Origin of the sequence: Lachnoclostridium sp. MSJ-17, assembly GCF_018918205.1 — a bacterium.
Classification (GTDB): domain Bacteria; phylum Bacillota; class Clostridia; order Oscillospirales; family Acutalibacteraceae; genus Ruminococcoides.
The window spans coordinates 1-44,191 of record NZ_JAHLQB010000057.1 but is presented as its reverse complement, the minus strand read 5'-3'; the positions used below and the strand labels follow the sequence as shown (position 1 = coordinate 44,191).

The following is a 44,191-nucleotide window of genomic DNA, read 5'->3' as shown; positions in this document are numbered from 1 at the left end:
CTTATACCTAACGAACAAATCTATCAATCTTACTGTTAAAGTTCGGATAAGCGTAGAAAAAGACAAATCCGAACCCGTCTCCAACAGGGAGAAGGTTCGGATTATTGTCGCTTGGTGCAGGTAACAGGACTTGAACCTGCATGAAATTGCTTTCACATGGACCTGAACCATGCGCGTCTGCCAATTCCGCCATACCTGCTTATTAACTTTGCGGTTTGCCAACCACAAATATTATTTTATCATAAAAAAACCCGCTTGTCAATGACAAATTCGGGCTTTTTTGAAAAATTCGTTTATTTGTTCAATCCGTCATACTTGCCTATATCGCAGAGCAGGATTTCGTGGCAGCCGAGCCTTGTGCTCAGCGGCGCCAGCTGCATGTAGTCGCCGTACAGGAAGCGCAGATACTCGTCATATTTTTCCGGGAGAGGCAGCGAATATCCCTCAAAATCAACGTAAACAGCCTTGTCGAGCAAGTTTATGGGGAATACGCCGTTATACACATTCCTGCCCATGCCGTCGTAAAGATATTTGGCATTCTTTTTTCTTTTAAAGAATGAAATAGTATGATTCATCAGCCAAAGACTGAACCTGATGGGGAAGAGCTTTACGCAGAGATTCGTTACAGCGGTCTGGATTCTACTGCCGTTTTCAGTTTTGCGGTGATTCCATTTGTTGAAAACGAGCGCGCGGGTGAAGATAGTCATAGCAAGGTGTATCTTCTGACCGAAGCGTGAGTTGGCTGTCTTGTCGTGACAGAAAATATCGAACGCGATGCCGTTGTGCATTGTCTTGTGTTCTTTGGCGAATTCCGTAGCGAAGGCTGTGCCGTTAACGCGCAGCTTGGCAAATTCATAAAAGCAGCTTTTGTCGGTTTTGTTTGACTGAAAGCTCATGTTTGCGGGCAGCTCGTCAGCGGCGATTTTGCAGAACTTGTCGTAGTCTTCGCGCAGCATCATGATGTCGGAGTCATCGTCCCACGGAATAAAGCCCTTGTGCCTGATTGCGCCGAGAAGCGTGCCGCCGCCGAGAAAATACTTGATATTGTGCTTGCGGCAAATCCTGTCAACCTCAAGCAGATAGGCGAGCTGAATCTGCTGAATCGCGTCGAGTCTGCCGTCGTGAGTGTTCGGAAGCTGCATACCCTCGGTGGTTTTCATATAGCTCATAACGCACAGCTCAAGCGCGGTTTCGAGCTTTAACGCGGCTGAACAGCCGTATGTTTCGATTTTACCCGTTGCGATGGGTGAGTGGTTGAGCTCTTCGCCGTCAGTCAGCGCGATTTTGGCCGCATCGCCGTAAACGTCATGGAGAACAGCGGCGATTGTCGCCGTAGAAACGGTTGAGTTTATACCCGCTGTGTTGTAGACTTGATTTCTGTCAAGCACGTTCATGGCGTAAATTATCGAGCGTAGCACATCGGTCAGGTATACAAACGAGTATTTTTGCTTTGAGTTAAACAGCGAGGTTTCTTTGCCTTCAGCTACTGCCTTGAAAATCGGATCGAGGAAGCTTTCGATTCCCGAATGTGCGCCGAGAATAATACCCGTGCGAAGTGTTGTCAGTTCAAAACCGCGCGCTTTTTTCTCGCAGTTAAACATCGCTTCAATTGTCCTGACAAGCTGGTTTTCCACATTTGCCGCGTCTGTGTTGACAAGGTCCGCGTACTCGTTTTCCGCGTAAATCCTATGCGGCTTCGGGTTGCCGTAAACCCTGCTGTCGCTGAGCAGAATCAAAGGAGCGCCTGTTTTCTGAGCAAGGGCGGAAATATCCTGCGCGAGGTTGATTTCCCTCTTGAAATCTTCTGAAAAATCAGAGATCCTCTCATTGCAGAAGCCCGTGTGGACGATGAAATCTGCTTTGTTTATTTCTGAAATAGAATTATAATCGACAAAATCAAAGTCGTCGCGCAGTATCAGCTCCGCGAACATCTCGTCAATCAGGCTCTTGTCGCGAGCCGCCAGAACGATTTTGCAGCCGAGGCTCCGTGTTTCATTCTGATAAATCAGCGCATAGCAAAGACAGCGGGCAAGAGAATGTCCGCTGACTACGATAGTTTTGTTTTTTAATTTTAAGATCTGTTCCTTTTCGACCTGCGGCATTGCCGCCCAGTCTGCCTGGAAATCGGTTAATTTATTTTTCATTATTTTTTCTTATTTTTCTGAGCTGCCTTGTAGTCCTGATAGACCTTGAGGGTTTCGTCTGTATTGCCGTCAAAAATAACGGTGCCTTTTCTCAGGTAAATCGAGCGCGGACAGATCTCGCGGACGGATTCGGCGTTGTGGCTTACGTAGAGAACCGTAGTGCCTGCCGAGATTATCTCCTTGATTTTGTCCTTGCACTTTCTCTTGAAGCTCGCGTCGCCGACGGAGAGAGCCTCGTCGACAACAAGCACGTCAGGCTCGATATTTACGTTGATCGCGAAGCCGAGACGCATTTTCATACCGCTCGAGTACGTTCTGACAGGCTGGTCGATGTAATCGCCGAGCTCGGCGAAATCGATGATTCTCTCCTCGATTTGCTTTATGTACGCGTCCTCAAGACCGAGAATGTAGCCCTTGAGGTAGATGTTCTCTCTGCCTGTCATCTCCATCGAGAAGCCTGCGGTCAGCTCGAGCAGAGCCGCGACCTTGCCGTTAACGATGATCTCGCCCTCGTCGGGGAAGGCAACGCCGGTGATCATCTTGAGCAGAGTGGATTTACCTGCGCCGTTGTCGCCGACGATGCCGACGGACTCACCGCGGTATATTTCGAAGGAAACGTCGTTGAGCGCCTTGTTTGTCTTGGGATTGCGCGGCTTGAAGAACAGAGCCTTGAAGCGCGCCTGGTCGTTTTTGTAGAGAATGTAGGTCTTGCTTACGTTTTTGAAAGTAATAATCGCCTCAGACATTGCTTTCCCTCCGAATCAAAGTACGTCAGGAAGCTTTTTCCTGAGTCGGTTGTAGTTGAAGATGCCGAGCGCGAAAACGAAGATGAATTCCGCGAGGAAAACGGCAAGCTCCGTTTTGTAATAGAAGAAGGGTCTGTGGTAGAGGAAGCAGTTGCGGTATCCGTTCGCGAAGAAGTTGATAGGATTGAGGAGCATAATGAATTTCAGCGGCTCCTGGAAGCTGTAGGAGTCGTACATAATGCCTGACAGCCAGAAGATACCCGACATGATCGAAACGATAAGGCTCTCAAAGTCCTTGCTGAACGCTGACATCGGAGCAGTCGACCACGACAGCGCCAGGAAGAACATGAACATCAGCGGACAATAGAAGAAGAACTGCAGATTGTACCAGCTCGGACCGATAGCGAAGAACACGTAAGCGTACATCAGCACCATCAGCATCAGGTGTACATACAGCCTCGAGATCGATGTGTAGGTGAGAATAGTCGATACAGGGAACTTTACCTTGGTGATAAACTGCCTGTTGGTTCTCAGGGTTTTTGCGCCCTGAATAATGCTGTCCTGAATGAAAAACCACGGAATGATGCCGATGAACATGAAGGTAAAGAAGTCGATCGAAAACGGGTCGTGGCTTCCGAGGTTAACGTGCATGGTTTTCATGGTCTTGATTCCGACGGAGAACGCGAACCAGTATACGAATACCGTGAAGGCGGGTTTAACGACCGCCCAGCCGGGACCGATAACGGCGCCCTTGTATGTTTTAATCAGCTCGTTTTTGGCGAGCAGAAAGATTTGCTTTCCAAATCCCTTGTGTTCCTTGAAAATCGAAGTAATCAAAAAACAACCTCCTTAAACGTATAGAGAAAATATACAAATAACAGTTGGATTTACTCAAAATGACGGCAAAATTACAAGAGCTTTTCACCTCCGTGAGACGCGTGTTTGCACACTTGTCCATACTAATACCATTATAGTACATTTCCCCGATTTGTCAATCATTTCCGCCTTATTTTTCGACGGAAAAGGGCAGTTCCGCAAATTGCTCAAATTAGTGTTGACGTGATAATCACAATGTGATATTATCATGCTAAGATTACTGAAATGACAGAGGAGAAGGAATAGCTCATGAAGCGTTTTTTGGTTGTTGTGGATATGCAGAAGGACTTTGTCGACGGCGCACTCGGAAGCAGCGAGGCTGCAGCGATAGTTGAGAAGGTCGTTGAAAAGATAAAGAGCTTTGACGGAGAAATTTTCGTAACCCTAGATACTCATTATGATAACTATTCCGAAACCGCCGAGGGCAGAAAGCTTCCTGTGCCGCACTGCATAAAGGGTACCGACGGCTGGAAGCTCGACAAAAGCGTCGCGTCAGCGCTAGAAAACAGAGAGTACATGACGGTTGAAAAGCCAACCTTCGGCTCGGTAAAGCTTCCGAAGCTGATTGAAGCCGCCGCAGGTGAAGAGGATTTTTCGATTGAAACTATCGGCTTGTGTACGGACATCTGCGTCGTCAGCAACGCGCTGCTGCTCAAGGCGAATTTTCCGGAGAAGCCCATAGCAGTTGACTCAGCCTGCTGCGCGGGAGTTACCGTTCAGGCTCACAAGGCGGCTCTCGCCACAATGAGAAGCTGCCAGATCGACGTTATCTGAGGGGGTTATTGCATGAATAAGCCGTTTGAGCTGGGTGTGACCGTAGGCCGCTTCCAGACCCTGCACACGGGTCATGTGTACATGATAGAAAAGGCGGCTGCCGTCTGCGAAAAGGTCGGGATCTTCGTAGGTTCGTCGCAGGAGAGTGGAACCGCCAAGAATCCCTATACTTATGAACAGAGAGAGCGTTTTCTCCGCGAGGTGTTCGGCGATACGGTCGAGATCTATCCTCTGCCCGATATCGGCGTCGGCAATACGTCAAAATGGGGCGACTACGTGCTCAAAAACGTCAGGGAACGCTTCGGAAAGGCGCCTGATCTGCTCGTCTCGGGCAAGGAAGAACGCAGAGTCAGCTGGTTTGACAGCGTTGAGGGCGTGTCGGTTGCTGAGCTGTACGTTTCGAAGATCATCGATATGTCCGCCTCGCGCATGCGTGAGTTTTTCATTGAGGACAGGCTTGACGAGTGGAAAAAATACACTCCAAAGCCGCTTTGGGACGACTACGACGAAATGAAAGCCGCCGTGCTCGCAGCAAAGGACAATATGTTTACTGACAGTATTTGATTCAAAGGCTGCGGTAATGGCAAAAGCCCTTGAAAAAACAGTGCGAAAGGCGTATAATAGGTATTAGTTTTTGATTTGGAGGCGCGTATGAAGGTTTTTATTACGATTTTGGTATGTAAGCTCCTGCGTTTTGTCGGAAAGCTCATCGGCAAGGGCAGCAGCTTGCCCGGACAGATCGCGCTCAAGCTCTGTCCCGATATTCTCAGCAGGGTGTCATTGCCCGATTACATCATCGCGGTCACAGGCTCGAACGGCAAGACCTCTACCGTTGAGATGATCGCGCATATTCTCGGCAAGAACGGTAAAAAGGTCGCGTGGAACCGCGAGGGCTCAAATCAGATCGAGGGCGTGACTACTCTTGTTCTCAGCAACGCCACCCTCGGCGGAAAGGTAAAGAGCGATATTCTGTTGATCGAAAGCGACGAACGTTTTGCGCGCTACACCTTCAGGTTCATCAAGCCCACGCACTATGTCATTACAAATCTTTACCGCGACCAGCTGACCCGCAACGGACATCCCGAATGGGTTTTCGACGCGCTCAGCGACAGCATCTGCGACGGCACTCAGCTTATCCTGAACGCCGACGACCCGCTTGTATCGCTCTTCGGCAAGGATAAAAAGGACGTTATCTGGTTCGGAGCGGACAAGCTCTCGTCAGATACCGACACACTTGTCAGTGCCTACAACGACGGAGCTTACTGTCCCGTTTGCCGCAAGCCGATGAATTTTTCCACCTACCACTATAACCATATCGGTCACTACGCCTGCACTTCCTGCGGCTACAAGCGTCACGACACTGATTATACCATCACCTCGGTTGACCTCGACGGCGGCGAGATGGTGATCGACGGCAAGTACCGCATCACCCTCGCGCTTAAATCCCTTTATAATATATACAATATCCTTTCCGCGTACACCGTAGCCCGCATTGCCGGTATCGACGGAGCGGAAATCGCCGCTGATATGAACGACTACGTGCTGAAAAACGGCAGAGTCATCACCTTTGAGCTCGGCAGCCGCCGCGGAACCCTGCTCACCTCAAAGCACGAGAACAGCATTTCCTACGACCAGAGCCTTCGGGTTGCCTCCGCTTACAAGGAGGGCTGCGACGTAATGATAATCGTCGACGCGGTCAGCAGAAAGTATTTTACAAGCGACGTCTCGTGGCTGTGGGATATCGATTTTGATATGCTCAACAGCGATAATGTCGGACAGATCGTCCTTGCGGGCAAGTATGTCAACGACCTCGCGCTCAGGTTCGAGTACACTGATATTCCCGCGGAGAGAATTCACTGCTTTGAGGATATCAACGAGGCTGTCAGCTATCTCGACAGCGACAGGAAGGAGTATATCTACGCGATCACCTGCTTCTCGGATAAGGGCAAGTTCCTCGCGCGGGTAAAGGGTGAATGATATGAAGATTTTACATTTGTACCACGACGTAATGAACCTCTACGGCGAGTACGCCAATGTTCTCGCGATTCGCGATATGATAATAAAAACAGGCGAGTCCTGCGAGGTAATAAAGAAGAGCTACGGCGACGATGTAGATTTTTCCGAGTTCGATTTTGTCTATATCGGTTCCGGCACAGAGCGCGGACAGAAGTCCGTTCTCGCCGATTTCATTCCGAGAAGAGACGCGTTCAAGGCGTACGTCGACAGCGGCAAGGTCGCGCTTCTGACCGGCAACTCCTTTGAAATGCTCGGCAAGACCATTGAGGACTGCGACGGCAGGACTTATGCCGGGCTGAACCTCTTTGATTTTACCGTAACGGAGCAGAACAAGACGCGCAACACTGCCGACGCGGTATTCACGGCGGATTTTCTCAGCCGTCCGCTTGTAGGATTCATCAACAAATGCAGCGAAATCAAGGGAATTGACAAGCCCATGTTCACCGTCAAGCTCGGTCTTTCCAACTGTTCCGACAGTACAGGAGAGGGCGTGCGGCTGAACAATCTTTTCTGCACACACCTAACAGGTCCCGTTTTGATGAAAAACCCCGAATTCCTGACCTATATCAACAAGCTTGTCACCGGCAAAGACGCTGAGCCGAATCCGTTAGCTGTCAAGGGCTACGAGGTGACTGTGCGGGAATTACAGGCGCGAATGGAGCAGTAAGACAGTTTTTTCAATTGAATTATTATGTGAATGTGAAGAAAGGCGTGTACCCGTTGCACGCCTTTTGTTTTTTACGCTCCGAAATGTTACATCGATGTAACTATTCAAAAGCGTATTTATCCAATTATACATAAATCGTTTTGAAATATGTTCTTAAACTACAAAAATCATCAAAAAATTTCTGTGAATTCTCTGTGAAAAAATGACAAATATGGTTGACTTTTGTAATCAAATCGGGTACAATAAAATGGAACTTTCTTTTGGAGAATTTTAATATAGAATTTTGGAGGTGAGCTTTTGAGAGGTTTATTCAAAAAAACCGCGGCTGTCCTGATTTCTCTCGCTGTGGCGACCGCCTTTTGCACAGCCGCGAACGCGCAGACGTCAAGCGCTGATTTGACCGAACAGACCGAGCTGTTTGTCCGTGCCTCGCAGATCAGCGACTACGGCACCTACAGCGCAATACAGTCGGCTCTCGATACCGCGAGATGCGGCGCGAGCGAGAACAATGTCTACCGCGTTACGGTAGAGCCGGGCAGCTACGACCTCACAAGGGCGCTTCATATATACAGCAACACAATTTTATCTCTCGGCGGAGTCACACTCAACCGCGATCCTGAAGCGACCGCGAATATGCTCCGTACCGGCGATTACGACACTGAGGATTCCGGCGCGATCGGCTATGACGCTCACTCGAATATTCTCGTCGAGGGCGGAATTTTCGACGGCGGCGGCACCTCAAACACGATGATCAAGGTCGCTCACGCAAAGAACTTCACAATGAAGGGCGTGACCTTCCAGAACGAGCATAACGGTCATATGATGGAAATCGCGGGAGTCGACGGCTTCAATATCCTCGATTGCTCCTTGCGCGATCAGATCATGGACGAGGACGAGGTAGGCTACGAGGCTATCCAGCTCGATATTCTGAAGAGCGGTCATATCGTTCAGTGCCGTTCCGAAGCGCTGACGATGAAGAATATCCGCATCGAAAACTGCGACTTTGTCAACTGCCCCAGAGGAATAGGCACCCACACCGCGATCCTGAACGCGCCGTTTGACGGAGTCAAGATCCGTAATAATACCTTCACCGATATGACGAGCGCCGCGATTCAGGGCATGAACTGGAAAAATGTTGAGATTTCCGGCAATGTCATTGACGGTACACCCAGAGGAATCGCGATTTACTCAATGTTTGACGGAGGTCAGGGAATGTATCCCGCAAGTGTTCTTGCAAATGAGGGAAATACCTCGACCGACATCTCCGAGGACTATATCCGGCCGACCGACAGCAATATTCTAATATCAGACAACACGATCAAGAACTGCGGCACTGTAAAGGACATCTACGCGCCTTACCAGTACGCGGGTATATCCGTAATCGGCAAGGTAGTTTCCAAGAAGTACTCAGCCTTTGAGGACGGCAGCGGAGCTCTGCCGAAGGGCGATTACTATATCACCGGCATCAGGATATTCGGCAATACCGTTGACTGCAGCGGCTACGGAATACAGCTCAGCGACGCGAGCTGTGTTGATATGGGCAACAACCTTGTCCGCTGTTCCGCGAACTCATTTGACAAGGTAAAGTACCACGGCATCGCGATGACCGACGACAGCGTTGTAAAGACGATCAGCGGCTGCGATATCGAGGGCAGCCTCAACAGCGGCATTTACGCAGACGATTCGTGGATAGGCACAATTTCCGACTGCCGTGTTGCCGATTCGGGAGCGGACGCTATCCAGCTCAACAATTCAAGCTCTGCGCAGGCAGTCAAGAACAACTACATCAGCGGCACAAAGGACTGCGGAGTCGCCGCGATGAGCAAGTCAAAGATTTCAAACGTCAGCGGAAACACTATCCGCGAGTACAAATACAAAGCCGTTTATGAGGCGAAGGACGCCAAGGCGACCTCAGGCAAAAACTACAGCGCCGAGGCTGAGCTTGAGTCGATTTCACTCAACTGGAACAGGATCACAATGGGCATAGGAGAGAGCTACGTTTATTCGATAACATCGTCGCCCGCGGGAGCAAAGACCTGCTACATGTGGACGACAAGCGACCCGAGCGTCGCGAAGGTTGAGTACGACGGCAGGATCCGCGCAGTAGGCAAGGGCTCTTGCGAGGTCACTGTCACCTCGGGCAACGGCGTTTCGGCGTCGAGCTATGTTCAGGTATTCGACGCTCCCGACAGCATTACTCTCAACAAAAACATGCTAACTCTCGGCGAGGGAGAGCAGTTTGATCTGAACAGCACACTTCCCGAGGGCTCTGCGGCTCAGAAGATTTACTACTACTCGAACAACTCCGACAGCGTTGATGTAGAGAAGATCGGCGGACTTGTTACGGCAAAAAAGACAGGCACTGCTACCGTCGTAGCAAAGACCTACAACGAGAAGCCCGCGAGCTGCAATATCATCGTCAAAAAAGCGCCTGGCTCAATCAAGCTTGACAAGACCAAGCTCGATATCGGTTCAGGCGAAAGACTGACTCTCAAGGCGAGCATCAACGAGGGCTCCGCTTCAGCGATAACCTTCTCGTCGAGCGACGAGAGCGTAATCAGGATCGACCAGAAGGGCAATCTGTTTGCCGTTACAATGGGTACGGCGACCGTCACCGCTTCGACCTTCAACGGACTCAAGGCGACATGTGAGATCACAGTCGGTCCGCCGCCGAAGTCTATCTCGCTCAACAAGACGAACGTTTCCCTCAAGACAGGCGAAACCGCGCAGCTTGAGGCGATACTTGAGGGCGGAATGTCGACCGTGACCTACAAGTCCAGCGACCCGGTCGTCTGCAAGGTCAACAGCGAAACAGGCGAGCTGACAGCGAAGTCAACAGGCGGCGCGATAATCACCGCGACGACGCACAACGGCAAGTCTGTAAACTGCGAGGTCAAGGTCATTAACATAAGCTGAATTATTATGAACGGCAGGATTTTTCCCGCCGTTCTTTTTTCGTGTGATAAATAATTTTGAAAATGCTTTGACTTTTACGCTTTTATATGGTAAAATTTTAGAGTATGAAATTATGCGGAATGCTCCAAGGAGGCAACTATGAATTCCAAGCTGAAAAATGACGCGACGGATTTTTTGTTTGACGCGATACTTTCCCTCGAAAGCAAGGAGGACTGCTACCGCTTTTTTGAGGATTTATGCACAAGCGCTGAGCTCAAGGCGATGTCACAGCGTCTTGTCGTCGCAAAGATGCTCACCGAAAAGAAGGTTTACACCGAAATAGTCAAGGAGACAGGCGCTTCCACTGCTACCATCAGCCGCGTAAAACGCTCGCTTTTTGATAACGATACATACGGCTACTCTCTCGTTCTCGACAAGATAAACGGCAAATCATGACGGGAAGCTACAGCGATTTCGCACGGTTCTACGATTCGCTCATGGAGGACGCGCGCTATCCGGAGCGTGCGGAATACCTGCTTGACCTGTGTGCGAAGCTCGATCATGAAACCGGTCTTTGTCTTGACCTCGCCTGCGGCACAGGCTCGCTGACCCGTGAGCTGAAATCGCGCGGAGTAAATGTGTTCGGCGTCGACGGAAGCGAGGATATGCTCTGCGAAGCCATGCGCGGCGACGGTATTCTGTATATCTGTCAGGATATGAGAAGGCTTGAGCTTGCTGAGAATATCGACACCTGCTTCTGCACCCTTGACAGTGTCAACCATCTGACCGAGCTGTCAGACGTTGAGGCTGCTTTTTCCGGCGTCGGAAGGCATATGAACGGCGGAGGGCTTTTTATTTTTGATGTAAACACCCCGTACAAGCACCGCGAGGTACTCGGAAACAACGCTTTTACGATCGAAAACGACACTGTTTTCTGCGCATGGCAGAACGTTACGGAGGACGGAGCTCTGACCGAGATCCTTCTCGATTTCTTCGAGGAACAGGAGGACGGCTCATATCAGCGTTACAGCGAGCAGTTTTTTGAACGGGCATATACGCGTGAGGAGCTGAAAAACGCTCTCGAAAGGGCAGACTTTGAGCTTATTGCCGTTTACGGAGACTTCACGCGCGAGGATCCCGCGGACGACGAACAGCGCGCGGTGTATATCGCGAAAAAGAAAGGATAGAATATGGATAAAATCATACGCTGTATTACAAGCGACGGCGCGATTATGGCTTCGTCTATCGACGCGTCGGATATAGTATTCACCGCCAAAAAGCTGCATAACCTCAGCCGCAGCGCGACGGCGGCGCTGGGCAGACTTCTCTGTGCCACCTCGATGATGGGCAATATGCTCAAGCAGCCCGATGCCTTCATCAATCTCCGCGTGCTCGGCGACGGTGAGATGGGAGCTGTCGTGGCGGTAGGTGACAGCCGCGGAAACGTGCGCGGCTACGTTGAGAATCCAGCCTGTCCGACCGAATACTATAACAGCGGCAAAATCAACGTCGCGAAGGCGGTCGGCAAAAACGGCACTTTAAGCGTTATGCGCGACTACGGCACCGGCGACCCGTACATCGGACAGGTCGAGCTGTGCAGCGGCGAAATCGCCGAGGATATCACGAACTACTTCGCGACCTCTGAGCAGATTCCGACGGTATGTGCTCTAGGCGTTCTTCTCAACAAGGATGACGGCGAGGTTCTTCTCGCGGGCGGCTTGCTTATCCAGCTTTTGCCCGGCGCGTACGACGAGGCTGTTGACAGGCTTGAGGAGAATGTCAAAAACCTCGAGCCGGTTACTACAATGCTTGCGAAGGGCATGAGTATTCTCGACATCTGCAAGGCGGCTCTGCAGGGCTTTGAGGTCGAGGTTCTCGACGAGAATCCCGTGAACTATGTATGCTCCTGCTCGCGCGAAAAGCTCGAGCGTTACTTCATGACCATGAGCGACGAGGATATCAGAACCCTTCCCGACGAGAGCGGAAAAACCGAGGCTGTGTGCCAGTTCTGCAACAAGCGCTACACCTTCACGAGCGACGACCTCGAGCGCCTGATCAAAGAAAAAAACTCATAAAAGATTTTGGGCGACCATCGGTCGCCCTGTGTTTTAACACTCGCTGAAATCGTAATCGGATTTCAGCTGAAAGCTCCTGCAGTTAGTGCAGGGGTATTCGGCGGGACGTGTGTCGTGAATGCCGACGGTGATTTTCTCGAGCGAGCAGTAATCCTTTTTGTCATTGTGATGCTTGCAGCTCGAAACCGTACAGGCGATGCACTGGTTCGCGTACTTGTTGTCCACCATATTCACCTCGATTTATAATGTATTATTAGCGTGCCCCGTGAGGCGGCAAATATTCGCACAAAAATGAAAAAATCCGATAAACTGTAGCGAGGTGATTTTTATGAACGTCGTTTCGGCTGTAATATTGGTGACGCTCGCGGTGATCGGAGCCGCGTCGATCGTCAGGGAGCTGTCGCTTCGGCTTTTTTCGTACAGGGAGGAGCACTCCGTTCTGTTTGTGACCCCCGTAAACGACGGCGACAACGCCGAATTCGTACTGAGGAGCGCTGCCGAAAAGCTCAGATGGGGCAGAGGCAGGCGAAGCTGTGCGGTCTGTCTTGACTGCGACCTCGACGAGCATACCCGAAAAATATGCGAGACCGTGTGCAGGGACTACGGATTTTTGAAGCTGATGACAAAGGAAGAATTGAAGGGCGAGCTTTTTGGATAATTCTATGGAAGAAAAAAATATGCTCCAGATCGTTGGGAGCGTCGAAAGAATTGTATACAGAAACGAGGACAACGGCTATACTGTGCTTGAAATCGAGGTTGACGGCGAGGAAATGACCGCCGTGGGCGTAATGCCGCAGGTAAACGCCGGCGATAAAGCGAGAATGCTCGGCAGCTTTACCGAGCATAAGAGCTACGGCGTGCAGTTCTCCGCTCAGACCTGCGAGATCGAGCGTCCTACGGGAGCCGCGGATATATTGCGCTACCTTGCTTCGGGCGCGGTAAAGGGAATAGGACCGTCCACTGCCAGAAGATTGGTGGACGCTTTCGGCGAAAACACCCTTGAGGTTATGGAAAACGAGCCGGAGCGCGTATCGATGCTGCGCGGAATCAGCGCGGAAAAGGCGGCGGAGTTTTCGGCACAGCTGAAGTCTAACGAGGGCGTCCGCACGCTTATAATATTCCTCGGTGAATTCGGTATCTCAAACGCCGCGGCGATAAGGATTTTCAAGGCGCTCGGTTCTGCGACGGTCAGAATGATAAAGGAAAATCCCTATATCCTGTGCGAGGGTGATTTCGGAGTCAGCTTCGAGAGCGCCGACAGGATCGCGATCCGCGAAAACCTCGGCGGAGATTCATCGATACGCGTCTGCGCGGGTATTCTCTACATTCTGCGCCGTAACGAGGGCAACGGTCACACATGCCTTCCGCGCGACGTTCTCACCGATACCGCGGCAAGGTTCCTCGAGGTTGAGGCTCAGAGCGTCGGTGAAAATATGGAGCAGCTGATTTTTGACCGCTCGCTCGTATCCGAGAGCTTTGACGGCAGGGAATTCATCTTCCGCCAGAGCATGTATATAACCGAGGTCTATATCTCGTCGCGCCTTAAGCTGCTCAAGAGCTTTCCTGCGGAGAGCCTGCGCGGTATTGACAACGCAATCGGGATATGCGAGAAATCGGACGGTATCATCTACGACGGTCTGCAGAAGCAGGCGATTCAGATGGCGCTTTCCGAGGGCTTTCTGATACTTACGGGAGGTCCGGGCACCGGCAAGACGACGACTCTCAACGCAATTATCAAAATATTGCAGCGCTGCGGTCAGCGTGTTTTTCTCGCGGCTCCAACGGGCAGAGCGGCGCAGCGAATGACCGAGCTTACGGGCAACGAGGCTAAGACCCTGCACAGGCTCCTCGAGGTCGCGTGGGACAGAGAGGACAAGCCTGTTTTCGGCAAGAACGAGAAAAATCTGCTCAAATGCGAGGCTTTGATCATCGACGAGATGTCGATGGTGGACGTAAATATTTTCGAGAGCGTGCTCCGCGCTCTGCCTGTGGGCTGCCGTTTGATTCTTGTCGGCGACTCCGACCAGCTTCCGTCGGTCGGCGCGGGAAATGTTCTGGGCGATCTGATCGCGAGCAAGGCGCTTCCTGTCGTCAGCCTGTCAAAAATCTTCCGTCAGGCGCAGCAGAGCCTTATCGTCACGAACGCGCACCGCATTGTCAACGGTCAGATGCCCGTTCTCAGCTCGGCTGACAACGACTTTTTCTTCATGCCGCGCGCAAACAAGGCGGACATCACGAATACAATTCTCGAGCTTTGCACAAGGCGGCTGCCAAAGGCGTACGGCTATTCGCCGATTGAGAGCATACAGGTTCTCTGTCCCTCCAAGAAAGGTGAGCTCGGCACCGGTGAGCTTAACCTGAGATTGCAGGATGCACTCAATCCCAAGGCTGACTGCAAGGAGGAGGCGACGGTCGGCGGAAAGACCTTCCGCGTCGGCGACAAGGTCATGCAGACCAAGAATAACTACGATATCCGCTGGGAGCGTGACGACGGAGAAACAGGCGAGGGAGTGTACAACGGCGACATCGGAGTGATCCTCTCGATTGACCGCAAGAGCAAGCTGTTCAGGATACGCTTTTTCGACAAGATCGCCGCGCTCAGCTACGAAAACGCGTCAGAGCTTGAATTCGCGTACGCTGTCACCGTCCACAAAAGTCAGGGAAACGAGTTTGACTGCGTAATCATTCCCGCTTTCCCGGGACCGAGCAGACTATATTACCGCAATCTTCTCTATACCGCCGTGACACGCGCGAAGGAAAAGCTTATTCTCGTCGGCAATCCCTATACCGTCGAGCTGATGGTAAACAACAACCGCCAGACGAAGCGGTACAGCGGTTTGCGTTATTTTCTCGAAAGGGACGACAGCATTTATTCAAATAAAGAATAATAAATTACGGCTCAGGCGATTTGTCCTGAGCCGTTTGAAGTTTAAAGATTATTACCCAGGGTGATGATTTCCGCCCATTCCACGGGACCTATCGCTCCCGTTTCCTCAATTCCGAGGTACTGCTGAAACGCGATAACGGCGCCCTTTGTGAGCCTGCCGAAGATTCCGTCGACCGCAATCACGGGTATTTCCGGTACGTTTTCTCCGATTTTGTTGAGATATCCCTGGATTATCCTCACGCTTTCTCCTCGGTCACCCTCGGTCAGGAACCGCCCGGGGTACGGTTCGCCTATCGCGCTTTGGTAATTCGCGGGCAGCTCCGAGACAGCGTCGCGGTACACCTGCTCTACCTTTGCGAAAACATTGCCGTCGACCACTCCCGTGACAGGCAGCCCGTAGTAGCTCTGGAACGCGAACACCGCGTCGCGGGTCATTTCGCCGAAATACCCCGTGATCGGAATCGGCGGCAGGTACGGATAGAAGTACCCGATAAACGCGAGGTAGTATTGAAGCGCCTCAACGTCAAGACCCTGACTTCCCGGGCGAAGCTCTCGCGTGTACCGCCGCGATATTTCGGAAATAGTCAGACCTTCGCTCGTGAGGTCGGAAAGCTGCTTGACGCTCGCAAAAATCTGTTTTATTTTGTACCACGTCGCCTTTCCGACGATTCCGTCGGGGTCAAGACTGAAAATCTCCTGGAATTTTTTAACCGCGTTTTCTGTTTCAAGGTCAAATACGCCGTTTGTGAAGCGGATTTTTGGGATAGCGGGATAGTTCTGCGCTATGCGGTTGAGCTCGCGTTTGATAATCACCACATCGTCGCCGAAGCTGCCCCTTCTGAGCGCGACGCCGGGGTAGGACTGCGTGTTGTCGCTTATCGGCGCGTTGAACACTATGCTCACATTGTCGCCAAAGTAGAAACGTAGGATCTCGAGCGGACTCATGCCGTTGTTTGCGAGCGCCACGGTACCCCACTGTGACAGACCGGGGCAGGTCGTGTTGTAGCCGTCGCAGAACTGGGCAAACAGCGGCTCGACGCTTCCGGTGCGGACAAGGTAGTTGTTAAAAATCTCGTCGGTGATACGGCTGATATTTTCATAAACCTCGCCGTCCTTTGTGTACGCCTGATCAAACGCGGTCGTGTTGGTGATATCGAAGTCATACCCGCGGCTGCGGTAAAATTCCGTGTAGACGCGGTTGAGAGCGAACGATATCTGCGCCAGGATATTCGCGCGTATCGCCGCCTCAGGCCAGGTGGGGTAAATCTCGCTCGAGGCGACGTTTTTGATGTAGTCGGTAAACGGAATGGTGATGTTCTCGGCGTTCTGGTTCGGTCTGCCGAGATGCACCGTGATTGTGGTGGGGATAACGGGGGTCGTCGCCATACTCAGCCCTCCGTTTGTCCGTTGCAGGGGTTCAGACTCAGCGGAAGAATCGTTTCGACCCTGTCGTGAATAATGACGGGAGCGTCGATTATTTCCTCAAAACCGGGGTGAAATACCGAAATCAGGTACTCAGGCTCGCCCAACGCGGCTGATTCGGGCGTCTGGGTAGCTTCCGCAAGCCGCGACGGCAGCACTATCTCGTTGACGATGCCCGAATTATCCGTCACGTCGTTGTAAATGGAATAACGCTTGCCGTTGTAGATCAGCGCAACCTCCACAAACGCGTTTTTTATTGGGAACGCCTCTTTAGCCACGCTGGTCTGCACCTTTAGAGACCCTCTGCCGCGGTATTCGTTGATAAATTCGTCGTATTCGGGCTTGAACGGCGTCTCGCCGCTGATTTTCTGATTGTTTACAGGCATAAAAATATCTCCTTTCATCGCTCTATAATATGATGAAAGGAGATTATTGTTTATTTTTTTATTCTGCGGATCCTCGGAATCAACAGCTGTGCGCAAAGTCCCGTAAACAGTCCGGCAAGGCAGCCCGATACGAGCAGAAACGGATAATACGCGACAAGCCCCAATGTCTGTGTGACGAGAACAGCCGCCACCATCTGACCTGTGTTGTGCAGCACCGCCCCGAAAACGCTCGAGAGCCAGATGTGATTTTCATCGATCACTCGTTTTAGCAGCAGCATACCGATAAGGCAGAGAATGCTTCCCGAGGCGCTGTAAATCAATGCCGATATGTTCCCGCTGAAAACCGAGCCGAGTATCAGCCGCACCGCGACGATCATCGCGGTTTCATACGCCTTGTAATGGTACACGGCGTAGACGGTAATTATGTTAGCGAGCCCGAGCTTTATCCCGGGAATAGGGAAGGGGTTAGGTATCCGCAGCTCTATGATGAAGATAATCAGCGAGACTGCCGTCAGCACGGCGAGCTCAGCCAGTCGTTTCGGTTTCATAAATCACTCCGCCAGCGCGTCAATTCCGCCGCTTTCGTCCGCGAATTCGATGATCAGGTGATTGGGCAGGCACACGATAGGCATAGCCGAGGAGCTCAGCCAACCGGTGCGCACACAGGTTTTGTCGGGACATTCCGCCTCAGATACGCGGATCCTGCCGTCCTTTATCTCAACAGTGTTGCTGCTGTCGCCGTACCCGATGACAAAGCTGCGGTTCTCCTCCTTTGACAGGTCGAGAGAATACAGCACCTCGCCGTCGCGAACGATATTGACCCTGCTTTTTGAGGGCGAACAGAGAACAAATACGCTGCCGGCGATCCCTATGACGAAAATCAGCGCAGCTGCCGCAATCATGACCTTGACTTTCATATTTTTTCGAAGCGCTTGATCTGTCTGCCGTTGTCCCAGATGGTCTCAACGAACATGTTGTAAGGCCTTGCCCAGACCTCGCCGTCTGAGAGCGACTTGTAGATTACGAGTCTGTCGCCGGTTTCGCTGTGCTTGGCAAAGCCTGTGACCTCGTACTCATTGCCCTTGAAGTGGCGGTAATGTGCTCCGACAGTTACCTCATCTTCAGCCTTTTTGGGTTCTTCGTTTTTCACGGGAGCGGAAATATTCTCGCTCTCAAGGTCGACCCTGAAGCTGCCGTCGTTTACAACGAGAATTCTTGTTGAGTATGCGGGTACGGGAAGCTCGCACCAGCCGTTGCAGTCGAATACCTGATTGCCGTTGAGCACGTCGGTAAGCTTTGCATTGCAGCGCGAGTCAAAGCCGACTCTTTCTTCGTGGTCGGTGAGGTTAAACATAATGAAAACGGTCTGATTGTCAGTGTAACGCTTGAAAACGAGCTTCTCGTTCATGATGTTCACGTTTTCGAACTTGCCGTACTTGAGAGCCTCTAGCGCAAGCCTTACCTTGCCGAGCTTTACGATGTGATCGCAGAGCTGATAATTTGCGTTGGGAATGTTGTTGAGGTCGAGGCAGGGACGCAGGTCGTAGTCCGAGTCGCGGGTGCGTTTTCCCTCAACGGCGTATTCGCTGCCGTAGTAGATCGACGGCACGCCCGGCATGGTGTAGAGCATGGTGTATACGTTATAGAGGTGGTTCTTGTCGCGCAGAACGCTCGCCACGCGGTTTACGTCGTGGTTGTCAACGAAGTTATAGGTGTAGATATTCTGATAAATGCCGCCGTTTGCGAACTGACGGTTCATGGAGTGCGCGATCTCAAAGTAGTTGTGGTCGTTATGACTGGAGTAAATGCCCTTGTAACACTCGTAGTTTGTAACGGAGTCGAGCATATCCTTGTTTGCGATCCTGTTGTAGTCGCCGTGGGTGATCTCACCGTAGAGCCAGAAATCAGGCTTTTTGGACTTGCAGAGGTTCTTGAGCTTCTTGAAGAACTCCGGGTCGATAACGTCCGCGGCGTCAAGGCGCAGACCGTCGATGCCGAACTCGTTTATCCACATCTCAACGGAGCCGAGAAGGTAGTTGACTACCTCGTCATTGCGCAGGTTGAGCTTAACGAGGTCGTAGTGACCTGCCCAGCCCTCGTACCAGAAGGGATCTCCGTAGCAGCTTCTTCCGTCAAAGTTCAGGTTCTGAAACCATCCGCAGTAGCGCGAATCCCACTTCTTTTCCTGAACGTCCTTGAACGCGAAGAAATCTCTGCCGACGTGGTTGAAAACGCCGTCGAGGATAATTCTGATTCCGTTTTCGTGCAGGGCGCTGCAGATTTTTTTGAAAGACTCATTGTCGCCGAGACGGCAGTCGACCCTGCGGTAATCGATGGTGTCGTAGCCGTGGTGCGAGCTCTCAAACAGAGGGTTGAATACAAGAGCGTTGATACCCAGACGTTTGAAGTGGTCAATACAGTCGAATATTTTATCAAGCCTGTAGTTGAGCTGACCGTCGTTGTCACGGGGAGCTCCGCAAAAACCCAGCGGATAAATATTGTAAATAATGCTTTCATTAATGTAACTCATAGTGGTTCTCCTTTGCAATGCGAAAAATATGGATTATTGAAACACAACCGTTGCGGTCATGGAATAATCGGATTTATATTATATCACAAAATTCCCTATTGTGCAAATCGAAGTTTTATGATACAATATCTTTTGTAAAAATTTGTGTTTTGGAGGACATTATGAATAAAATTCCCGAAAATAAAACCCGCAAACGCCTGAGAACCGCCATGTGGGTGTTTTACCTTCTCGAAATAGTGCTCTGCTCAATGCCTTACTATCAGTACAGCATGAACGGAAAAATCTATTCAAACTCCGTTTTTGATATGCTCAGCGCATTAGGCGCGGGAAATGACATCGGCTTGTCCTCGTCGGAATACTCCGCGATCAACACGATGATCCCGCTGAACTTCATCTTTCTGGTGATTCCGATCGTCGGCTTTTTCTTCTGCGTGCTCGACAGGCAGTCAAACAAGAAAAACGTCGTTTCTATCCTCTGCTGTCTGCTCGGCGTTGTTTCGATTCTGACCATAGTGACGATCAACCTTATCTCGCTCGGCTCAATGCTCGCCCTGCTTCTGTACATACTGATCAGCTTCCTCACCGTTTTCTCGATTTTCGCGCGCTTCTCTGCGCCGTCGGATAAAGAAAAAGCGGAAAATATCGAAAAAAAATAAGCGCATTAAAGCGCTTTGAAAAAACGGCGGTTCGTTGTGAACCGCCGCAGTCATTTTAAAATTCAGAAAAAATCATATGCGCCTGCGCGTTGTCTAGCTCAAGCGGTTTGTCGTAGTCTATGCGGTTGATCGTGCCGTACAGCCTTCCGAAGATGATAGTGGTGCTTCCGAGCTTCGCGGACATCGCCTCGCCCCTCACGGTGAAGGGCTTGAACATGATATCCAGCGCCGACATTCCGCCCTTGTAGTAATACGGTCTGTCAATGCGGTTCGGAGTACCCTTGACAGTGATTTGCGAAAGCTTTTCAAGCTTGCCGTCGTAGAAAAAGCAGTTCTCGTTTCCGTAACGGTTATCTCCGACGCGGCTCGCGAGGTTCAGCGAAAACCGTTTGCCGCCCAGAATACAGTCAGCTGAGAGCCTTTGATAACTGTGCTCGCGCGGCTTGAAATATCTTGTTTTGTCGATGTAGGCTCGGGCGGTATTTTCTAATATAGAATATTCAATGCCGCCGACCTTTATTGCTCCCTGAGCGGTGTAGCACGGCATAAATCTCTTGAAATAGTAGTATTTACGGTTGCGCTCAAACGGCGCAAGAGCGTTCAGATTTTCGATAATATTCCTTTTAAGAAATATATTGCAGTAAAAATCATCGAAACCGCCGAATTCCCTGTAAGCGCACCTGATATATCTGCCGTCGATAGTATTTGTCAGCTTGAGAGTGACTCCCTTGTCCTCGAAGAAAAACTCGCCGCTGTTCTCGTCGCACGGAAGCTCGACCTTTGAAAACCGCAGCTTCTTGTTGATACTATCGCTGATTACTCCGCCGTGCTTCAAATCCGCCACGGCGATTTTTATATTCAGCTCTTTGACGTAATTTTCCACCGCGAGATAGAGCGAAACCTCTCCGTTATTTATAAAGAAGATCTCACGCTCGCAGTGCTTTGCGACGGATTTTCCGTTTTCGTCATTACGGATAAAGACAGGCGTTCTCGACCAGCCTGCCTGCATGACCGCTCCGTTCTCCTCAAAAATATTGCAGGGCTCAAAAATCTCACGCTGCAATCAAATCACTCCAAACCGTTTTTGTCATATAGAATATATCAGACTTTATTTTGCTTTTCAAGAATATTAACAAAACTGTAATAAGAAACCTTCCCAAAGAATAGTTTGTACGGGAAGGTGTGAAATAATTGAGAAAATATTTACTTTTATTTATCCTGTGCGCAATATTTCTCTGCGGCTGCACCCAAAGCGCCTCGGGCAGTATAGACGAGCTGTGCAATTATTCATGGAGCAAAACGCTTGACGGCGGTGCGCAGGTCAGGCTGAGCTTTGACGGCGACAGCGCGGTGTTTACGGTTGACAGCGCCGGCGAGAACATAGAGATTTCAGGCAAATGCGTGATTGACAATAAAAGTATAGTGATTTTTGTTCCATCGCTGTCGCTCAATTACGGCTTTGATTATCAGCCGATGGGTGATGAGCTGAAGCTTACCTACGGTGGAGGTACGATCACGCTTGATAAGGAAAAATGATTATTCTTAACGCCCGTTCGATTCCGTGTCCACAGCTGATGAAGTGCTGCGGGCGAGAGAATGAGCGTTGCTGTCGCATTATGGGTTCAGTGCGATGTGACAGGTATCATCAACTCTCTCCCTAAAAACGTCCCACCGTGACGCTTTTACCTCGCTGCGCTCGGCATGGTCGCCTTCGATTCCCTTCATCTATTCGCTCCACGCAAAAATGGCACCCTTGATGAGTGCCATTTGCGTGGAGCGGATGAAGGGAATCGAACCCTCACGATCAGCTTGGAAGGCTGAAGTTCTACCACTAAACTACATCCGCATATCTGCAACATTGATTATTATAGCATTCTTTGTTTGTGTTGTCAAGTTTTTCGGAGTAAAAAAGATTTTTTTATCTTGTGAATAATCTGTATTTCCATTCAGTATACTAATAGTAAATACTACGAAAACGGAGAGATTCTATGTCAAAGCTGCGAAATTACGCTTCCGCGATTGCGGTGCCGTTGCTCCTCGGTGCGGTGGTCGGATTCCTGACAATGGGTTCCATGGATTACGATAAACTCAATCAGCCGCCGCTGTCGCCGCCGGGTATTTTATTCCCGATAGTCTGGACGATTCTGTATACGCTTATGGGTGTGTCCTACGCGATGATAAGACAGAAGGGAAAACCCGAGTCCTCTGTTTCACTGATTTACTATTTACAGCTCGGCGTAAATCTCCTGTGGCCGATAGCGTTCTTTTTGCTCAAATGGAGACTTTTCGCGTTTTTCTGGATTATCCTTCTCGACGTGCTTGTGGTGACAATGCTTTTCAGATTCTACGCAAAGGACAGAACCGCCGGACTTTTGCAGATACCCTATACTGTTTGGGTGATTTTCGCGACCTACCTCAACCTCGGCGTGTACCTTTTGAACAGATAAAAATCAGGCGGCAGTTTTGTACTGCCGCCGTTTTATCAGCTCAAAAATCCGTTTATGATCTGCTGCTCTGCTTCCGCTTCCGTCAGACCGAGGGTCATCAGCTTGATAAGCTGGTCGCCCGCGATTTTGCCAATAGCAGCCTCGTGAACGAGCATAGCGTCCACATTGTTTGCCTCCAGAGAGGGAATAGCGAGGATTTTGCCGCTGTCCATGATGATAGAGTCGCATTCGGTGTGACCGCTGCACGGAGCGTTGCCCGCGATACAGGCGTTGAAGGTCTGCTCCGAGGTGTCTCTCGCGACAGAACGCGAAACAACATCGGCGGTGGAGCCTTCGCCGTTGAGCGATACCTTGTAGCCGCTGACGGCAGTCTGATTGCCGTGAGTCATAAGACGTTCCTTAATCAGAAGCTTTGCGCCTGCCTTGAGTTCGGCTATGGTCATACGGTCGGTGGAGTCAACGCCCTTTATTTGCTCCATTTCCATCTCCATAACGCCGTTTTCTTCCATGTAAACCTCGGTGACGGGGTTGAGAATGCGCTTGCCATCTCCGTTTCCGGAGCCGTAGTGCTTTTCAACGTACTTTATGCGCGAGTTTTTGCCCACATAGAAACGGTGGATTCCGTCGTGCTGCGAGTCGTGAGCACCGCAGTTGTCGATTCCGCAGCCTGCAACGATAGTAACGTCACAGTCGTCTCCGATGAAAAAGTCATTATAGACCTTTTCCTTGACGCCGCTTTCGCTTATTACGACAGGAATATGCACGTCCTCGCCCTTGGTGCCGGGTTTTATGAAAATATCGATGCCGGAGCCGTTTTCCTTTGAAACTATATTTATGTTTTCAGTTGTGTTTCTGCCCGCAAGACCGCTGTTGACGCGGAAGTTATAGGCTCCCTTCGGTTCGTCGGTGATGTCGGCGACCTCGTTCAGTATCATTTTCGAAATATCGTCCAAGCCTAACATTTCGCGCCTCCTTACTTTAATCTCTCGCAGGCGTCGACCGCCGCCGTTGTGCCGATAAGCTCCGGAAGAACATCGTCAACGCTGCCCTGCTTTTTGATCGTTCCGCCAGAGAGCAGGATAATTTCGTCAGCTATGCGCAGAATTCTTTCCTGATGTGAAATAATGATGATAGAGCTGTCCTTGATTTCCTTCTGCATGTTTTCAAAGATGCGTATAAGATTCTGGAAGCTCCAGAGGTCGATTCCCGCTTCCGGCTCGTCAAATACGCTCAGCTTTGTCTGACGGGCGAGAAGAGTGGCGATCTCAATGCGCTTTAGCTCACCGCCCGAGAGCGAGGAGTTGATTTCACGCTCGATATAATCCCTTGCGCAAAGTCCGACCTCGGAGAGATAGTTGCACGCTTCTGCGATAGAAATGTCCTTGCCCGAGGCGAGTCTGAGCAAGTCGTGAACGCGGATTCCCTTAAAGCGGACAGGCTGCTGAAATGCAAAGCTGATTCCGCGCTTTGCGCGTTCGGTGACGGAAAACTCCGTGATGTCCTCGCCGTCAAAGAAAATCTTGCCCGAGGTAGGCTTTTCGATACCCATAATCAGCTTTGCGAGGGTTGACTTTCCGCTGCCGTTCGGGCCCGTGATAACGACAAAACGGCTGTTGTCGATTTTTAAATTCAAGTTGTGGAGGATTTCCTTCTGACTGCCGTTCTCATCGACGCAAAAGGAGAGGTTTTTCAGTTCCAGCATATAGTAATCTCCCAAATAGTTTTTTCAAATTAATATTATATAACAAATATGGACAAAAAGCAAGTGAAAACGGGCGGTATTGTTGGAATAATAAAATAAATGCCCTGCCCGGCAATATTACCGGACAAGGCGTTTATGTTAAGCTTAGCACAGCTTACTTATTATTTCCCTTTTGTATTGCAAAAATTCGTCTGTAAGATTGAAATCTGATCTTCTCGGCTTAGGCTCTCTTATGACGATCTCGTCGGCGATCGTGCCGGGCTTTCCGCAGAGCAGATAAATCCTGTCCGAAATCAGGATCGCCTCGTCGATATCGTGGGTTATAAACAGGATCGACAGGTCGATTTTTTCCATTACGTTCAAAAACCATCGGTGCATGTCGCTCTTGGTGAGTGTGTCGAGCGCGCTGAACGGCTCGTCGAGCAGGGCGACGCTGTTTGACGCCATATACGTCCTCAGCAGAGCGGCTCTCTGCCGCATACCTCCCGAAAGCTCGGACGGGTATTTTTTTTGAGTGCCCTCAAGACCGAATTCTGCGAAATACGGGTTGACCTTCGGTATGGCTTCCTTCTTTTTTACGCCTCTGATAATCAGTGGCAGCGCGGCGTTTGCCTCGATAGTGCGGTAGGGAAGAAGCAAGTCCTTCTGAAGCATATAGCTTATTCTTCCAGGTATGCCCGTTATGTCTTCGCCATTCAGAAGAATTTCGCCCTGCTGCGGATGCTTCAGACCGGAAATGACGTTGAACAGCGTCGTTTTTCCGCCGCCGCTAACTCCGAGCAGACAGACGATCTCGCCTTCGCCGACGGACAGCTGAATGTTTTCGATCACATTGACCTTATTGTCATATGAAAATGTGATGTTTCTGGCTTCAAGCCTGTTCATTTATTTCTCCAGATATTCGTTTGTAAAGCCCGTGTTCTCGGGGATCTCGACTTCGAGGAGCTTTTTCTCGTTGATCCAGTTGTAGAAAGCGTTCCATCTAGCTGCGTCGATGTAGCCCCACTGTTCGACCTCAGCCTTGTACTGGTCAGCCATGTATTTCTGACTCTCTACAACAAGGTCCTTGTCAAGCTCGGGAGCAGCCTTGAGAAGAATGTCGGAAGCGTCCTCGATGTTTTCGATGCTGTACTCATAGCCCTTTTTCAGCGCTGTGAGGAAAGCCTTTGCCTTGTCGGGATTCGCGTTCATCCAGTCGGTGTTGCCCGCGATAACAGGGGTGTAGTAGTCGAAAACGGGGTTGATGTCCTTGAAGTAGAAGTAGTCGGTGTCGACGTTCTTGAGCTTTGTGGCGATGCCTGCCCAGCCGTAGTAAACCCAGATAGCGTCTACGGACTTGCTCTGCAGAGCGGAAGCCTCGTCGGTAACGGTGCTGGGAATCAGCTCGACCTTGTCAAAGTCGCCGCCGTCGTCCTCAATGACCTGCTTGAGGGTCGCCTTCTCAACGGGCAGATCCCATGTTGCGTACTTTTTGCCTTCCATTCCCTTAGGAGTGTCAATGCCCTCGCCCTTGCGCGAGATAATGCCGGAGGTGTTGTGCTGTAATACTGCCGCGACCGCCGCAATAGGCATTTTTGTGTCGCCGACAACGGTCGGAAGCATGGTATCCTGGAAGGTCATGCAGAACTGAGCCTTGCCTGTGCCGACAAGAGCCTCGGCTCCGTCCTCGGGAGGCTGAACGATCTCAACGTCAAGACCCGCCTCGTCAAAATAACCCTTCTCCTGAGCAACATACAGACCTGTGTGGTTTGTATTCGGCGTCCAGTCGAGAACGAAGGTGATTTTTGTTTTTTCGGCTGAAGCGGCGGTTGTCGCTTCGCTGCTTTTTTCACTGCTGCCTGTGCTGCTGCCGCAGCCCGCCATACCGAGCGTCAGCATTGCTGCCGCCATGACAGCGGCAAGAATTCTTTTTTTCATAATTGAATACTCCTTCTATTTTCCTTTTCTGTTATCCCAAGGCATACATTTTTTCTGCAAAAGCTTTACAAGCCACATCAGAATCAGGCTGAGCGCCGAAATCAGGAAAATGACCGCGAACATTTTGTCAAAGGAATATGCCTTTTTGACCCTTGTCATATAAACTCCCAGTCCGTTGAAGCCGCCGAGCCATTCGGAAATGACAGCGCTGACGACCGCGTATGAAACGGATATTTTCAGACTCGCGAAAAACTCTCCGAGAGCCGCGGGAAATTTTACGTAACGGAATATCTGCCTGTCTCCCGCGCCCATTGAGCGCAGAAGGCTTATCGTGTCCTTGTCCACCGACCGAAAGCCGTCGAGCATATTGACCGCGATGGGGAAGAATACCACCAGCACGATGAGTATAATCTTCGGCAGCATCTCGTAACCGAACCACAGCACCAGAAGCGGCGCTATCGCCACGGTGGGGATCGTCTGCGTAAGCACAACCAGAGGATAGAACGCGTGCCTGAGAATTGAGTACCTGTCCATAAGCACCGCGAGACCGAAGCCCACGACGATGCCGATGATCAATCCGATGAAGGTTTCCAGCAGCGTCACACCCGCGTGACTGAGCAGAAGCGGAAAGTCCGAAATCAATGCCTGCACTACCTGTACGGGCGAGGGCAGCATGAACGAAGGCACAAGCTCCGCCATGCTGACCGCCTGCCAGATTACAAGCAGGAGGACTATTGCCGACAGCGGCAGGAGAAATTTATTGGTGATGTTTGGTAACTTTCTTTTCAATGGTCAGCACATCTCCCTCGGGCTTGTACGTCACTTTGATGTATGCGAGGACGGAAGGCGCGCCTGCTCTTATCGCGATGTGCTGGCACTCCTTGACGATATCCATAAGCTCGTCGTAATCGCCCTCGATGGCTGTTTCAAAGGGACCTACATAATAGTTCAGACCGGTGCTCCTGATATAGTCGATGACCTCATCGACTATGCGGATGAGCTCGTCGTCGTTTTTGGCTTCGGGCAGAGTCTGGATTGCTACGCTTGCGTTCATTTTTGATTACTCCTTCTGTTTTTTGAAAAATAAAAGCGCTGCGGATTGCCGCGGCGCTCAAAAAATACGTTATGAAACGAGCTTCCTACGTCGGCATTATCCGAATCAGGTTAGAGGGTAAGGACGAATCAGCCCATTCTCAGCCCGCTTCAGCGGACACCCCTGCGTTTATTTATTAATAGAATACAACTATTTTCCGCATATGTCAAGCGAAAATTTTATCTGAACTTGCAGTATTGCCGCGTAAACCGTTTCCGTAACGGGCAAAAGGGCTAAAACCCCGATCAACCTTTTATTTCGCACAAGATTTTTGTGATTACAGCGCCATACTTTGTAATTAAATATTTCTTGACAACGGCGCATGTTTGTCTTACAATATAATATGTACGTATTCAGGGTATAATAGCCCTGTACAGCAGCTCATTTTCAGAACGGAGAGTTTTATGAAAGTAAAATTTACGCTTATTCCCTTCATTCCCGCTGCTCTTGCAATGATTTTTTTTCGCGTTATGAGTATTTTCGGCGCGGACGACAGCGGTCATTTCCTGGGAATGGACAAAATGGTTGTGTCTTACACAGCAATAGGAATCGCGGCAGTACTCTTTGTCGCTTGTATCGTCATCAATATATTTGACAGGAAAACCTCACCTGTATATCCTGTCAAAAAGAATCCCGCGGCAGGTATTTTATCCGCACTTTCCGGTGCGCTTGTCATCGCAAGCTCCGTTGCGACGTTTATGAACAACACTACCGATTCAGAGTATTACGTAATGTCGCTTATCAGCGCGATCGCTTCTATTCCGGCGGGTATTGCGCTGTTCCTGATGACCCGTATTCATCTGCAGGGAAAAACCGTTGTTTCGGGTATCTCCACGCTTTTTATTTTCCCGGCTATCTGGGGTTGCACAGAGATCGTATATGAGTTTCTTGAGGCTACCAAGGTGTCTATTTCCTCTACGGATATGACCCCGCTGTTCTGCTTCATTTTCCTCACTCTCTACTATTTCTCCCACGCGATGGTCCTTTCAAGGGTCAAGGGCAGAAGTCCGGTCAAGGCTTGCTTTATCTACGGCTTGCCCGCTGCCGCGCTTTCGCTTTCCTACAGCCTCTACAGACTTTTCACCGGTCTTAGAGAAGGCGGCGGCTACACCTCGATCTTCAATGCTGCGATGTTCTTTGTACTTGGCGCATACGCGGTCGCATTTATCGCCGAAATGGCTTTCAATGCTCCTACCAAGGACGAGCTCAAGGTGATCGACGGACTTCCTAATTCCGAAGAGATCGGCAAGGAAGAGAAGAAGTATATCAAGACAGAAAGCTATGACGATCTGGTGTTTTCCGACGACAAGTCCGCAGCCGCTTCAAAAGCCGAATCTACAGAGAACGCCGTGGATGAACCCGAGGAAGTTGAAGATATCAGACCTTCTGATTACTATCAGAACGCTCAGGGACTTGATGATTTTATCATCGGTTATCAGGCTCCCAAGGACGACGAGCCGGTTCCTTACCTGACAAGCAAGGAAAGGGAAAGAACCGATGACAGCGATTTTGTTGTCGGATACTCGAATAATATTCAGTCTGCGGTTGAACCCAAATCTGAGCCTGTTGCAGAAGCAAAGCCCGAACCTGTTGTCGAGACTAAACCCGAGCCTGTTGCAGAAGCAAAGCCCGAGCCTGTTGCAGACAAAAGACCTGTTCAGAAAGCTCAGCCCGCTCCCGTGAAAAAATCACGCAGCGACGTTTCTGATTTGCTCGATGAGCTTAACAGCAAAATTTGAGTTGACAAACAGAGATTTCAGTGATATGATAAATCAATAAAACAAAGCGTTGATAAGGACATGAGCCTCAGTCAGCCGTTTTCCAGAGAGCAGAGCGTTTGGTGAAAGCCCTGTATCCGGTGCTGTTGCTTACCGCCTTTGAGCCCGCGCAGGAAATGGCGCGGCGTGTTGACCGCGTTAAGGTTTTTGAGGACAGATTAATCTGTCGAACTTGGGTGGAACCACGAGTAACTTCGTCCCAATATTCCTTTTTGGAATATTGGGGCTTTTTTTATAAAATTATATTTTCAGATAAAGGAGAATGAAAGATGATCAACATTGAGTTAAAGGGCGGCGTCGTCAGGGAATTTGACGCCGGAGTATCGCCCGCAGAGATCGCCAAATCAATAGGTATGGGACTTTACAAGTCCGTTTGCGCCGCAAAAGTCAACGGCGTTGTATGCGATCTGCGCACCCCGATCCAGGAGGACAGCAAGGTTGAGCTGCTTACCTTTGACGATCAGGAGGGTAAGAAAGCGTTCTGGCATTCCGCTTCCCACGTACTTGCTCAGGCGGTAAAAAGACTTTATCCGAACGCCAAGTGCGCTATCGGTCCCGCTATCGACAGCGGCTTCTACTATGATTTCGACGTAGAAAAGCCCTTCTCAGCTGAGGACTTGGAAAAAATCAAGGCTGAGATGAAGAAAATCGTTAAATCCGGCCTTGAAATCAGCCGCTTTGAGCTTGCTCCCGACGAGGCTGTTGCGAAGCTCACCGAGATGGACGAGCCCTATAAGGTCGAGCTCGCCAAGGAGCATACGGACAAGGGCGAAAACATAAGCTTCTATAAGCAGGGCGAGTTTGTAGACCTCTGCGCGGGACCTCACCTCATGAGCGTCGCTCCCATCAAGGCTGTAGAGCTGACAAACTGCACCGGCGCTTACTGGCGCGGCGACGCGAGCAAGGCGCAGCTTTGCCGCGTATACGGCGTCGCTTTCCCGAAGGCTTCCATGCTCGAGGAGCACCTCGCTCAGCTCGCCGAAGCCCGCAAGCGCGACCACAATAAGCTCGGCAGAGAGATGGGCTTCTTTACAACCGTAGACTATATCGGTCAGGGTCTGCCCATTCTTCTTCCCAAGGGCGCGAGAGTTATCCAGCTTCTCCAGCGCTTTGTTGAAGATGAGGAGCAGAAGCGCGGCTGGCTGCTCACAAAGACTCCCTTCATGGCTAAGAGCGATCTATACAAGATCAGCGGTCACTGGGATCACTATCAGGACGGCATGTTCATCTTCGGCGACCCCGACAGTGACAGCGAGGTTTACGCTCTCCGTCCGATGACCTGTCCCTTCCAGTATCAGGCATATCTCAACAAGCAGCGTTCATACCGCGACCTTCCTCTCAGATATAACGAGACCTCCACGCTGTTCAGAAATGAGGCTTCGGGCGAGATGCACGGACTTATCCGCGTCCGTCAGTTCACAATTTCCGAGGGCCATTTGATGTGTACTCCCGAGCAGCTCGAGGACGAGTTCAAAAAGTGCGTAGAGCTTGCGGCGTTTATGCTCAAGACAGTCGGTCTGTACGAGGACGTTTCCTATCGCTTCTCGCAGTGGGATCCCGACGACCGCACAAAGTATATCGGCACTCAGGAGGAGTGGGACAATGTTCAGGATATGATGGGCAAGATCCTCGACCACCTCGGAATCAAGTACGAGATCGGCGTAGGCGAGGCTGCGTTCTACGGACCCAAGCTCGATATCCAGATCAAGAACGTGTACGGCAAAGAGGATACCCTTATTACAATTCAGATCGACCCGTACCTCGCTGAGAAGTTCGACATGGAATACGTTGACCGCGACGGTGAGAAAAAGCATCCCTTCATCATCCACCGCACCTCTATCGGCTGCTACGAGAGAACGCTTGCGCTGCTTATCGAGAAGTACGCCGGCGCTTTCCCGCTCTGGCTCGCGCCTACTCAGATCAAGCTGCTGGCTGTTGCCGACAGACACCTCGATTACGCATACGAGATCAAGAAGCAGCTCGAGGCTGAGGGCTTCCGCGTTGAGGTCGACAGCAGAAGCGAGAAAATCGGCTACAAGATCCGCGAGGCACAGCTCGAGAAGGTTCCCTACATGTTCATCGTAGGCGACAAGGATATCGAGGCAGGCACTGTTTCCGTCCGCCACAGAAAAGAGGGCGATCTCGGAGCAATGCAGCTTTCTGATTTTATCGCTCTTGCCAAGGAAGAGATCGAAACAAAGGCGATCAAGTAAAAATATCGCAAATTTGAAAAAAACTCTTGCAATTTGTAAATAGATGTAGTATAATCTATCTGTTAATTGTGTAAAGAAGTAGGTGAAAAGAATGAAAGAAAACATCCATCCTAAGTATGAGCAGACCACAATCACTTGCGCATGCGGTAATGTTATTGAAACAGGATCAACAAGGAAAGATATCCGCGTTGAAATCTGCTCAAAGTGCCATCCTTTCTACACAGGAAAGCAGAAGCTTGTTGATACAGGCGGACGTGTTGACAGATTCAAGAAGCGTTTCAACATTGCGAAATAAGTTTTTCGAAGCTCAAAGGCGGCACGCTTGTGTCGCCTTATTTTCGTTTGGGGAGGGGAACCGCCGTGAACAAGGATTATAAGACCGTGGCAAATGAAGCGAGCGATGAATTTGTCGAGAAGCGCTCGCGGTTTATCGGATATGTCAAGCCTGTCAGAACCGAGGAGGAGGCTGTTGCGTTCATAAATCAGAAGCGCAGCGAGCACTGGGACGCAAGACATAACGTTTATGCCTATTCTCTCCGGGAGGGAAATATCAAGCGCTACAGCGACGACGGCGAGCCATCGGGAACGGCGGGAATGCCTGTGCTGGACGTCATCGTCAAGAACGAAATCTATGACGTTTGCGTTGTAGTTACCCGATATTTCGGCGGAGTGCTGCTCGGTACGGGCGGTCTGGTCCGCGCTTATTCGCAGGGAAGCAAAATTGCCCTTGAGTCCGGCGGCGTCGTGCTTATGCAGTCCTGCCTGCTCTGTGAAACCTCGTGCAGCTACACCCGCTACGGAAAGGTCAGCTCACTCATAATGGAAAGCGGAGCGACGGTTGACGATACAATTTACGAGTCGGATGTAAAAATCAAGTTCCACATTCCGCCCGGCATGCTTGACGGGCTGAACAAGAAGCTTGCCGACGCGACCTCGGGGGAGGTTCAGGCGGTATCCGACGGAGAATCATATTTTATGACGCCGGTAAATTCCTGAAAAATTTTTAAAAATATTAAAGGATATCGGAAAAAAACGGCGTAATAATAATTAGAATACCATTTATCAGAAGAACTCAGGGAAAGGAGGCGTTTTTTTGGCTTTTCCCGAGGGTTTTATCTATGATTTGAAAGCGAGAAATGACATCACCGAGGTCATTTCCAACTATATGAGTCTTAAACGGCGCGGCAGGAATCTGGTCGGACTGTGTCCGTTCCACGGTGAAAAAACGCCGTCCTTCAATGTTTATACCGAGGACGGTCACTATTACTGTTTTGGCTGCGGCGCGTCCGGAGACGTTATTTCGTTTATAATGAAAATAGAAAACCTCGATTATCTCGACGCGGTGCGTTTTCTCGCCCAGCGCGCGGGAATGGAGGTTCCTGACAATTCCTACGACAGCAGTATGAGCAATCTGCGCAAGCGTATTTTTGAGGCAAACCGCGAGGCGGCGCGTTTTTATTACAAAACGCTGATTTCACCCGACGGTACGGCTGGTTTGGATTACCTTCGCCGCAGAATGCTTTCCGACAAGACTATCCGACGCTTCGGCTTGGGCTTTGCTCCCAACAGCTGGACGGCGTTAAGCGATTATCTCAAAGGAAAGGGCTTCAAGGACGATGAGCTGATAAGCGCCAATCTTTCGGTAAGGCGGCGCAGCGGCAAAGGCGTTATCGACCGTTTCCGAGGACGGGTAATGTTCCCGATCATTGATTTACGCGGAAATGTAATTGCCTTCGGCGGCAGAATATTGACCGACGAGAAGCCCAAATACCTCAATTCCTCTGATACTCCCGTGTTCAAGAAAAGCGAAAATCTGTTCTCGCTGAACAACGCGAAGAACTCGGGCAGCAGAGCGCTCATTCTTTGCGAGGGTTATATGGACGTTATCTCCGTCAATCAGGCGGGCTTCCAGAACGCCGTAGCTTCCCTCGGAACTGCTCTGACCTCAGAGCAGGCGAGCCTTATGAAGCGCTACGCCGACGAAATAATAATCTGCTACGACGCCGACGAGGCCGGTCAGAAGGCGACGGCGAGAGCGATTCCGATTCTCCGTGACGCAGGGCTAAATATCAGGGTGCTCTCGATTCCGAACGGCAAGGACCCCGACGAATTCATAAAATCCAAGGGAGCCGACGGACCCGCCGCTTTTAAGGCGATAATAGAAGCGAGCGGCAACGACGTCGACTACCGTTTGCAGAAGCTGAGAGCTGACTATAACCTCGCCGCGTCCGAGGGCAGGGTAGGCTACCTCGAGGCGGCGGCAAGGCTGATTTCGGAAATAAAAAGCCCGATTGAGCGCGATGTGTATGTTTCAAAGCTTTGCAAGGAGTTTGAGATTGATAAGAACGCCTTCAATCTGCAGATCAACAACCTCAGCGCCAAAAGCAAGCGCGAGGATCGCCGCAGGGAAATGAGAAAAATCCGTTCTGAGCTAAACGGCACGAATGATAAGATCGACAAGGAGCGGCACGCCAAGCTGAGAAGCACCAGCGCCGAGGAAAGCCTTCTGGCTAACCTGATAAACAATCCCGACTCGCTCAAGGCGATCCGTCAGTACATTTCCGCGGAGGATTTTCAGAATTCCCTTATGAGAAGGTATTTTGAGTATTTCAGCTCAAGGATCGATTCGGGGCTTGATCCGATGAACAATGTCACCGCCGATCTGAGCGATGACGAGAGGTCGAGGATCTATCAGATTTTATCGAAATACTCGGGGATTTCCCAGACCCCGCAGGCTCTTTTTGAAAACATCAACATAATCAAGGCGGAGAGCGAACGTCCGAAGGATACTGCGTCAATGACGGGCGACGATATCTCAAAGCTTTTCGCTAATATGAAGAAAAATAAAAAATAATCAGATATAGAAGGAAAGGATGTGTGCGTATGGCACAGCAGGAGAAAAGGTCACTGGTAAAGGAGCTTGTAGAATTAGGCAAGCAGAAGGGCTCGCTTACTAACCAGGATATTCTCGACGCGATCGGCGAAGCCGATATGGACCCCGAGAAGCTTGAAAAACTCTATGACACCATTGAAGCTCAGGGTATTGAGATCATCGAGGACATGGTCGACCTGAAAATCGAGGATATCGAGATCCCCTATGAGGATAATAAGGATGATGATTCTTCGGCTCCGGTTTCCGACACAGGTCTTGCGATCGACGACCCCGTCAAGGTTTACCTCAAGGAAATCGGCAGGGTTCCGCTGCTTTCATCCGATGAAGAAGTCGACCTCGCGATACGTATCTCAAACGGCGACGTTGCCGCGAAGCAGCGCCTGAGCGAGGCTAACCTCCGTCTTGTTGTAAGTATAGCCAAGCGCTACCTCGGCAGAGGCATGCAGTTCCTCGATTTGATTCAGGAGGGCAACCTCGGTCTGATAAAGGCGGTTGAAAAGTTCGACTACACCAAGGGCTTCAAATTCTCAACCTACGCGACATGGTGGATCCGCCAGGCTATCACCAGAGCTATCGCTGATCAGGCGCGCACTATCCGCATTCCCGTACATATGGTAGAAACCATAAACAAGGTCAAGAAGGTGCAGAGCCAGCTGCTCCACCAGAACGGCCACGAGCCCACTCCTGACGAGATTGCCGAGGAGATCGATATGCCGGTCGACAAGGTGCGCGAAATCATGCGCGTCGCTCAGGAACCCGTTTCTCTCGAAACTCCTATAGGCGAGGAGGAGGACAGCCACCTCGGCGACTTCATTCCCGACAATGACGCTCCGGCGCCCGCAGACGCCGCCTCGCACACCATGCTCAGAGAACAGCTCGCCGATGTGCTCGCGACGCTCACTCCCCGTGAGGAAAAGGTTCTCCGTCTCCGCTTCGGTCTTGAGGACGGCAGAAGCCGCACCCTTGAGGAGGTCGGCAAGGAGTTCAACGTAACCCGTGAGCGTATCCGCCAGATCGAGGCAAAGGCTCTCCGCAAGCTCCGTCACCCCTCGCGCAGCAGAAAACTCAAGGATTACCTTGATTATTAATATTCCTTATCAGAATTATGTATGAGTTTGAAGAAGTCGCTCAGATGCTCGATCAAATCGCCGACGCAATGCCGTATGAGCTTTACCGCGACTTGAACGGCGGCATATCGCTTTTGCCGCAGACAAAAATCCATCCGCAGGCGCTCAATAATGACCTGTATATCCTCGGCGAGTATATACGCAATTCGCTGGGCAACGCTATTGTTTTTTACTACGGCTCGATCGTACAGATTTACGGCAGAGTCGGCAGGGAGGAGCTGTACCGACAGCTCACGCGTATCCTTCATCATGAGGTGCGGCACCATAACGAGTACCTTGCGGGTACCGACGATCTCGGAATCTGGGACGACGAACAGATTCTGGATTATCTAAAGCGGAACGGAGTAAAACCGAAAAAATGAATTTACGGACAGGTCATTATTGCCTGTCCGTTTTCTTGTGCAATATTTACATAATTGAACAATAATTTTCTACAACCTAAATAGATTGCCCAAAGAGCAAATTTCGCAAAAAGAATTATTATTGTTGGTTATTTGTGATACAATGAGAATGATAAAATGCGCCAAATAGGAGGCATTGCGTTGAAATTCAAAAGAATAATTTCGGGAGTACTGAGTATGATTATGATGAGTGGACTGTGTGCGACCGCGGCGAACGCGGCAGGCGAAAAGGACTATCAGGCATACGCTGCAAAGCTTGACAAATGGGCTTATAACGGCACCGATTTAGGCGCGGATTATAGCGAAAAAGGCACTACCTTCAAGCTTTGGTCACCTTATGCCGACGGCGTTGTCCTCAATGTTTATGAAAAGGGCAGCGAGGACGAGGGCGGCGAGACCGTCGCGACCAAGGAAATGAAGTTCGACAAAAAGACCGGCGTATGGGAAGTCGGTGTAAACGGTGATCTTGCGGGCATGTATTACACCTACACCGTAAAGCACGGCGACGACGAGTATGTCACCGGCGACATCTACGCCAAGGGCTGCGGCGTCAACGGCAAGCGTTCGATGGTTGTCGACCTCAGCAAAACCAATCCCGATAACTGGGAAAACGACAGACATATTTTTGTGCCTCACGCCACCAACGCTTCTGTTTGGGAGATTTCCGTGGCTGATTTTTCCTCGGCGGAGAACAGCGGAGTCATTGACTCACACCGCGGCAAATTCCTCGCGTTTACCGAAAACGGAACTACGGTCGACGGCGTTCAGGGCGGTACACCGACCTGCGTGGATTACCTGAAAAAGCTCGGCGTCAAATATGTTCAGATCATGCCGATGTACGATTTTGGCTCGGTTGACGAGAGCAAGGATATCATGGAGCAGTATAACTGGGGCTATGATCCCGTAAACTACAACTGCCCAGAGGGTTCGTATTCAACCAATCCCTATGACGGCAACGTGCGAATCAAGGAATGCAAGCAGATGATCCAGGCGCTCCACAACGCGGGCATCGGCGTTATAATGGACGTGGTTTACAACCACACATATTCCACCGATTCATGGTTCCAGTACAGCGTTCCGAATTATTACTACAGAATGAACCCCGACGGAACGTTCTCAAACGGCTCGGGCTGCAGCAACGACACCGCTTCCGAGCATCTTATGTTCCGCAAGTATATGATCGACTCCGTGACCTACTGGGCAAAGGAGTACCACATAGACGGCTTCCGCTTTGATCTGATGGGTCTGCACGACGTCACAACCATGAACGCGATCCGCGACGCGCTCGACGGACTTTACGAGGACGGCAGCGGCAAGCAGATCATTATGTACGGCGAGGCGTGGAACATGCAGACCAACGCCGACCCCGGAACCGTTATGGCCAACCAGACCAACCTCAAGCAGCTCAACGAGCGTATCGGCGCCTTCAACGACGGCATACGCGACGCGATAAAGGGCAAGGTGTTCGGCGGCGGAGAGGGATTTGTCCAGACCGGCAAGAACCGCTCCGGCATCAAGACGGGCTTCCTCGGTCAGTCCGAGGCGAGCACAGGCTGGGCAAACGCTCCTACGCAGTGTGTGACCTACGCGTCCTGCCACGATAACCTCGCGCTTTATGACAAGCTCGTCGATTCCGTTTACGGAGACGGCACCTACCGCGACCGCCACGAGGATCTCGTCGCTATGAACAAGCTCTCCGCAGCGATCGTAATGACCTCTCAGGGCATTCCGTTCTTCCTCGGCGGCGAGGAATTCGCGCGCAGCAAGGACGGCGACGAGAACTCCTTCTCATCGTCCCGCGAGGAAAATATGCTCGACTGGAAGAGCCTTGAAAACTACAGCGATTTAGTTGAGTATTACCGCGGACTCCTGAAAATCCGCGAAAACTTCGCCGCGCTCTCCGACAGTACCCCGGTTACAGCGAACAACGTCACTGCCCTTGAAAATCTTCCCGCCGGAGTCTGCGCTTATGTCGTACCAAACACGGAAGCCGGAAAATGGAATAAGCTCTGCGCAGTATTCAACGGCTCGGACGAGGATCAGAATGTCAGCGTCGAGGGCGAGTGGATCCAGATCGCCAACGAGGAGACCGCGGGTCTGCGCAATCTCGGCACCGCATCGGGAAATCTCAGTGTTAAGGCGCATTCGGCAGCGATTTTCATTGACAAGAGCAGCTACGAGAAGGCGGGAATTACCGACGACGAGGGCATAGTTATCGTAAATTATTACGATAATACTACAAAGGAAAAGCTCAAAACTCAGGCTGTGTCGGATTCGATCGGCAAGACCTTTGACGTAGGCTTGCTTGCTTCGGCGCTCAATTACGATATAAAGTCATCCTCGGGAGATTCCCGAGGAGAATTCACCGATTCCGTAAAGCACGCCGATGTTTACGTCGAGAAATTCGCGGGAAAGATGTGCGATGTTACGATCCGCTTTATCGACGACATCAACGGCTCTGAGCTTGAGGATTCGTTTATTATCCGCAACAGAGAGGGCAACGCGTATTTCACTCCGCGTCTCCCGAGTATTGAAGGCTACCGCCTCGTACTTGACCAGCTTCCCTCAAACGGAGCCGGTGAGATGAAGGGTGAGGAGATCACCGTTGACTACAAGTATACCAGAGTGACCGACGACACCGACCCGTCAGTCTGCGTGGTCAACGCGGTTTACATGGCTGACGACGGCAGGATTATCGAGAAGAACACGATAACCGGAGCCGCGGGAGAGGAGTACGTCCTTCCCGACAACGAATACGAGAACCTCAATCTTATCGAGCTTCCCGAAAACTTCACGGGCGTGTTCCGCGAGGGCGAGATCAACGTGCTGTTCCGCTATTCCTCGCGTCCCGACCCGTACGCTCAGGCGCTCAGGTACGTTATTATCGCGCTCGGGGTGATCGGAGTCCTGTGCATAGCGTCCGTGTTCCTTTCACGTCACACTCGCAGGGAACGCCTGAGAAAGAAGATGGACATCATCGAGAAAACCGACGAATAAGTTAAGATTTTCCGCTTTTGCGGAATTAAAGATAATTTAAAAAGGAGAGAGTATTCAAATGAGAACATCAAAGAAAATCATTGCTTCTGTTCTCGCTGCCTGTATGCTCGCGTCAACAAGCATAGTAACGTCTTTCGCGGCTGTTGATGACGGCAGTGCCGGAGCCGGCGCTTCGCACGATTACATCAAGGCCAACGAAGCGCTTGACGCAGAGTACACCTACAGCGGGAATGACCTCGGAGCACAGTATACCCCGCAGTCAACTACCTTCAAGGTTTGGTCGCCGACTGCAACCGAGGTAAAGCTCAACCGCTATTCCACAGGCTCAGACAAGGAAACCGGCGCCAAGAATCTCGGAACCGTAACCATGGAGAAGCTGATGGACGGCGACAAGTGGACGGGCGTTTGGACAACTACCGTTTCCGGCGACATCAAGAACACCTATTACACCTATTCAATCACAGCGGCTCATCCAAAGAGCGGCGTGATTCAGACAGCCGAGACGCAGGACGTTTACTCCGTTGCTACGGGCGTTAACGGCAAGCGTTCAATGGTCTGCGACCTGAAATCCACCAACCCCAAGGGCTGGGAAAAGGACGGTCATGTTCTTCCCGAAAAGAGCACAGACAGCTATGTCTGGGAGCTTCATGTCAAGGACTTCTCTTATGACACCGCATCCGGCGTCAGCGAGGCGAACCGCGGCAAGTATCTTGCATTCACAGAAGAAAATACAACCCTGAACAACGAGGGCAAGATTTCTACCTGTATCGATTATCTCAAGGAGCTCGGCGTAACGACTGTTCAGCTCAACCCCTTCTATGACTTCCAGTCGATCAACGAGGCGGGTTCTGACGACCAGTTCAACTGGGGCTACGATCCTCAGAACTACAACGTTCCCGAAGGCTCATATTCCACAAATCCCTACGACGGCAACGTAAGAATCAACGAGTGCAAACAGATGATCCAGGCGCTCCACAACGCGGGCATCAGCGTGGTTATGGACGTTGTTTACAACCACACCTACGCGAGCGACAAGGAAGGCTCCTGCTTCCAGGCTACCGTACCTGATTACTACTACCGTCAGCTCAAGTCCGGAGCCTTCTCAAACGGCTCAGGCTGCGGCAACGAGGTTTCCTCTGAGCGAGCCATGACCAGAAAGTATATTGTAGATTCCTGTCTCTATTGGGTAAACGAGTATCATGTCGACGGCTTCCGTTTTGACCTCATGGGCCTTATCGATACCGAAACCATGAACATTATCCGTGACGAGCTCGACAAGATCAATCCGCTCATCACCGTATGGGGCGAGGGCTGGACAGGCGGCACTTCCACTTATGCAGCCAAAACCTGCACCGGTGCGGATTTCTATCCGGCAACTCAAGCCAACGCAGACAAGGTCAGCGAGCGCGTAGCGTTCTTCAACGACGGAATCAGAGACGGTATCAAGGGTAAAGTATTCGAGGCTGACGATACCGGTTTTGTAGGCGGCAACGTTGAGAGAGCAAAGGATATCCGTCACGGCGTAAGAGCTAACTCTCAGGCCAAAAACGGCTGGCTGGCTCAGTCTCCGGCACAGTGCGTTACATATGCAGACTGCCACGACAACGCAACCTGCATTGACCAGATCATTGCCCGCACGGGTATCGGCAAATACGGTGAGAGAAATGATACGGTTCTTTCGATGAACAAGCTGGCTGCGGCTATCCAGTTCACATCTCAGGGTATTCTCTTTAACCTCGCCGGTCAGGAATTCTGCAGAACCAAGTACGGCGACACCAACAGCTACAAGAGCTCGCCCGAAATCAATAAGATTACATGGCAGAATCTGGTTGACTATGCGGATATGGTATCCTATTACAAGGGCCTCAGACTGATCAGAGAGAACTTTGCTCCCTTCACTGCAGCCGACAAGAGCTTTGAGGATGCGTTCACCTTTGATTATCCCAAGAACCTCAATCTCAGCACTACCAACGTAAACTTCACTGTTTCAAACAATACCGACGGTCAGTGGAAAAAGATGGCTGTCATCTACAACAGCGCGTCCAAGGCGTTGAATATCAAGATTGCTGACACTTCCGTAACAAAGTGGGTCGTTATCGCTGACGGCGATCAGGCGGGCGTTTCCAAGATCAAGGAAGTAAGCGGCAGCACCTTTAACGTAGGCGCGAAATCCGCTTTGATCGCGGTTGATAAGGAGAGCTTCGACGCTAATCCGATCGAGTCCAACATGGGTAAGGTCAAGGTCGAGTACCGCCATGTCAACGGCGACAAGGAGCTTGCTAATTCCATGGTTCTCCAGGGCGGCATCGGCGAATCCTATAAGTGCGAGCCTTCTTCCGGCGTAAGCAACATCTATGTGCTTGACCATGTAGACGGTGATGCTGAAGGCAAATATACCGAGGCTGACCAGAAGGTAATTTTCTACTATACCGACTATGTTCCCGAGAATCTCCGCATCAACGGCGATGTGAACGAGGACGGCGCTATCAACGTTGCCGACGTTACCGAGTTCCAGCGCATTCTCGCGGAAATGGTTTCCGTTACTCCCGAAAAGAAGTCAGGTCTCGACTTCAACTACGACGGCGCTGTGAACATTGCCGACGCAACAATGCTCCAGAAGTTCATCGCCGGTTATGTTGTATCCTCAGGCAGCGTAGAGGTCAACTACTTCTACAATGACGCAGAGGGCAAGCAGCAGAAGCTCACCGAGTCCATTAATATCGAAGGCAGAGTAGGCGACGATTTCACAACAGAAGAGTATCATGTAATGGGCTATCAGATCGATAAGACAAGATATCCTTCCATTACCGAGGGCAAGATTCCTTACGGCAATCCCCTTGTTATCGACTACTACTATGTAGCCGGCAGCCTCGACGTTAAGCTCCACGTTAAGCACAACGGTTCCGAGACATGGGCACCCACTCTCTGGATCTGGGGCGCAGACCTTAAGGGCAATGACAAGTACAATTACTCGCCCGACGACAAGGCTAAGTGGCCCGGCGTTAAGCTTTCTGACGATGACGGCGACGGTTGGTTCGATTACGGCTTCACCTACAGAGGAGCAGGCTCCTACAACATTATCGTTTCCAACTCCGGCAAGACTCAGACAAAGGACTATAAGGGCTATGTTGACAACGAGATGTGGCTGGTTATCGACGATTCCAAGCTTGAATCAGGCGACTTCGTAACCTTCTACACCGACAATCCCGACACAAATCCCAACGCTCCTATCGCGAAGCGTCTCTATGCATAAATAATACAATAACGGCGGTCTCAAACGAGGCCGCCGCTTTTTGCGTCTATTTTGTTTTGAATACCGCCGTGAATGTGGTTCCGTCGTCTTGATTGCTCTGCACGCTCAGTCTGCCGTTCATGCTCTGAACAATATTCTTTGCGATCGAAAGACCGAGTCCGTAGCCTTTGGTTGTACGGGATTTTTCCGCGCGGTAGAATCTGTCAAAAATGTGGTCGATATCTTCCTTTGAGATCACGTTTCCGCGGTTGTTTACGGAGAATTCAACGGAATCATTTTTCTTAGAAAGAATTATTCTTATAACGCTGTTTTCATCGGAGTACTTCACCGCGTTGTCGATCAGTATGTGCGCGAGCTGATTGAGCTGCGTCTGATTTCCCTCAAGCGTGATGTCAGGCGCGATTTCAGTGTCGATAAGAACTTCCTTTTCAAAGGCTACCGGTTCAAAATTGAGCGCCGAACCTTCTACGATTTCGCTGAAATTGACCTGCGACAGCTGCACATGGCTTTCGCCAGCGTCCGATTTTGCAAGGAATAACATCTGATCGATCAGCTGCTTCATATGCTGCGCTTCGTCCTCGGTGCTCTCGAGCCACTTCTGCTCCTGCTCAACCGTCGAGCTCTTGTGCGACATCATGATATTGTTGTTCGCGAGAATGACTGTCAGAGGGGTTTTCAGCTCGTGAGATGCGTCCGCGACAAACTGCTTTTGCTGTTCCCACGCTTTTTTGACGGGATTGACCGCGAGTCTTGACAAGCCCAAGCTTATGAACAGAATTATTACCATGCTTCCCAGGAACAGCCCGGTGTTTATCAGGATCGAGTTTCTGAGATTTTCAAAAAGCGTGGTGTTGCCTGCAAAAACAATCAGCGTCTTTTCGTGGTCGCTTTTCTTAACGTACATAAGGCTGTAATCGGAGATCTGTCCGGATTTTTCCTGACGGGCAAGAGCGATTTCCACGCATTTTTCCAGATCGTCGCTGTCAATTGTAACGTTGCTTTCTTCCTTGCTGACAATGTTTCCGTCCTTGTCGGTTTCCGCCACAACGTATGATGAAATCTCCATAGGCGCGTTTTCGCGGATATCGGGCTTGTTTTTGTAGCTGTCCTTATCGTTCTTATCAAAGGGCATTTCGGGCTTTCCGCTGTCGTCGGTCGCGGGTTCAAAGCCCTTTTCCGCACTGTTTCGATCAATCACTCTGTTCAAGCCGTGCTCGAGCTCATTGTAGGAGTTAGAAAAGTTATTGATACAGACGGCGGTAAAAATCCCGATCAGTACAATACCGATTAGTCCCAGATTAATCAGAGCTATCCGCCATCTCAGTTTTTTGATCATGACTTCTGCTCCAATCTGTAGCCGACTTTTTTGATTGACTTTATTTCCGTTGACGACTGGATAAAGCTCAGCTTACGGCGTAAAAAGGAGATATAAGCTTCAACGTTGTTTGAGCCGGCGTCGGAATCGTAACCCCAAACCTTTGTGATGATATCCTCCTTTGAAATGATGATATCGCGGTTCGCAATCAGCAGCTTAATAATTTCAGCCTCCTTGAAGTTAAGGTGGACTGATTTGGCACCCTTGCTGAGCATACTTGTTGACGCGTTGAAATTGAAATCTCCGTAGCCAGTCTCGTCGAGCATGACCTCGCCTCTGCGCCTTGTCAGCGCCTTCACCCTCGCGAGCAGCTCCTCCGGAGCAAAGGGTTTTGTCATATAATCGTCGGCGCCGCGATTCAGTCCGGTCACCTTGTCGCTTACGGCGTCCTTCGCGGTGAGCATCAGGATCGGTGTTTCTATTTTATTGCGGCGCAGCTCTGCCGCGACCTCAAAGCCGTCACGGTAGGGAATCATGATGTCCAGAATGATCAGGTCGTAGATCCCGCTCAGTCCGTAATCAAGACCGTCGTTGCCGTCGTAAACAACGTCCGCCATATATTTTTGTTCAACAAGAATCTGTTTCAGCGCTTCCGCCAAACGCTTTTCGTCCTCAACTATCAATATCTGCATAGTTCTGCCTCCTTATAATAGTATTTTAACATCTACAATACTAAAGGACAATACTTAAAAAATCCTTAATTAATTTTTTTAAAAACTTTTTTGAGCATTTAAGGTATTTTTAAGTTTCAGAAGATATACTTCAGTCAAACAAAGGAAAACAGCGGAAATTAAAAATAAAAGTAACTATTCAGAACGATAAAAAATTGTATACCTGCACAAAAGAAATTTTGAAATATCGAATAGCCGGCATGCAGATGAAAGAAGTACAAATTGGTCATACGCTATGCTCTCCAGAGGC

Annotated in this window: 40 protein-coding genes, 2 tRNA genes and 1 riboswitch; of the genes, 22 read left to right on the top strand and 20 right to left on the bottom strand. The window is 50.5% G+C overall.

Features of this window, described 5'->3' with window-relative positions:
* Positions 1–112 precede the first annotated feature (112 nt).
* The 4 genes from KQI64_RS05315 to KQI64_RS05300 all read right to left on the bottom strand — a co-directional run bounded on the left by KQI64_RS05315 (position 113) and on the right by KQI64_RS05300 (position 3,727).
* A tRNA-Leu gene (locus tag KQI64_RS05315) sits at positions 113–199 on the bottom strand.
* Between the two features lie 94 nt (positions 200–293).
* Complete coding sequence (locus tag KQI64_RS05310; RefSeq protein ID WP_216523693.1) at positions 294–2,144, bottom strand: LicD family protein; 1,851 nt, start codon at positions 2,142–2,144, stop codon at positions 294–296.
* A complete protein-coding gene (locus tag KQI64_RS05305) occupies positions 2,144–2,890 on the bottom strand; it encodes an ABC transporter ATP-binding protein (RefSeq protein ID WP_201428856.1) in 747 nt (248 codons plus the stop codon). The genes KQI64_RS05310 and KQI64_RS05305 overlap by 1 nt, the downstream gene beginning before the upstream one ends.
* Before the next feature lie 15 nt (positions 2,891–2,905).
* Positions 2,906–3,727 carry an ABC transporter permease gene (locus KQI64_RS05300; protein ID WP_216523692.1) on the bottom strand — a complete coding sequence of 274 codons (822 nt, stop codon included), beginning with the start codon at positions 3,725–3,727 and terminating at the stop codon, positions 2,906–2,908.
* 288 nt (positions 3,728–4,015) lie between these two features.
* Here KQI64_RS05300 and KQI64_RS05295 point away from each other — a divergent pair, with 288 nt between their 5' ends.
* From KQI64_RS05295 to hslO, 8 genes are all read left to right on the top strand, one after another.
* A complete protein-coding gene (locus tag KQI64_RS05295; protein WP_216523691.1) occupies positions 4,016–4,540 on the top strand; it encodes a cysteine hydrolase family protein in 525 nt (174 codons plus the stop codon).
* A gap of 12 nt (positions 4,541–4,552) precedes the next feature.
* On the top strand, positions 4,553–5,104 hold the full coding sequence (locus KQI64_RS05290; protein ID WP_216523690.1) for an adenylyltransferase/cytidyltransferase family protein: 552 nt from the start codon (positions 4,553–4,555) through the stop codon (positions 5,102–5,104).
* An 87-nt stretch (positions 5,105–5,191) separates the two neighbouring features.
* Entirely contained in the window at positions 5,192–6,517 is a 1,326-nt protein-coding gene (locus KQI64_RS05285) for a Mur ligase family protein (RefSeq protein WP_216523689.1), read from the top strand.
* A gap of 1 nt (position 6,518) precedes the next feature.
* A complete protein-coding gene (locus KQI64_RS05280; RefSeq protein WP_216523688.1) occupies positions 6,519–7,223 on the top strand; it encodes a glutamine amidotransferase in 705 nt (234 codons plus the stop codon).
* Positions 7,224–7,520: 297 nt separating this feature from the next.
* Positions 7,521–10,139: an Ig-like domain-containing protein gene (locus KQI64_RS05275; protein ID WP_216523687.1), complete on the top strand. Its 2,619-nt coding sequence runs from the start codon at positions 7,521–7,523 to the stop codon at positions 10,137–10,139.
* A 138-nt stretch (positions 10,140–10,277) separates the two neighbouring features.
* On the top strand, positions 10,278–10,574 hold the full coding sequence (locus tag KQI64_RS05270) for a YerC/YecD family TrpR-related protein (RefSeq protein WP_216523686.1): 297 nt from the start codon (positions 10,278–10,280) through the stop codon (positions 10,572–10,574).
* Positions 10,571–11,305 carry a class I SAM-dependent DNA methyltransferase gene (locus tag KQI64_RS05265; protein WP_216523685.1) on the top strand — a complete coding sequence of 245 codons (735 nt, stop codon included), beginning with the start codon at positions 10,571–10,573 and terminating at the stop codon, positions 11,303–11,305. Before KQI64_RS05270 ends, KQI64_RS05265 begins: the two co-directional genes overlap by 4 nt.
* Before the next feature lie 3 nt (positions 11,306–11,308).
* Positions 11,309–12,193: an Hsp33 family molecular chaperone HslO gene (hslO, locus tag KQI64_RS05260; protein ID WP_216523684.1), complete on the top strand. Its 885-nt coding sequence runs from the start codon at positions 11,309–11,311 to the stop codon at positions 12,191–12,193.
* 33 nt (positions 12,194–12,226) lie between these two features.
* Here hslO and KQI64_RS05255 read toward each other — a convergent pair whose 3' ends face one another.
* Positions 12,227–12,421, bottom strand: coding sequence for a DUF1540 domain-containing protein (locus tag KQI64_RS05255; RefSeq protein ID WP_216523683.1), 195 nt, complete (start codon positions 12,419–12,421; stop codon positions 12,227–12,229).
* Positions 12,422–12,521: 100 nt separating this feature from the next.
* Here KQI64_RS05255 and KQI64_RS05250 point away from each other — a divergent pair, with 100 nt between their 5' ends.
* On the top strand, positions 12,522–12,851 hold the full coding sequence (locus KQI64_RS05250; RefSeq protein ID WP_216523682.1) for a hypothetical protein: 330 nt from the start codon (positions 12,522–12,524) through the stop codon (positions 12,849–12,851).
* A gap of 4 nt (positions 12,852–12,855) precedes the next feature.
* Positions 12,856–15,081 (top strand): SF1B family DNA helicase RecD2, encoded by a 2,226-nt coding sequence (gene recD2, locus KQI64_RS05245; RefSeq protein ID WP_216523681.1) that lies wholly within the window; start codon positions 12,856–12,858, stop codon positions 15,079–15,081.
* Between the two features lie 41 nt (positions 15,082–15,122).
* Here recD2 and KQI64_RS05240 read toward each other — a convergent pair whose 3' ends face one another.
* The 5 genes from KQI64_RS05240 to KQI64_RS05220 are packed head-to-tail and all read right to left on the bottom strand — an operon-like array spanning position 15,123 to position 19,418.
* Positions 15,123–16,466, bottom strand: a complete 1,344-nt coding sequence (locus tag KQI64_RS05240; RefSeq protein ID WP_216523680.1) for a peptidoglycan-binding protein — start codon at positions 16,464–16,466, stop codon at positions 15,123–15,125.
* 2 nt (positions 16,467–16,468) lie between these two features.
* The gene (locus KQI64_RS05235) at positions 16,469–16,888 is read right to left on the bottom strand and encodes a hypothetical protein (protein WP_216523679.1); all 420 of its coding nucleotides are present in this window, start codon (positions 16,886–16,888) and stop codon (positions 16,469–16,471) included.
* A 50-nt stretch (positions 16,889–16,938) separates the two neighbouring features.
* A complete protein-coding gene (locus tag KQI64_RS05230) occupies positions 16,939–17,436 on the bottom strand; it encodes a Gx transporter family protein (RefSeq protein WP_216523678.1) in 498 nt (165 codons plus the stop codon).
* Positions 17,437–17,439: 3 nt separating this feature from the next.
* Positions 17,440–17,805 (bottom strand): NusG domain II-containing protein, encoded by a 366-nt coding sequence (locus tag KQI64_RS05225; protein ID WP_216523677.1) that lies wholly within the window; start codon positions 17,803–17,805, stop codon positions 17,440–17,442.
* Complete coding sequence (locus KQI64_RS05220) at positions 17,802–19,418, bottom strand: DUF1653 domain-containing protein (RefSeq protein ID WP_216523676.1); 1,617 nt, start codon at positions 19,416–19,418, stop codon at positions 17,802–17,804. Before KQI64_RS05220 ends, KQI64_RS05225 begins: the two co-directional genes overlap by 4 nt.
* Positions 19,419–19,579: 161 nt before the next feature.
* Between KQI64_RS05220 and KQI64_RS05215 the strand changes: the two genes are divergently transcribed.
* Positions 19,580–20,074 carry a hypothetical protein gene (locus tag KQI64_RS05215; RefSeq protein WP_216523675.1) on the top strand — a complete coding sequence of 165 codons (495 nt, stop codon included), beginning with the start codon at positions 19,580–19,582 and terminating at the stop codon, positions 20,072–20,074.
* Between the two features lie 55 nt (positions 20,075–20,129).
* Here KQI64_RS05215 and KQI64_RS05210 read toward each other — a convergent pair whose 3' ends face one another.
* The gene (locus KQI64_RS05210; protein WP_216523674.1) at positions 20,130–21,137 is read right to left on the bottom strand and encodes a DUF2804 family protein; all 1,008 of its coding nucleotides are present in this window, start codon (positions 21,135–21,137) and stop codon (positions 20,130–20,132) included.
* A gap of 128 nt (positions 21,138–21,265) precedes the next feature.
* On the opposite strand from KQI64_RS05210, the gene KQI64_RS05205 reads away from it, so the two are divergent.
* Positions 21,266–21,610 (top strand): hypothetical protein, encoded by a 345-nt coding sequence (locus KQI64_RS05205; protein WP_216523673.1) that lies wholly within the window; start codon positions 21,266–21,268, stop codon positions 21,608–21,610.
* Between the two features lie 236 nt (positions 21,611–21,846).
* Here KQI64_RS05205 and KQI64_RS05200 read toward each other — a convergent pair.
* Positions 21,847–21,920: transfer RNA gene (locus tag KQI64_RS05200), tRNA-Gly, on the bottom strand.
* Between the two features lie 142 nt (positions 21,921–22,062).
* Here KQI64_RS05200 and KQI64_RS05195 point away from each other — a divergent pair.
* Complete coding sequence (locus tag KQI64_RS05195) at positions 22,063–22,521, top strand: TspO/MBR family protein (RefSeq protein WP_216523672.1); 459 nt, start codon at positions 22,063–22,065, stop codon at positions 22,519–22,521.
* 35 nt (positions 22,522–22,556) lie between these two features.
* On the opposite strand, the gene KQI64_RS05190 is transcribed toward KQI64_RS05195, so the two are convergent.
* From KQI64_RS05190 to KQI64_RS05165, 6 genes are all read right to left on the bottom strand, one after another.
* Positions 22,557–23,483 carry a SufB/SufD family protein gene (locus KQI64_RS05190; RefSeq protein ID WP_216523671.1) on the bottom strand — a complete coding sequence of 309 codons (927 nt, stop codon included), beginning with the start codon at positions 23,481–23,483 and terminating at the stop codon, positions 22,557–22,559.
* Positions 23,484–23,494: 11 nt separating this feature from the next.
* Positions 23,495–24,223: an ABC transporter ATP-binding protein gene (locus KQI64_RS05185; RefSeq protein WP_216523670.1), complete on the bottom strand. Its 729-nt coding sequence runs from the start codon at positions 24,221–24,223 to the stop codon at positions 23,495–23,497.
* A 144-nt stretch (positions 24,224–24,367) separates the two neighbouring features.
* Positions 24,368–25,108, bottom strand: coding sequence for an ABC transporter ATP-binding protein (locus tag KQI64_RS05180; protein WP_216523669.1), 741 nt, complete (start codon positions 25,106–25,108; stop codon positions 24,368–24,370).
* Positions 25,109–26,140 carry an ABC transporter substrate-binding protein gene (locus KQI64_RS05175; protein WP_216523668.1) on the bottom strand — a complete coding sequence of 344 codons (1,032 nt, stop codon included), beginning with the start codon at positions 26,138–26,140 and terminating at the stop codon, positions 25,109–25,111.
* Positions 26,141–26,155: 15 nt separating this feature from the next.
* Complete coding sequence (locus KQI64_RS05170; protein WP_216523667.1) at positions 26,156–26,929, bottom strand: ABC transporter permease; 774 nt, start codon at positions 26,927–26,929, stop codon at positions 26,156–26,158.
* A complete protein-coding gene (locus tag KQI64_RS05165; protein ID WP_216523666.1) occupies positions 26,898–27,194 on the bottom strand; it encodes a thiamine-binding protein in 297 nt (98 codons plus the stop codon). The genes KQI64_RS05170 and KQI64_RS05165 overlap by 32 nt, the downstream gene beginning before the upstream one ends.
* A 63-nt stretch (positions 27,195–27,257) precedes the next feature.
* A riboswitch (TPP riboswitch) is annotated at positions 27,258–27,368 on the bottom strand.
* A 269-nt stretch (positions 27,369–27,637) separates the two neighbouring features.
* Between KQI64_RS05165 and KQI64_RS05160 the strand changes: the two genes are divergently transcribed.
* From KQI64_RS05160 to pulA (KQI64_RS05120), 9 genes are all read left to right on the top strand, one after another.
* The gene (locus tag KQI64_RS05160) at positions 27,638–28,972 is read left to right on the top strand and encodes a procyclic acidic repetitive family protein (RefSeq protein WP_216523665.1); all 1,335 of its coding nucleotides are present in this window, start codon (positions 27,638–27,640) and stop codon (positions 28,970–28,972) included.
* Positions 28,973–29,280: 308 nt separating this feature from the next.
* Positions 29,281–31,224 carry a threonine--tRNA ligase gene (gene thrS / locus KQI64_RS05155; protein WP_216523664.1) on the top strand — a complete coding sequence of 648 codons (1,944 nt, stop codon included), beginning with the start codon at positions 29,281–29,283 and terminating at the stop codon, positions 31,222–31,224.
* Positions 31,225–31,315: 91 nt separating this feature from the next.
* Positions 31,316–31,519 carry a 50S ribosomal protein L31 gene (rpmE, locus tag KQI64_RS05150; protein WP_092968808.1) on the top strand — a complete coding sequence of 68 codons (204 nt, stop codon included), beginning with the start codon at positions 31,316–31,318 and terminating at the stop codon, positions 31,517–31,519.
* A 65-nt stretch (positions 31,520–31,584) separates the two neighbouring features.
* A complete protein-coding gene (locus KQI64_RS05145; RefSeq protein ID WP_216523663.1) occupies positions 31,585–32,220 on the top strand; it encodes a YigZ family protein in 636 nt (211 codons plus the stop codon).
* A gap of 97 nt (positions 32,221–32,317) precedes the next feature.
* The gene (dnaG, locus tag KQI64_RS05140; protein ID WP_216523662.1) at positions 32,318–34,078 is read left to right on the top strand and encodes a DNA primase; all 1,761 of its coding nucleotides are present in this window, start codon (positions 32,318–32,320) and stop codon (positions 34,076–34,078) included.
* Positions 34,079–34,107: 29 nt separating this feature from the next.
* On the top strand, positions 34,108–35,205 hold the full coding sequence (gene rpoD, locus KQI64_RS05135; RefSeq protein ID WP_216523661.1) for an RNA polymerase sigma factor RpoD: 1,098 nt from the start codon (positions 34,108–34,110) through the stop codon (positions 35,203–35,205).
* Positions 35,206–35,222: 17 nt separating this feature from the next.
* The gene (locus KQI64_RS05130; RefSeq protein WP_216523660.1) at positions 35,223–35,606 is read left to right on the top strand and encodes a metallopeptidase family protein; all 384 of its coding nucleotides are present in this window, start codon (positions 35,223–35,225) and stop codon (positions 35,604–35,606) included.
* 180 nt (positions 35,607–35,786) lie between these two features.
* The gene (gene pulA / locus KQI64_RS05125; protein WP_216523659.1) at positions 35,787–38,642 is read left to right on the top strand and encodes a type I pullulanase; all 2,856 of its coding nucleotides are present in this window, start codon (positions 35,787–35,789) and stop codon (positions 38,640–38,642) included.
* 58 nt (positions 38,643–38,700) lie between these two features.
* Positions 38,701–41,895 (top strand): type I pullulanase, encoded by a 3,195-nt coding sequence (gene pulA / locus KQI64_RS05120; RefSeq protein WP_216523658.1) that lies wholly within the window; start codon positions 38,701–38,703, stop codon positions 41,893–41,895.
* 46 nt (positions 41,896–41,941) lie between these two features.
* Here pulA (KQI64_RS05120) and KQI64_RS05115 read toward each other — a convergent pair whose 3' ends face one another.
* The gene (locus tag KQI64_RS05115) at positions 41,942–43,231 is read right to left on the bottom strand and encodes a sensor histidine kinase (RefSeq protein WP_216523657.1); all 1,290 of its coding nucleotides are present in this window, start codon (positions 43,229–43,231) and stop codon (positions 41,942–41,944) included.
* Positions 43,228–43,902 (bottom strand): response regulator transcription factor, encoded by a 675-nt coding sequence (locus tag KQI64_RS05110; protein ID WP_216523656.1) that lies wholly within the window; start codon positions 43,900–43,902, stop codon positions 43,228–43,230. The genes KQI64_RS05115 and KQI64_RS05110 overlap by 4 nt, the downstream gene beginning before the upstream one ends.
* Between the last annotated feature and the right edge of the window lie 289 nt (positions 43,903–44,191).

What these genes read in the sequence shown, in the direction of transcription:
- KQI64_RS05270 (WP_216523686.1), top strand. Translation starts at nt 10,278, where the DNA reads ATGAATTCCAAGCTGAAAAATGACGCGACGGATTTTTTGTTTGACGCG.
- rpmE (WP_092968808.1), top strand. Translation starts at nt 31,316, where the DNA reads ATGAAAGAAAACATCCATCCTAAGTATGAGCAGACCACAATCACTTGC.
- KQI64_RS05265 (WP_216523685.1), top strand. Translation starts at nt 10,571, where the DNA reads ATGACGGGAAGCTACAGCGATTTCGCACGGTTCTACGATTCGCTCATG.
- recD2 (WP_216523681.1), top strand. Translation starts at nt 12,856, where the DNA reads ATGGAAGAAAAAAATATGCTCCAGATCGTTGGGAGCGTCGAAAGAATT.
- KQI64_RS05290 (WP_216523690.1), top strand. Translation starts at nt 4,553, where the DNA reads ATGAATAAGCCGTTTGAGCTGGGTGTGACCGTAGGCCGCTTCCAGACC.
- KQI64_RS05185 (WP_216523670.1), bottom strand. Translation starts at nt 24,223, where the DNA reads ATGCTGGAACTGAAAAACCTCTCCTTTTGCGTCGATGAGAACGGCAGT.
- thrS (WP_216523664.1), top strand. Translation starts at nt 29,281, where the DNA reads ATGATCAACATTGAGTTAAAGGGCGGCGTCGTCAGGGAATTTGACGCC.
- KQI64_RS05110 (WP_216523656.1), bottom strand. Translation starts at nt 43,902, where the DNA reads ATGCAGATATTGATAGTTGAGGACGAAAAGCGTTTGGCGGAAGCGCTG.
- rpoD (WP_216523661.1), top strand. Translation starts at nt 34,108, where the DNA reads ATGGCACAGCAGGAGAAAAGGTCACTGGTAAAGGAGCTTGTAGAATTA.
- KQI64_RS05310 (WP_216523693.1), bottom strand. Translation starts at nt 2,144, where the DNA reads ATGAAAAATAAATTAACCGATTTCCAGGCAGACTGGGCGGCAATGCCG.
- KQI64_RS05295 (WP_216523691.1), top strand. Translation starts at nt 4,016, where the DNA reads ATGAAGCGTTTTTTGGTTGTTGTGGATATGCAGAAGGACTTTGTCGAC.
- KQI64_RS05130 (WP_216523660.1), top strand. Translation starts at nt 35,223, where the DNA reads ATGTATGAGTTTGAAGAAGTCGCTCAGATGCTCGATCAAATCGCCGAC.
- KQI64_RS05115 (WP_216523657.1), bottom strand. Translation starts at nt 43,231, where the DNA reads ATGATCAAAAAACTGAGATGGCGGATAGCTCTGATTAATCTGGGACTA.
- KQI64_RS05230 (WP_216523678.1), bottom strand. Translation starts at nt 17,436, where the DNA reads ATGAAACCGAAACGACTGGCTGAGCTCGCCGTGCTGACGGCAGTCTCG.
- KQI64_RS05225 (WP_216523677.1), bottom strand. Translation starts at nt 17,805, where the DNA reads ATGAAAGTCAAGGTCATGATTGCGGCAGCTGCGCTGATTTTCGTCATA.
- KQI64_RS05180 (WP_216523669.1), bottom strand. Translation starts at nt 25,108, where the DNA reads ATGAACAGGCTTGAAGCCAGAAACATCACATTTTCATATGACAATAAG.
- hslO (WP_216523684.1), top strand. Translation starts at nt 11,309, where the DNA reads ATGGATAAAATCATACGCTGTATTACAAGCGACGGCGCGATTATGGCT.
- KQI64_RS05250 (WP_216523682.1), top strand. Translation starts at nt 12,522, where the DNA reads ATGAACGTCGTTTCGGCTGTAATATTGGTGACGCTCGCGGTGATCGGA.
- KQI64_RS05190 (WP_216523671.1), bottom strand. Translation starts at nt 23,483, where the DNA reads ATGTTAGGCTTGGACGATATTTCGAAAATGATACTGAACGAGGTCGCC.
- KQI64_RS05305 (WP_201428856.1), bottom strand. Translation starts at nt 2,890, where the DNA reads ATGTCTGAGGCGATTATTACTTTCAAAAACGTAAGCAAGACCTACATT.
- KQI64_RS05285 (WP_216523689.1), top strand. Translation starts at nt 5,192, where the DNA reads ATGAAGGTTTTTATTACGATTTTGGTATGTAAGCTCCTGCGTTTTGTC.
- KQI64_RS05220 (WP_216523676.1), bottom strand. Translation starts at nt 19,418, where the DNA reads ATGAGTTACATTAATGAAAGCATTATTTACAATATTTATCCGCTGGGT.
- pulA (WP_216523658.1), top strand. Translation starts at nt 38,701, where the DNA reads ATGAGAACATCAAAGAAAATCATTGCTTCTGTTCTCGCTGCCTGTATG.
- KQI64_RS05240 (WP_216523680.1), bottom strand. Translation starts at nt 16,466, where the DNA reads ATGGCGACGACCCCCGTTATCCCCACCACAATCACGGTGCATCTCGGC.
- KQI64_RS05255 (WP_216523683.1), bottom strand. Translation starts at nt 12,421, where the DNA reads ATGGTGGACAACAAGTACGCGAACCAGTGCATCGCCTGTACGGTTTCG.
- KQI64_RS05175 (WP_216523668.1), bottom strand. Translation starts at nt 26,140, where the DNA reads ATGAAAAAAAGAATTCTTGCCGCTGTCATGGCGGCAGCAATGCTGACG.
- KQI64_RS05235 (WP_216523679.1), bottom strand. Translation starts at nt 16,888, where the DNA reads ATGCCTGTAAACAATCAGAAAATCAGCGGCGAGACGCCGTTCAAGCCC.
- KQI64_RS05165 (WP_216523666.1), bottom strand. Translation starts at nt 27,194, where the DNA reads ATGAACGCAAGCGTAGCAATCCAGACTCTGCCCGAAGCCAAAAACGAC.
- KQI64_RS05160 (WP_216523665.1), top strand. Translation starts at nt 27,638, where the DNA reads ATGAAAGTAAAATTTACGCTTATTCCCTTCATTCCCGCTGCTCTTGCA.
- KQI64_RS05280 (WP_216523688.1), top strand. Translation starts at nt 6,519, where the DNA reads ATGAAGATTTTACATTTGTACCACGACGTAATGAACCTCTACGGCGAG.
- KQI64_RS05215 (WP_216523675.1), top strand. Translation starts at nt 19,580, where the DNA reads ATGAATAAAATTCCCGAAAATAAAACCCGCAAACGCCTGAGAACCGCC.
- KQI64_RS05195 (WP_216523672.1), top strand. Translation starts at nt 22,063, where the DNA reads ATGTCAAAGCTGCGAAATTACGCTTCCGCGATTGCGGTGCCGTTGCTC.